This is a genomic window from Aeromonas rivuli, from assembly GCF_000820045.1.
GTDB lineage: Bacteria > Pseudomonadota > Gammaproteobacteria > Enterobacterales > Aeromonadaceae > Aeromonas > Aeromonas rivuli.
Window position 1 is genome coordinate 176,809 of the sequence record NZ_CDBJ01000053.1, and the last position, 56,474, is coordinate 233,282.

Genomic DNA, 56,474 nt, shown 5'->3' on the forward strand with positions numbered 1-56,474 from the left:
GCCCGCGCCAAGGCCAAGAAGGCCGAGCGGGACACCACCACAGACAGTGCTAGTCAGACTGATAGCAAGATGGATACCTGACTCATGTTCAACATCGCGAGTGCCCCCTTCGCCCATAACCGCAAGCAGACCCAGACCCTGATGGTGTTGGTTATCCTGGCCTGCCTGCCCGGGCTCGCCGCCCAGATCTGGTTCTTTGGCTGGGGAAGCGTCATCCAGATTGGATTGGCCGCCATCACGGCGCTGGGTTGCGAAGCCTTGGTGCTGCGCCTGCGTGGCCGTCCCGTCAAGCCCGCTTTGCTCGATGGCAGCGCCCTGCTCACCGCCGTGCTGATAGGGCTGGCGCTGCCTCCCCTGCTGCCCTGGTGGATGACCCTGGTCGCGACAGCCTTTGCCATCATCATCGCCAAACATCTCTATGGGGGCCTGGGGCAGAACCTGTTCAATCCGGCCATGGTGGCCTATGTGCTGCTGCTGGTCTCCTTCCCGGTGCAGATGACCAGCTGGCTGCCCCCCGACAGCATCCGCGCCTACGGACTGGGCTTTGGGGATGCCGTCTCGACTATTTTCACCGGCTTCAGTCTGGACGGCTACAGCATGGCCCAGCTCAAGCAGGGGATAGACGGTCTCACCATGGCGACCCCCCTCGACACCCTCAAGACTGGCCTCGGCCAGGGGCTGACCGCCAGCGAGGTCATGAGCCATGCGGTGTTCGAGGGTTGGGGTGGCATCGGCTGGAGCTGGGTCAATCTGGGTTATCTGCTGGGCGGCCTCTTCCTGCTGCAACAGAAGGTAATTGCCTGGCGCATCCCGGTCGCCGTGCTGGCCAGTCTGTTTGGCGCCGCGACCCTGGGTTATCTCATCAGCCCCGATGCCACCGGCACCCCCATGTTCCACCTGTTCAGCGGCGCCACCATGCTGGGGGCCTTCTTCATTGCCACCGATCCGGTCAGCGCCTCCACCACGGCGCGGGGCCGCCTCGTCTATGGCGCTCTCATCGGCATCCTGATCTACACCATTCGTCGTTTCGGGGGCTATCCCGATGCCATCGCCTTCGCCGTATTGCTGGCCAACCTCTGTGTACCCATGATTGACAGCCTGACTCGTCCCAAGACCTACGGAGAACGCCGTAAATGAGCGCCTCCTCATATCAAGCCTGCACAGTGCGGCTGGCCAACCTCTGCGTGACCACAGAGATTGACAGCCTGACTCGGCCCAAGACCCGTGGAGAACGCCGCAAATGAGCGCCTCCTCATATCAAGCCTGCACAGTGCGGTTGGCCAACCTCTGCGTGGCCACAGAGATTGACAGCCTGACTCGTCCCAAGACCCGTGGAGAACGCCGCAAATGAGCGCCTCCTCATATCAAGCCTGCACAGTGCGGTTGGCCAACCTCTGCGTGGCCACAGAGATTGACAGCCTGACTCGTCCCAAGACCCATGGAGAACGCCGTAAATGAGCGCCTCCTTCCCCGTTATTCAAGGAGCTCCCCAATGCTGAGCAGCATGCGCAAAAATGGGGTCACCCTGGCGTTGTTCGCCCTGGTCTGCACCAGCCTGGTCGTGGCCACCCATCTGCTCACCCAGGACAAGATTGCCCACCAGCAGCAGCGGGAGAAGCTCGCCACCTTGAATGAGCTGCTCCCTCCTAGCAGCTACGACAACGATCTGGTGGCCAGCTGCAAGCGAGTGACCAGCCCCCTGCTCGGCAGCGATCAGGCCATGCCGCTCTACACCGCGACTCAGGCGGGCAAGGTGACCGGTTATGCCCTGGAGACAGTTGCCCCCGATGGCTATAGCGGTGCCATCCGCCTCATCGTCGGCACCGACGCCAGTGGCAAGGTGAGCGGGGTGCGAGTCTTGGCTCACAAAGAGACCCCGGGGCTGGGGGACAAGATTGAGCTGAAGAAATCGAACTGGATCTTGAGCTTCAACGGTCATAGCCTGACCACGGATAACGCCAAGAGCTGGGCAGTCAAGAAGGATGGCGGTGATTTTGATGCCTTCACCGGCGCGACTATCACCCCGCGGGCCGTGGTCAAGGCGGTTGCCAACCTGCTGCGTTTGCAACAGACTCATCCCGAGGTGCTGGCAGATGCCCCCTCTTGTGAACGGGCCGGAGAGAGCCAATGAGCGACGAAAATCAAGGTTCTGAGGTCAAGGAGCTGATGCTCCAGGGGCTGTGGAAGAATAATCCCTCCCTGGTTCAGGTGCTGGGGCTCTGCCCGACCCTGGCGGTCTCCTCCACCTTCACCAACGCCCTGGGGCTGGGACTGGCCACCATGGCGGTGCTGATAGGCTCCAATCTGGCGGTCTCTCTGGTCCGCCACTGGGTGCCCCGCGACGTGCGCATCCCCATCTATGTGATGATCATCGCCTCCCTGGTGACCTGCGTGCAGCTGCTGATGAACGCCTACACCTACGGTCTCTATCAGGCCCTTGGCATCTTCATCGCGCTGATTGTCACCAACTGCGTCATCATAGGGCGGGCCGAGGCCTATGCCTCCAAACAGCCGCCCCTGCTGGCGGCCCTGGATGGCCTGATGATGGGACTCGGTTTCACGCTAGTGCTGCTGCTGCTCGGCGCCATGCGCGAGATCATCGGCATGGGCACCCTGTTTGATGGTGCCGAACTGCTATTGGGCGACTGGGCCAAGTCCCTGCGTATCGAGATCTTCGCACCGGGTTCGGCCTTGCTGCTGGCCATCTTGCCCCCCGGCGGCTTTATCGGCCTGGGGCTGCTCATCGCCGCCAAGAATGGCATCAATGACTGGCTGGGCCGCAAGCAGGTGGCAGAAAAGGCTCACTGCAGCGTACCGGCACCGGGCGCCCGCGCCACCGAGTTATAAGTACCATTTGCAGATGAGTGAGCGATGAATAACGAAAAGCGGCGCCAGATCCTGACACGACTGCGCGAAAACAATCCTGCACCCAAGACCGAGCTCAACTACAGCACCCCCTTCGAACTGCTCATCGCGGTGCTGCTCTCGGCCCAGGCGACAGATGTCGGCGTCAACAAGGCGACCGACAAGCTCTATCCGGTCGCCAATACCCCGGCCAGCATACTGGCGCTCGGGGTCGATGGCCTCAAGCAGTACATCAAGACCATAGGCCTGTTCAATACCAAGGCCGAGAACGTCATCAAGACCTGCGCCATCTTGCTGGAACGCCATGGGGGTGAGGTGCCCGAAAACCGCGAGGCCCTCGAGGCTCTGCCGGGAGTGGGCCGCAAGACCGCCAATGTGGTGCTCAACACCGCCTTTGGCTGGCCGACCATCGCCGTGGACACCCATATTTTCCGGGTGTCGAATCGCACAGGTTTTGCGCCGGGCAAGAATGTGGATCAGGTGGAGGAGAAGCTGCTCAAGGTGGTCCCCGCCGAGTTCAAGCTGGATGTCCATCACTGGCTGATCCTCCATGGGCGCTACACCTGTCTCGCTCGCAAGCCGCGCTGCGGCTCCTGTATCATTGAAGACTTGTGTGAGTACAAAGAAAAAATCTACCCGGAGAACTGATCAATGAGAATCCTGCATACCATGCTGCGCGTTGGCGATCTGCAACGCTCCATCGACTTCTACACCCGTGTACTGGGCATGACCCTGCTGCGCAAGAGCGAGAATAGCCAGTACAAGTACACCCTGGCCTTCGTCGGTTATGGGGATGAGAAGGATGAGGCTGTCATCGAGCTGACCTACAACTGGGGCGTGAGCGAGTATGAGCTGGGCTCGGCCTACGGTCACATCGCCCTGGAAGCGGATGACATCTATGCCACCTGCGAGGCACTGCGCGCCGCCGGGGCCAAGATCACCCGCGAGCCGGGCCCCGTGATGGGCGGCAGCACCGTTATCGCCTTCGTCGAGGATCCTGACGGTTACAAGATTGAGCTGATCGCCAAGAAGGATGCAGGCGCAGGCCTGGGTGAGAGCATCTAACATGCGGCGCTAGCCAGCCCTGTGCTCACCGCCGGGGCCGTTAATGAGAAGGGGGAGCCATTGGCTCCCCCTTCTGCGATGCGCGATCCCTGATGTCACAGCAAGCTGGGTTGACCATCGAGGAACACCAGCCGTTTGCCCGCCTGATTGGGGGCAACGAAGGGCAACTCGTTGCTGTTGACCACATAGATGCCGTTTTTGAACTGGAAGACAGGCACCGTTGGCAAGGCGCGGGGCACCAGCAGCTCACCGAGGTCGCTGCGCACCGTCAGCACGGTATAACGGCCCTGAGGGAGCCCCAGTATCGGGCCAAACTCGCTGCCATCGGCCTCACGGACCGCTTTGACGTAGACACTGAACTCCTCGTAGCCCGGCACCAGGCACTCGTGGGTATAGGCGCCGGTACTGACCGTGGTCACCAGCAGAGGCGCCTGATAGTCATGGCACACGAAGCCCGCGAGGTTGCCGGAGCGCAGCAGGGGTTGCAGGCGGATGGGTTCCTCGCGGATATCGGCAAGGGGTTCGCGGATCTGGTACTGCTCAAGCAGGACGCGGCGCACCACCTCGGTATCATCATAGGCTTCGCCATCATGGAGGGGGGCGGTCACCACACTGGCACGGGTCAGCGGATAAGCCTCGACCAGGGAATCCGGCAGTATGATGCCTTTGCCCTCCTGTTCACTCAGGCTGGCTTGCTCGCGATAGGGGTTGTCACGGATCAGGTTGGGGTAGCCACCATAGGCGGTGACGTTCCAGGCCCAGCTCATGGTGGGCTCCTGAACATAATGGCCGTGTTGGTCGGGGGTATTGGCGCAACCACTCAGCGCCAAGCTGGATAGCAAACCCGCTAGGGCAGTCAATTTTCTCATCTGGGCTTGTCTCTCATCGCATCATGGCGCCAGCATCCCTTATCCGGCACCCGTGAGTCCCAAACTAGCAAAAATCAGATGGCTCCGCTACGTCCCATGCTGATCACCACCCGCCGGTTCCTGGCTCGTCCCTCTTCGGTCTCGTTGGAGGCGACATGCTGTTTCTCCCCATGGCCCTCCACCGAGATCTTGCCCTCCTCTATCCCCAAATCGAGGAACACCTTCTTGATGGCATCGGCCCGCTTCTCGGAGAGCTTCTGGTTGGGCCAGCGCCCGCCATAGCTGTCGCTGTAGGCGTCGATCACCACCACGTCGATGCTGGTGTCCGCCTTGATGAATTCGCTGATCATGGCGAGTCGTCGCTTGGAGGAAGCCGACAGGCTGTCGCGGTTCTTGTCATAGGTGAGCACGCTGAAGGCGATGTCATTGAAGCTGTAAGGCAAGAGACCATTCAGGCAATCCATGAAGGCCTGATACTTGACCCGAAAATTGACGTTGGAGAGCGACACCCGCACCGCCCGGTTCTGGCGATACCAGTCCCGGTACTGGAAGGTGGGCATGCGGCCACTCTCGAGTTCATCGAGCATGGTCCAGGCGGTCTGGCCATCGACCAGGCCGTCAAACTGCTTGAAGAAGCGGATCTGGCTGATATCCCGCCCGGCGAGACCCGGACGCCAGTTGGGGGGCATGCTGCCCAGGCTCACCGTCTGGGTCTGCGCCTGCTGACGCAGCCCCTTGAGTTCGAAATCGAGGTTGATCTTGCGCCCGGCGCGGCTCACGAAGGCCCCAGTGCCCCAGCTCGGGATGGGATGTTCGAGGCGACACTCGACCTGGCTGTCTGCCGTCAGGCGCCAGACGGATTGATCCAGGCCGGCGCCAAATTCGGCCACCCCCGCCTGCAAGTGCATGCTCACCGACATGCTGATCAATCCCAAGGTCCACCCCTTCACTCGCCTCTCCTCTGCCTGGTCCACGCACCTATCACAGGGGCGTTTTTCATCTGTCTCAAGGCTGTATCGGCATGAGCCGGGCAAGCTTTAGGGAGCAGGCGGCAATTCTTTGCCGCTCGAGACCAGAGGGCCGGGCCTGGGGTATAGGCAACCTTGACCGCCTGTTAGCCGGGCGCGACAAATGAAGGCTGATTTGCCATAATGCCGCCTCACTTCAAGCCGACCGAGATCCCATGACCGACGCCGTTAACACTCTCAAAGGCCGTTTCCGTGGCTTTTACCCCGTCGTCATCGATGTTGAAACCGCTGGATTCAATGCCAAGACTGATGCCCTGCTCGAAATCGCCGCCTACACCCTCAAGATGGATGAGGCGGGCTGGCTGGTGCCCGATCAGGTCTTTCACTTCCACGTTGCCCCCTTCGAAGGCGCCAACCTGGAGAAAGCCGCCCTCGACTTTACCGGCATCGATCCCTACAACCCGCTGCGCGGCGCCGTAGACGAGAAGGAAGCGCTCACCGAGATCTTCAAGGGGATCCGCAAGGGCATGAAGGAGCAGGACTGCAACCGCGCCATCGTCGTAGCCCACAATGCCCCCTTCGATCACGGCTTCGTCATGGCCGCCGCCGAACGTGCCGGCCTCAAGCGCAATCCCTTCCACCCCTTTGCCACCTTCGACACCGCCGCGCTGTCTGGCCTGGCCCTGGGGCAGACGGTCTTGGCCAAGGCGTGCCAGAGCGCCCGTATCCCCTTCGATAATAAAGAGGCGCACTCGGCCCTCTATGACACCCAGCGCACCACCGAGCTGTTTTGTCATATCGTCAATCGCTGGAAGGCGCTGGGGGGTTGGCCCCTGCTGGAAACCGACGGGGCTGACGCTGAGGCAACGCCGCAAGACGCGGCCTCCGAACAGTAACCACCTGTTGCCTTGCGAGAAGGGCTGCCACGGCAGCCCTTCTTTGATATCCGTCAGCTGAAATGACTGATTGAGTCATTTTTCTGAATTTTTACTCGACTTTTGGCCCGTTTTTCGCAAACTAACGCCCTTTCACACGCCAGACAACAACACAATATTATAAGGAAGTCGCATGAATCCTGTTGTTATCGCAGTCTCGCTGATGCTGGTGCTCAGCCTGCTGCGGATCAATGTGGTCGTCTCATTGTCGGTCAGCGCCATCGTCGGCGGCCTGGTTGGCGGCCTCTCCCTCACCGATACCCTCAGCGCCTTCAGTGGCGGCCTGGGTGGCGGTGCAGAGATAGCCCTCTCCTACGCCATGCTGGGGGCCTTCGCGGTCGCCATCTCCCGCTCCGGCATCACGGATCTGCTGGCCCGCAAGGTGATAAACCAACTCGGCAAGGACGCGAGTGCGTCACGGATGCTCTGGGTCAAGACCCTGCTGCTCACCTCCGTGCTGGCGGTCGCCATCTCCTCCCAGAACCTGATCCCGGTCCACATCGCCTTCATTCCCATACTGATACCGCCGCTCTTGCACGTGATGGCCCAGATGAAGATGGACAGGCGTCAGGTCGCCTGCGTCATCACCTTCGGCCTGACCGCAACCTATATGCTGCTGCCGGTCGGCTTTGGCGGTATCTTCCTCAACAACATCCTGGCCAAGAACCTCATCGATAATGGGGTGACCCTGGTCAACAGCCAGATCCCCCAGGCCATGGCCCTGCCGGTATTTGGCATGTTCCTTGGGCTGCTGGTTGCCGTCTTTATCAGCTACCGCAAGCCCCGCGAATATGATCTGGCCAAGATCCTGGCCGCCGAGCCCGAATCCGTCGAGCTGAACCTGACCCACATCTGGGTCGCGCTGGTCGCCATCGCCGTGGCGCTGGGCCTGCAGCTTTACACCGACAGCATTGTGCTCGGTGCCCTTGCCGGTTTCATCATCTTCACCTGTGGTGGCGTCATCAAGTTTCGCGAGAGTCAGGATGCCTTCACCCAGGGGGTGCGTATGATGTCCCTCATCGGCTTCATCATGATCTCCGCCGCCGGTTTCGCCGCCGTGATGAAAGAGACCCAGGGGGTCGAGAGTCTGGTGCAATCCGTCTCCAGCCTGATTGGCCATCACAAGGGCATCGCCGCCTTCCTGATGCTGCTGGTCGGCCTGCTCATCACCATGGGCATCGGCTCCTCCTTCTCCACCGTGCCCATCATCGCGACCATCTATGTGCCGCTCTGTCTGCAGCTTGGCTTCTCCCCCATGGCGACCATCGCCCTGATCGGCACAGCCGGCGCCCTGGGTGATGCGGGATCCCCCGCCTCGGACTCCACCCTGGGGCCCACCTCTGGCCTGAACGCCGACGGCCAGCACGACCATATCTGGGACTCCGTAGTGCCGACCTTCATTCACTACAATATCCCGCTGATCCTGTTTGGCTGGGTCGCCGCCATGGTGCTCTAACCCGCCGCAATCTGCCTCATCGCCAGATAACAAAGCCCTCGCCAGTCATGGCGAGGGCTTTTTACTGGGCGCATCGCAGGGATGGGCAATCACCCCCTGAAAGAGCCATGGCTTATATACTGCTAGTGACCAACAAGGAGCTACCCCATGAAACCTGCATATTGGCTGATTGCCCTGCTGTTTAGCACCCCTGCCCTGGCGTTCCACTGCCCGGTCGACATGAAACAGATAGACGATGCCCTCGCGACAGGCCCGGCACTCAGCGCCGAGCAGCTCGCCGAGGTCAAGACCCTCAGAGCCGAAGGCGAAACCCTGCATAAGGCCGGCCGCCATCAAGAGTCCGTCGATACCCTGGCCAAGGCCAAGGCACTGCTCGGCATCGACAAGATCTGATCCTCGGCGGCGCCAGCAATCCGCCCCCTGCTGCGCTTGATTGATAGATAGCAAAAGCCCCCGCCACGGCGAGGGCTTTTTCATGATGGCGTCTGGCAAGCAAGCCGGGGACCTTGGTCGATGCTCAGACCCGGCCGCTATAGACCAGGGTGCGATAGTTAAAGGCTATCTGACCCTCGATGGCATGGCGGGCAAACTCGTGCCGGATCAGCGCCGTCAGCGCCTCATAGGCTGGCGTCCCGATGGCGGGAGCGTAAGAGGAGGAGTTGAGCCGCCCCAGCACACCATCAAGATCGAACATCTGGCAGTTGTCGAAACACTCCAGCCGGTACTCTCCCTCGAAGAAGGCGTCGAAGTCGGCCTCGCCAAGGTTGCGATGATTGACCTCTTCGTAATCCCCGGAATAGGCACGCAGCCCCGCCTCATAGGCCTTGAGAAACGGGGTGTCGGTCAGCCTGTCATTCCAGATGAGGGCGACCCGGCCACCTGGCTTCAACACTCGGCGACACTCGGCCTTGAAGGCTGCTCGGTCAAACCAGTGGAAGGCCTGAGCGACCGTCACCAGATCCAGACTGGCATCGGCCAGACCGGTTGCCTCCGCGCTCCCCGCCTGCCAGCGGATATTGCTGGCCCCGGCCAGCAGCGCCTCGGCGGCGGCGCGCATCTCCGCATTGGGTTCCAGGGCCCAGACCCGGCTCACCCGAGGCGCGAGCTGCGCCGTCAATATGCCGGTACCCGCCCCGATATCGGCCACCACGGCATCTGGCCCCATGGCAAGCTCCTGGATGAGAAAATCCAGCATGGCCGCCGGGTAGCCGGGGCGGTATTTCACATAGGCCTCAACCCGGGCCGAAAATCGTTGGGTACTGTCCATTGCATGCTCCTCTTGGGGGATGGCCTCTGGATAAAGGCGATAACGCGGCATTGGCCGCCGTGACAAGATGATCCCGTGGGTTTGAGCCTATCATGCCCAGTCCCATTCCTGGCATCATGCCCGGCAAGAGAGCCACCCTGCGTAACGCTGTCACTCGGTCAACCAATCGATGGCCGCAGCTTCATCATCGAACGCCTTCACCTCCCCCGAGAGAAACCAGTTGCCGACCCTGGCAGCGAGGGTCTGCCAGCCCTGCTGACCATAGAGGGCTATCTTGCCAAACTCGCTGCCATGCCTGAGCCCGAGGGTGAAATCGTCCCAGGCGGCGCGCAGCTCCCAGCCTTCCAGCTCGCGGGCATCGAGCAGCACCCTCACCCCCCGGCCCTCGACCCGGCTCAGCGCCGCCTCCAGCATGGGAGTGATGGCCAGATAATCCTCATGGCTGAGCTTGCCGACCGCCTTGATTGAAATAAAAGAGACATCATTCACCCGGGCCAGCCCCAGGGTCAGGCCATGTTGTTGCATCGTCATCCCGCGTCTCCTGTGACGGCTGAATGCCAGCTCATTCTGGCGCCCTATCAATTGAGTCTATCCCTGACAGGGAGAGGCAGCACCCCGGCCTGATCCTCAAGCCAAGGGATCTAAAAAGGCGTGGGAAATGTGATTACCTATATCAGCCCTGCCCCTCAACCAGCATGGGCAACAGCAAGGCCATGGCTATCACATCTTGCCTGAATGTCCATGGGCCCAGCCAAGTAGCCAACCCGACACTCCCCATGGTTGGTATTGAAGGGGAGCAAACCGCAAGTAGCCCGTACTCTTCTGCCGTTTCCGTTCGCGCTATGGCATCACCACCAGACAGATCCACAAAAAAGGCCTTGCGCGATGCAAGGCCTTCTCACTTTTCAACTTAGCTACCCGAGCTCATCTGGCTGAGCACTGTGCCCCGCTTGATGGCACCGATCATGTGCCTCACTCCCCGATGTAATCCTCGGTCGGGATGCAGGAGCAGAACAGGTTGCGATCGCCGTAGACGTCATCGATGCGGTTGACCGAGGGCCACAGCTTGGCGGCGCGCACCGCGCTGGACGGGAATACCGCCTCGGCGCGGGTATAAGCCCGCTCCCAGCGCTCGTCCATGACATCATCCTGGGTGTGGGGGGCATTGACCAATGGGTTGTCGGTCAGGCTCCAGTGGCCATCCTTCACCTTCTCCATCTCGGCGCGAATGGCGGTCATGGCTTCGATGAAGCGATCCAGCTCGGCCTTGGACTCGGATTCGGTCGGTTCGACCATCAGGGTTCCCGCCACCGGGAAACTCATGGTCGGCGCGTGGAAACCGTAGTCCATCAGACGCTTGGCCACATCCATCTCGCTGATGCCACAGGCCTCCTTGAGGGGACGAATATCCAGGATGCACTCGTGGGCGACACGGTTGTTGCGACCGGTGTAGAGCACGGGGAAGGCTTCCCCCAGTTTCTTGGCCAGGTAGTTGGCGTTGAGGATGGCCACCTGAGTCGATTTTTTCAGCCCCTCGTCCCCCAGCATGGCGATATACATCCAGCTGATGGGCAGTATGCTGGCCGAGCCAAAGGGCGCGGCAGAGACGGCGCCATTGTCGCGGCTGCTCTTGTCGGTCTTGATGACGGCGTGGCCGGCCACGAAGGGAGCCAGGTGCTGCTTGACGCCGATGGGGCCCATGCCTGGACCGCCACCGCCATGGGGAATGGCAAAGGTCTTGTGCAAGTTGAGGTGGGACACATCGGCACCGATAAAGCCCGGCGCCGTCACGCCGACCTGGGCGTTCATGTTGGCGCCATCCAGGTAGACCTGACCACCGTACTGGTGAACGATGTCGCACACCTCCTTGATGGTCTCCTCGTACACCCCGTGGGTGGAGGGATAGGTGACCATCAGGCAGGAGAGCCTGTCTCCCACTTCCGCGGCCTTGGCGCGCAAGTCGTCAAGATCCACGTTACCGGACTTGTCACAGGCGGTGACGATCACCTTGAGGCTCGCCATCTGGGCGGAGGCCGGGTTGGTGCCATGGGCCGACGCTGGAATGAGGCAGACATCGCGATGCCCTTCGCCGCGGGACTCGTGGTACTTCTTGATGGCCAACAGACCGGCGTATTCGCCCTGAGCGCCGGAGTTGGGCTGCATGCAGACCGCATCATAGCCGGTGATCTTGACCAGCCACTCTTCGAGGTCTGCCAGCAGCAGCTGGTAACCTTTAGCCTGCGCCAGCGGGGCGAAGGGGTGCAGCTTGCCAAACTCGGGCCAGGTCACCGGGATCATCTCGGCGGTGGCGTTGAGCTTCATGGTGCAGGAGCCCAGGGAGATCATGGCGTAGTTCAGGGCCAGATCCTTGGCTTCGAGACGGTGGATGTAGCGCAGCATCTCGGTTTCGGAATGGTACTTGTTGAACACCTCGTGGGTCAGCACGGCATCGCTGCGCAGCAGCTCGGCGGGGATGGCCTGATGAGCCTGCGCCTTGGCATCCAGGGTCTCGATATCCAGCCCGTGACCCTGGCCCAGGAAGAGCTCAAACAGCTCGGCCACGTCTTCGCGGGTGCTGGTCTCGGACAGGGAGACACCGACCGCGCCGTCCAGGTCGGCGCGCAGGTTGATGTTCATGGCATCGCCACGGGCTACCAGGGCGGCCTTGTCGGCGGTCAGGACTGTGATGGTGTCGAACCAGCTGTCGTGCTTGAGGGTCAGCCCCTTGGCGGTAAGTCCCAATGCCAGGATGCTGGTCAGACGGTGCACGCGGTTGGCGATGGTTTTGAGGCCAACCGGGCCGTGATAGACGGCATAGAAGCTCGCCATGTTGGCCAGCAGCACCTGGGCGGTACAGATGTTGGAGTTGGCCTTCTCGCGGCGGATATGTTGCTCGCGGGTCTGCATGGCCATGCGCAGGGCAGACTTGCCGCGGCTGTCTTTGGAGACGCCAATGATGCGGCCCGGCATGGAGCGCTTGTAGGCATCACGGGTGGCGAAAAATGCCGCGTGAGGACCACCGTAGCCCATGGGCACACCGAAGCGCTGGGCGCTACCCAGCACCACGTCGGCACCCAGTTCGCCCGGGGACTTGAGCAGCAGCAGGGAGAGCATGTCGGCACTGACACAAGCCAGACCCTTCTGGGCCTGTACGGCCTTGATCAGCGCCCCCAGATCGGTCACTTCACCCGTGGTCGAGGGGTACTGGAACAGGGCACCAAACACCTCTTCGCTCACGGCGTCGGCGGCCGGGGCCACCACCAGCTCGAAGCCGAAATGGACGGCACGCTCGCGCACCACGTCAATCACCTGGGGGTGAACATCGTCGGCGACGAAGAAGAGGTTGGACTTGGACTTGGCCATGCGCTTGGCCAGGGCCATGGCCTCGGCGGCGGCAGTGGCTTCATCGAGCAGAGAGGCGCTCGCCAGATCCATGCCGGTCAAGTCCAGGGTCAGCTGCTGGAAGTTGAGCAGGGCTTCGAGGCGGCCCTGGGCCAGCTCGGGCTGATAAGGGGTATAGGCGGTGTACCAACCCGGATTTTCCAGCACGTTGCGCAAGATGACGTGGGGCACATGGGTGTCGTGATAACCCATGCCGATGTAGCTCTTGGCGATACGGTTCTGAGCGGCGTAGCCCTTGAGCTTGGCCAGGGCCTCTACTTCCGTCATGGGCGCGCCTATGCCAAGCGGCGCCTCGCGACGAATGGCGGCGGGCACGGTCTGGCTGATGAGGTCATCCAGACTCTCGGCACCGACAGTGGCCAGCAGGGCGCGCAGTTCGCTCTCGCCCGGGCCTATGTGGCGACGCAGAAAATTGGTTTTTTGCTCGAGTTCAAACAGTGACTGGGTCATTTCCCTATTTCCTAGTAGATATGCCTGATAGAAGATCTTGCCAAGGGATGAGATCTCGCTCGGCGGCTCGCGGACACTTGCCCACGGCGGATAAAACAGGCGCCCGCACAGGATAATCCCGCGGGGCGGGCCTGGGATGCGCGCCAGTTGGCAAGGCGCACTCCCATGGCGAAGCCCGCGCTGTGCAGGGGCTCATAGCAAAAGGCCCTGCACGCGTGCAGGGCCTGGGCGACATTACTCTTCGTCGACGACGTTCTGGTAGCCGTCGGCATCCAGCAGATTTGCCAGTTCCTCGGCGTCGTCCAGCTTGATACGGAACAACCAGCCAGCGCCGTAAGGATCGGAGTTGACCAGCTCGGGACTCCCTTCCAGCTCTTCGTTGACGGCGATGATTTCACCGCTCACCGGGCTGTAAATGTCGGAGGCCGCCTTGACGGACTCGGCCACGGCGCAGTCGTCACCGGCACCAACCTGCTTGCCCACTTCCGGCAAGTCAACGAACACCATGTCACCCAGCAGCTCCTGGGCGTGCTCGGAGATACCGACCACGGCCTCACCGTTGGCTTCGACACGGATCCACTCGTGGGAAGTGGCATATTTCAGTTCGCTCGGGATATGGCTCATGTGTGCTTCCTTTATTCACTTGCATCATTGAACAGGGGTGACCCGGGGTGGACCCCGAGCCTGAAACGATAAACGTTATACCAATTTCTGGCCGTTGCGTACAAAGGCGGGCTTGGTCACCTTCACGGTCACCAGCTTCTTGCGAAGCTCGACTTCGGCCACGTCACCGATATCGCGAGGCACCCGGGCCAGGGCAATGGAGAGTCCCAGGGTCGGCGAGAAGGAGCCTGAGGTGATAACCCCGGTGCGTGACTCGCCCTGGGCATTGGTGAAGCTGACCGGCATGCCGGTGCGCAGCACCCCTTTCTCTTCCATCAACAGCCCGACCAGCTTGGGCTGATCCCCGGCGGCCTTCTGGGCTTCCAGGGCCGCGCGGCCGATGAAGTCACGGCTGCTCGGCTCCCAGGCGATGGTCCAGGCCATGTTGGCGGCCAGGGGGCTGATGCTCTCGTCCATGTCCTGGCCGTAGAGGTTCATGCCCGCCTCAAGCCGCAGAGTGTCCCGGGCGCCCAGACCGCAGGGTGCCACGCCCGCGTCGAGCAGGGCTTGCCACAGGTCGCAGGCCTGATGCTCCGGCACCACGATTTCGTAACCCTCTTCGCCGGTATAGCCGGTGGTGGCAATGAACAGATCCCCGGCTTGTACCCCGAAGAAGGGCTTCATGCCTGCGACGGCGGCGTTCTGCTCGGCATTGAATACCTTGGCGGCCAGCGCCTTGGCCTCCGGCCCCTGCACGGCGATCATCGCCAGGGAGGGTTGTTCGGTGACGGTCACCGCGAAGGCGGCGGCGTGCTGGCGGATCCAGGCCAGATCCTTGTCGCGGGTGGCGGAGTTGACCACCATGCGATAGAAGCTGTCGTCCAGATAATAGGTAATGAGGTCATCGATGACCCCACCCTCAGGGGTCAGCATGCCGCTGTAGAGCGCCTTGCCCGGGGTGGTGAGTTTGGCCACGTCATTGGCCAGCAGATGTTGCAGGAAGGCTTTCACCCGCTCGCCGGTCAAGTCGACGATGGTCATGTGAGAGACATCGAACATGCCCGCCTGGGTGCGCACCACATGGTGCTCTTCCAGTTGAGAGCCGTAGTTGATGGGCATCTCCCAGCCGTGAAAATCGACCATCTTGGCGCCGGCTTCCAGGTGCTTGGGGTGCAATACGGTAGTCTGGGTCATCGCTGTTTTTCCTTAAAACCTGGGCCTGCCTCATCCCGGTTCCCGGGTGGAGCAGGAGGCCACAGGGCCTGGGCTCGCTCCCGACATCGCCATGGGCGCTGCGGGACTGGTTCCTTCAATGGCGCGGATTATAAGACAAGCGGGATGGAGCACCGCTTAAAAAAAACTAATCCACAACATGCTGATAGCGGCCAAACACTATGATAAAAACAGAGGAAAAAACAGTATTGACCGGTAGTTTTCAGGGTTAAATTTTGATTTTTACCGTCTCGTCACAATTTATAGGAAAACGTTTCGCCAGCTTTCCATATTAAAGGCTGATGCCATAAACGAGCACATCAGCCTCTCGGATTACTTTTATTGTAAAAAATGGCGCCTGGGATTAGTTTTTTTCACCCGGCATACCCCAAAATGCCTCGCCACGCTGCTCGGTGCGAGCCAGGAGGGGCAGCTCCCCCTCCAGTCCCATGGCGCTGCGGATCAGGCGCTGCTTGACAGGGGTCATGGCATCGACGGCGCTTAAGCCCACGCCTCGCACCAGCTTCTTAAGGGGATGAGCGCCACCAAACAGCCGCTTCAAGCCCTCCATGGCGGCCAACATCCGGCTCGCCTCCGTCTTGCGCCAGCGCTCATAACTGCGCAGCCCGGCCAGGGCACCGATGTCCCGTCCCTTGGCAACATGGGCCAGCAGCGTCTGCGCCAGGGCGGCGGCATCGATCAGCCCCAGATTGACCCCCTGTCCCGCCAGCGGATGTATGGTGTGAGCCGCATCGCCGACCAGCACCAGCCGCTCCCGGGCAAAGTCGCGGGCGTAACGGGCGGTGAGCGGTATGGCACTGCGGGCTCCCTCCACCCGGCACAGGCCGAGACGCACATCGAAGGCGGCGGTGAGCGCGCGGTTGAAGTGCTCTTCATCGCACCCTTGCAGCCGCAGCGCCTCATCGGCGGGTAGCGACCAGACGATGGAGCTGAGAGTGGGCTGCCAGAGCGGCAGGAAGGCGAGCGGTCCGGCGGGACTGAAGATCTGGCGAGCCACGGCCCCATGCTCCTCGGTGGTGCGCACTGTGGCGACCAGGGCATGGTGGCCATAATCCCAGCTGGTCAGGGGAATATCGGCCTGTTTTCGCACCCAGGAGTGAGCGCCATCGGCGGCCACCACCAGCTTGGCCGACAGCACTCGGCCATCTTCCAGCGTCAGCAGGGCATGCTCTTGCCCCTGTTGCAGGCTCGTGGCCCGGGCCGGCGCCAGCAGGTCGATATGAGCAGCCCCCGAGATGGCCTCTTGCAGTGCCAATTGAACAACCCTGTTCTCGACGATGTGACCAAGCCAGGGCAACCCCAGGCTGGCGGCATCGAATTCGATGCGGGCGAAGCTGTCGCGCTCCCACACCTGCATCTGCTGGTAACCTTGCAAACGGCGTGCGGTGATGCCCTGCCAGGCGCCGACCCCGCGCAGGATCTGCTGACTGGCAAGGCTCAGGGCGCTGACCCTGTTATCCGGCGTCGCCGCCAGCGCGGGATCCGGCAGTTGCCCCTCGATGATGGCTATCTTGAGTGAACTCTGTTTGAGCGCCGCGGCGAGCGCCAGACCCACCATGCCGCCCCCCACTATGACCAGATCGTATTGCGCCATGCTCGGTTGCACCCTGTTCCGTTGCACCATGTCATGCTGCTCCATGGCTTACTCCTTAGTGACTGGGCTGATAAAGCCCAGGGTCTGGCGAGCCAGAGAGCCCTTGAGGCAGCTGGCGCGCGCCATCAGAGAGAGCGCCAGATTACGACCGGCCACCAGGGTGCCATGGTCGTTGGAAAAGAGCTGGGCCAGGGCCGAGGTGAGCCAGATGGTGGTCTCTTGATCTCCCTTTCGCCCTTGCCAGTAACGGCTCAGCACCGGGTAACCGCCAATGTCCTCCCCCTGTGCCAGGGCGCTGGCCACGATGGCGCAGAGAGCATCGAGATCGCGCATGCCGAGGTTGAACCCCTGCCCCGCGATAGGGTGCAACAGATGGGCGGCGTTGCCCACCAGCACGGTCCTTTGCCCCAGAGGGTAATCGGCTGCCGTGAGTGCCAGCGGGTAGCAGTGGCGCACCCCGGTGCGCAGGAAGCGGCCAAGCCGCCAGCCAAATGCCTGCTGCAATTGGGCCAGGAAGGCCTCGTCATTCAGGGCCATGATGCTATTAGCCTCCTCCCCCGGCATGCTCCAGACCAGAGAGCTGAGCCCTTGCTGCATCGGCAGCAGCGCCAGGGGGCCGCCGTCGGTGAAGCGTTCGAAGGCGCGCCCGGCCGGATGCTCGGCGGTTTGCACCGTGGCTATCACGGCGCTCTGACCGTAGTCATGGCGGCGTACCGGGATATTGAGGGCCTGGCGCACGAAAGAGTGGCCGCCATCGGCCGCGACCAGCAAGGAGGTGATGATCTGCTCCCCCGTGGCCAGAGCCAGCTCGACGGTGTGTTCCCTTGGGGTGACCCCCGTCAACTGCACCGGGCAGAGCATGCGAATATTGGCCGTCTGCGCGATGGCTTCTTGCAGGACCTGACCGGCGGCGCCGAGCTCAATCACCTGACCCAGGGCGGGCAAATCATATTCAGCGGCCGTCATGCGGGTCTGGCCGAGATAGCCTCGGTCCGAGACATGGATGTGGGTGATGGGGGTGGCATGGGGGGCCAGCCCCGCCCAGAGGCCATGGCGGGCCAGCGCCTCGCAGGTACCGGCGGCCAGCGCAATGGCGCGCGCATCGAAGCCGGGATGCGCGCCCTGTGCGAGGGCCGCCTCCAGCAGCACTATCTGCAAGGGCCTGCCATCCGGGCGGCGCAGTGCGGCGAGGGAGAGGGCCAGCACGGCGCCACTCATGCCGCCGCCAACCAGGGTGATATCGGCCTGCAGGACAGGTGAATGGGCGGGTGCGGTCGGATCAGTGTGAGTCATGGGATGAAGAGAATCCGATAAAACGTGGGGCCATGCTATCACAGTTGCCCCTGCTGGGATGGGAGGTGGCGGGCAAAAATGGTGCCCGCCCCGCAAACCCGCAAACCCGCAAACAGACGAGGCAGCCATGGCTGCCTCGTCGAGTGGGTGCTGTCTACCCCGGATCAATGCAGCGTCGGCGGCGCATCCGGCGTGTCGGGACGCTTGCCGAACTCTTCGAAGGTCATCATGACCCCCAGTTTGACATGCTCATAGAGCACCAGGAAGGCGACCTCGTTCTCCTCGTCCTCCTGATCGAACTCCTCCGAGACCTGGGTGATGTTGGCGATGTCCTGGATCATCTCCTGCAGCTCCTCGGACGCCTTGGAGAGCTCTTGCTGCACCACGCCAAAGCCTGCCAGGAAGGCCTGGGACCAATCCACCAGCCCATCGATACGCTCATCCAGGGGGGCATCATCACTGGGCAGCAACAGCTCTACCCCTTTCTGGGCCATCAGCCCCTCGATGGCGTCCTGGTAGAGCTCCGTCATCACCTGGCGCACCTGGGCCGGCAGACCGAAACCGTCGTTCACCAGATCGTTGAAAGGGGCTAACCAGCTCTTGTCATCAAGAGGAACGCCACCGCAGATCAGGCCACAGATAACGCCGTGGGCCTCCACTGCCGTGGCCATCAGCTCGTGCTGGTCCATGAGGTCGGCCAGGGCCGCATAATTGGGGGGGGTTGTCTTGCTCATCGGGGATCCGCTCAAAGTTCAGTCAAATAGCCGGAATTGATGGTCAAGATCCTAGCATTCTCACCCGCCCAGAGCCAGCAAGGCCTTGAAACTTCTGCATCTGCGCTATATAGTCCCGCCCAGTTGTCCACATGGATAAAGGCGGAAATCACCCCCGCCGTATTGAGGAAGGCATGAGCACAGAGGCCGTAGAAATCGTCGTTTTGGGACGTCCCTACAAGGTATCCTGTCCCCCAGGACAGCAGGATGCCCTGCGCCAGGCCGCCGATCAGTTATCCAGCAAGCTTGTCGAGCTGCGTCAACGCTCCAAGGTCTCCAGCAATGAACAGCTGGCCATCATGGCGGCGCTCAATTTCTGTCATGAGCTCTGCCTTGAAAAAGAGAAGAACCACCAATACTCTGAGACCATGGACAAGCGGATCAAGATGCTGCAACGCACCATAGAAGCAGCCCTGATCGAGCATGGACAGTATGGTGACAATGGCGAAGAGGCCAAAAAGCCTTAACGCGCGACCCGCTTTAAAATTCCCTGGAGTGTTTGTCAGCCGGTTCAAGTCCCCGAGCCGATAATCAAACCAAACAGGGGATCGGCCTTCTGGCTATTGTGCATGCTCGGCTCGACCGAGAAGCCTGCGGTCAGACTCGATCTCCGCCTTGAACCTACGGTTCAAGGGCCCAAACCGGCAACGGCATCTCCGGGGTACCAACAGCAAAAGGCCCGTCATCTTGATGACGGGCCTTTTCTTTTGTCTCTTTTGCGCAGCCTGTCGCTGCGAACACGCCCCTCCAGATCAGCGGGCCCCATTGAGGGGCTTGTCACCTGTCGGCACCCGGAGGGGGCCGTCTCGCCCCCCTGCCTCCATCACCATCCAATCCGAGCTGGCGGTGCGGGCACACCATGCCCAGCGGCTCGCTTTGGCGATAACGCCGCACAGGCATGGCAGGCCTAGGTGAGCCGAAGCAGATTCTCCGCTTGCTGGGAGGGGGTCACCAGCACGGGAATGGATTTGGAAGTGGGCGTAAAGGAGCCCTCCCCCACGCTGTCGATGGGCACCAGCGGGTTGGTTTCCGGGTAGTAAGCGGCAATGTTGCCCTGGGGAATGTCATAGAGCGCCACGCTAAAACCCGTGACGATGCGCTCCCGGCCATCGTTGCAGATGGCGGCCATATCCACCCTGCTGCCCTCCTCCAGACCGAGGCGATGGGCATCCGTCTGGTTCATGAACACCACCTTGCGCTGGCCCTTGATGCCGCGATAGCGATCATCCATGCCGTAGATGGTGGTGTTGTACTGATCGTGGGAGCGCAGGCTCTGCAGCAGCAACACAGGTTGATCCGTCATCTGCTCGGCATGGCGAGTGCATTCGGGCAGCACAGAGCGTGGCAAACGGCTTGCCCGAAACTCGGCGCTGCCGCTGCTGGTTTTCCACAGCAACTGGGCCGCCGAGTTATCCAGATGGAAGCCACAAGGCTGCTGGATGCGGGCATTGAAGTCACTGAAGCCGGCAATGGTCTGCTCGATGAGGCAGCGAATGCGGCCGTAGTCATCCCGCAGCGCCAACCAGTCGACGCGCTCACTCCCCAAAGTGGCATGGGCCATGCGCGCTACGATGTCGGTCTCCGACAGGCAGAGCGCGGACAGGGGTTCCGCGGCCCCGGTCGAGGCGTGCACCATGCTGAAGGTATCCTCCACCGTGATTTTCTGGTTGCCGGTGCGCTGAATGTCGAGCTCGGTGCGGCCGAGGCAGGGCAGGATCAACGCCTCTTTTCCCACCTGCAAGTGACTGCGATTGAGCTTGGTGCTGATCTGCACATTGAGTTCGGTGGCCCCCATGGCGGCATGGGTGAAGGCCGTATCGGGCGCGGCCGCCGCCAGGTTGCCCCCCAGACAGATCAAGACCTTGCTCTTGCCTTCGTGCAGCGCCTTGAGCGCCTCATAGACATTGTGGCCAGGGGCCCTGGGCAGACTCACTTGCAGATGGCATTCGATGCGCTCGATGAAGGCTGCGCTCGGTTTTTCATTGATGCCCATGGTGCGGTTGCCCTGCACGTTGCTGTGGCCACGCACCGGACAGAGCCCCGCCCCCGGCTTGCCCAACTGGCCGCGCAGCAGGTGCAGGTTGACGATTTCACGTATGGTATCGACCGAATGCAGGTGCTGGGTGATCCCCATGGCCCAGCAGCTGATGACGCTGCTGCTGGCGGCAAAGACCCGGGCGGCCTGTACTATCTCGGCCTGGGTCAGCCCGGACTGCTGTACTATCTCGGCCCAGTCGGTGGCGCGCACCTGCTGTTCATACTCGTCGAAATGCCGGGTATGGCGGGCGATAAAGTCGCGATCCACCGCCTCTGGCAGCTCTTCCAGGATGTACTTGGCCATGCCACGCATGGCCGCCATGTCACCGCCCAACCTGGGGGTCAGATACTGGTGGCTGATGGTGGTGGCCGCCGGGGTCAGCAGTTCGAGCGGGCTCTGGGGGCTGGCGAATCGCTCCAGGGCCACCTCTTTGAGATTGTTGAAGCTGACAATCTTGCACCCCTGGCGCGCCGCCTGGCGCAGGGCATTCATCATGCGCGGGTGGTTGGTGCCCGGGTTCTGGCCATAGACGAAGATGGCGCCGGCGCGGTCAAAGTCATCCAGCACCACTGTCCCCTTGCCAATGCCCACCGCCTGAGTCAGCGCCACTCCGCTCGCCTCGTGACACATGTTGGAGCAGTCGGGGAAGTTGTTGGTGCCAAACAGGCGGCCAAACAGCTGATAGAGGTAGGAGGCTTCGTTGCTGGCACGGCCCGAGGTATAGAACTCGACCCGATCCGGGCTCTCCAGGCCTGTCAGTTTCTCGGCAATCAATGCAAACGCATCATCCCAACTGACCGGCTCGTAGTGATCGGTTGCGGGGTTGTAGCGCATCGGCTCGGTCAGACGCCCCTGATACTCCAGCCAGTAGTCGCTCTGATTGGCGAGCTGGCGCACCGAATGGCTGGCAAAAAAGTCCGCGCCCACCGTCTTGCCCGTCGACTCCCAGGCCACCGCCTTGGCGCCGTTCTCGCAGAACTGGAAGGCACCGTGGTCGTTGTCCCCCCAGGCGCAGCCCGGGCAGTCGAAGCCATCGGTCTGATTGACCCGCAGCAGATTCTTGATGTTCTGCTTGGTTTTCTGGCTGCGCAACACCTGCTTCATGGTGGATTGCAGGGACGAAAATCCGCCGGCTTTGGCAGGCTTTTCAATATGGCTCATGAGACTCTCCGATGGGACTCGACGGGTGATGGCTGGAATAGCACACAGGCGCATCGATCTTGGGAATATGGACGACATTGAGGTTGTATTTGAGGGCCAGCCTCACCGCCAACTGGCTGGGGGAGGCGAGGCAGACGAGATGGCGAGCGCCAAACAGCACGGCTTTTTGAATAAGCTCGCTGCCACAGCGGCTGGTCACCACCAGGGTGTCGCAGGCAAGCTGCTGGCGCAGCAACAGGCCGATCAGCTTGTCGAGGGCATTGTGCCGACCGATATCCTCCCGGCAATGGAGGATCTGGCCCTGCTCGTCCAGCGCCAGGGCCGCATGGATGGCCCCATACTGCTGCGCCTTGAGCTGCCACTGGGCAATCTGTGGTCTCAACCCGGCCAATAATCCCGCATCAAGGGGAGGCGTGAGTGGCAGGGGGCGCAGCTCGGGGAATGCCTGCTCGACCGCCTCCACCCCGCAGATGCCACAGCCGGTTGCCCCTGTCAGCCTGCGCCGACGCTGCTGCAGCCGCACCAGGCAACGATTGGCGATGGTCACATCCAGCACGAAGCCCAGCTCAGCAGGGGTCACCCGGATATCATGCACATCGTGGTTGTGCGCGATGATCGACTCGCAGAACAGGAAACCAATGGCAAAATCGTCGAGATCGTCCGGGGTCGCCATCATGACCGCATGGTTGATGCCATTGATGTTGATGGAGACGGCCACCTCCTCCACCAGATGATCCAGCGCAGGCAGGGGGTGCGAATTGACAGTGGCGGCAACGGGACAGTGCGCAGGCATGAATGAGTGGCCTAAAAATACAAACTGCATTCAAGTTTAGAGAGGCAACTGCTGTAAAACCAATGAATTAAATCTATATGTTGATAGGACTATTCTATTGAAGAGTGATTTTCAATTGATTAGTGTTGGCACTCACCTCCCCCAGCCCCTGCAAGAGCATGATGAACATCAAGCAGCTGCACTACTTTCATGAGCTGGCCCATCACCAGCACTTCGCCAAGGCAGCCAAGGCGTGCCACATCACCCAGCCCACCCTGTCGGCCAGCATCACGGCGCTGGAAAAGAGCGTCGGCACCGATCTCGTGGTGCGCACCAGTCAGTTTGTCGCCCTCACCGAGGCCGGGGAGCTGGTGCGCCAGTATGCCGAGCGGATGTTGCTGGAACAGGAGGCGCTCAAGCAGGAGCTAGGGCGCTTTCACGGCGAGCTGTCAGGCACCCTGCGCATCGGCATAGTCCCGCAGTCCAATGTCGACATCATGCCGCTCATCGCCAGTTACCAGTCACGCTATCCCGATATCGCCATCCGCCTGTCGGTGCTGAGCAACGAGGCCCTGCTGTCGCAACTGGAACTGCACCAGTGCGACATTGGCCTGGGCTTTGACGAGTCGCTGAGCGCCCCGAACCGGCGCGCCTTTCACCTATACCCCCAGGGCCACAACCGCATGGCGCTGTTGATGAGCCGCAGTGATGCCATCACCTTGCAGAGTGCGGCCCCCATCCCCCTCGCCAGCCTGCAAGGCAAGCCGCTGGTACTGCCCAGCCGGAACATGCAATTTCGCCACTATCTGGATCTCGCCGCCGAGCACGCAGGCATCAGCCTGAAGATAGTGCTAGAAACCGACTCCCTCTTCCATCTGACCAGCGCCGTCCACCACCAGCTGGGGTGGGCCATCGTCAGCGTCGGTCTCGCCCACTCGGCCAGTCAGCTTTCTGACCTGGATTACCGGCTGCTCGAGCCGCTCGATGTCGGGCGCACCCTCTTCATGACCCGTCAGCACAGCATCACCCCCGCCATGCGCGCCTTTCTCGCCCTGGTCACGGAGACGACGGATCCCGCCCCATAACCGCAGCCCCGGGATGCCGCCTGCTGGCGAGGTGTGCTACCTCCATCCCCCTGCCCCCCGGTAAACAAAAAGCCCGCCAAAGGAGGCGGGCTTGATGATGGGATGCAGGTGACCGACATCAGGTGGCCAGCTGTTCCCGGGGCAAATCATGGTGACGCAGCCAGGCAAAGCTCAGGGCGACCAGCACGACCATCGCCGTCATGATGGCCCCCAGTCCCAGCTGTCCCTCCATGGGAAAGGTTGCTGCCAGCAGGGTGACCAGCCCGGCACCCAGGTTCTGCATGCCCCCCAGAATGGCGCCAGCCGTCCCTGCCTGACCCGGGAAGGGCTCGATGGCGCAGGAGGTCGCCGTCGGATAGAGGATGCCGCTGCCGATGAAGTAGACAGCCGCGCCCCCCACCAGGTACGCCGCGCTGACGATGCCAAACAGACCCGGCAGCAGGATGATCAGGGCCCCCACCCCCAGGAAGACAATGCCCAGACGCATCAGCCTGCCCTGACTCAGCCGAAAGCTCAGGCGAGCCGAGAGCCAGGCGCCGAACAGGTAACCCGGCAGGGGCAGCACGAACAGCACGCTCACCGTCTTGGCATTGAGGCCGAGCACATCACCGAGCAATACCCCCGCCGCCGCCTCGAACACCGCAAGGCCTGCGAAGGTCGCCATCAGGCAGAGCAGATTGCCCTGGAACCTGGGATTGCCCAGCACATGGCGGTAGGCGGCACGCACCCGCAGCGGCTGGCGACGCGCTGGTGGCAGCGTCTCGGCAAACCAGATCAAAATGGCGAGAGTACTGATGGCGCCAAAACCGAACAGGAACCAGTAACCGGCCCGCCAGTTCAACCATTCGGTCAGCCAGCCCCCCAGCACGGGGGCCAGCAGGGGGGAGAAGATCACCCCCATGCTCACCAGGCTGTTGGCGCGGTTGAGCTCGGCGCCGCTGTAGCGATCCCGCATCACTGTCCGGCTCATGGCGCCCGCCGCCCCCGTTCCCAGCCCCTGAATGAAGCTGCCCACCAGCAGGGCGCCGGCACTCGGGATCAGCTGGATCACCAGGGTGCCAAGCAGAAACACCATCATGCCAGTCAGCAACACGGGGCGACGGCCCCACTTGTCCGACAGGGGGCCATAAATAAACTGGGACAAGCCATAGGGGATCAGATAACAGGCCATCACCGCCTGCAACGACGCCGAACTCACCCCCAGATCCGCCGCCATCACCGGGATGGAGGGCACATAGAGGGTCTGGGTCATCTGGCCCACGGCGACCATGAGAATGGTCAGGAAAAACAAGGGATAAAAGCTGTGCCGATTCATAACTGCTCCACGACATCAAAAGCATGGCGCTCCTCACCGCGAGGGAGGAGTCACTGTCAGATCTGGATGAGTAATCACTGCGCGGAGGACCCGCGTTGATCGGGAGCAGATCAGCTCCCTTTAATGGCCGCCATGGTAGTGATTCGGATCACAAAATACGAACGAATCTTTGTAATCGGCTTGGCTTAGTTTTTCTAATAATACGGGGCCCAGAGGCCCCGTCCATCGTTCAGGATAATCTCCCCGGCGCCCTCATCCGGCCCGCGACACCCGCGCAGATTCCAGCGCAGCCTTGGCGGCGCCCTCCTCACAACTCCCCAACAGCAGGCAACGGCTGGCGACCTTGCCTGCCAGCACCTCGTCATGGGTCACCAGCAGCAGGGCGCAGCCTATCTCCCCCAGCGCTCCTAGCAGGCAGGTCATGGCCTGCTGCTGGCTGAGGGGATCGAGCCGGGAAGTCGGCTCGTCGGCAAACAGCAGCACCGGGCGCAGCAGCAGGGCCCGGATCAGCGACAGCCGTTGTAGCTCTCCCCCGGACACCTGGCTCGGCAGCCGGGTCAGCAGGCTCTCGTCGAGGCCGAGCCTCGCCAGATAGTCGCTGAGGGGCTGACGGGGCAGCCGGTGCAGGCGCAGCAGATCGTCAAACTGGGTGGCGAGGCACACCCGGCTGGCGAAGGCCTGCACCGGATCCTGATAGAGCTTCTGCCAGCGGTGGGGGGCTATGCCCGTCTGGCGCAGCACCCGCCCTCCCAGCGGGCGCTGCAAGCCCAGCAGCACATTGCCGAGGGTGCTCTTGCCCGCGCCGCTCGGCGCCATGATGGCGAGCCGCTCCCCCCGGGCCAGTGGCAGATCCAGCCCCTCGAACAGAGTCTGCTCCCCGTAGCCCATGGCGAGCCCCTCCCCCCTGAGCAGCCAGTCGCCGGTCGGGGGATGCACGGCCTCGGGCCAGGCGGACGGCTCTGCCGCCAGCAGGGCGCGGCTGTAGGCATGGGAAGGCGTGTGCAGCACCTGTTCGGCGGGCCCCTGCTCCACTACCTCGCCCCCCTTGATCACCAGCATCCAGCCCCCCAGCGCCCGGGCCAGGGAGAGATCGTGGGTGATGGTCAGCAGGTGGCGCCCCTCGGCCAGATAACCGAGCAGCAGTTCCTGCAGCCTGACACTGGCCCGACTGTCGAGCCCCTTGGTGGGTTCGTCGGCGATGAGCAAACGGGCCTGCCCCAGGGTGGCGGCGGCAAAGGCCGCGCGTTGGGCCATGCCCCCGGAGAGCTGGTGCGGGAAGTGACGCTCCCGCCCGGCGAGCCCGAGCCGCGCCAGGGAGGCCCGCGCCCGCGAGCGCGCCTCCTTGCCTCCCGCCAGCCAGCCCTCCTCCACCTGGGGCAGCAGCCCCATGGTGGGGTCCAGTGCCAGCACCGGCTCCTGGGGCAGCATGGCCAGCTCCCGCCCCCAGAGGGCGCGCAGGGCCTGGGGGTCCGCCAGGCTGTGGCGCCGGCCGCCCATCGCCATCTCACCCAGGCCGCGCAGGGGGGCGGGCAGGGTCCCCATCAGGGCGTGGGCCAGCAGGGATTTGCCCGAGCCGCTCTCCCCTATCAGGGTCAAGGCGCTGCCGGGGAGCAGGGTGAGATCCAGCGCCTGCAGCAGGGTCTGCCGGCCGTCATCCACCTGCAGGCCCTTGATATGAATGGTCGTCATGGGGTGACTCCTTGTGGGGATGGGGTGTGAAGAGTGCCCTGCTGATTGAGCAGCACCAGGGCCAGCAGCATCATTCCCATCACCAGGATTGGAGCCAGCAGCAGGCGGGGCGCCTCCTGATAGTGGGGCAGCGCCTCCGTCATCATCAGGCCGAGCTCAGGGGTGGGCGGCTGAATCCCCACCCCGACGAAGCCCAGGGTCGAGAGGGTCAGGATGGCCCCGGCGAGGCCAAAGGCCATCATGGTCAGCAGCTGGGGGGCCAGCTCGGGCCAGAGGTGGCGCCGCACTATGTGGCCGTTGCCAAAGCCCAGCAGCCGGGACGCCTCCACCTGGGGCGAGGCGAGCAGCGCCCGGCTGCGGGCCCGCACCACCCGGTAGTACTCCACCCACTGGGCCATGGCCAGCCCGAGATAGAGGATGGCAAAGCCCCCCTGGGCCATGGCGGAGAAGAGCAGCACCAGCAGCAGGCTCGGCAGGGCCAGCACGCCGTCGGCCAGACTGCGCAGCAGGCCGTCGACCCAGCCACCGCGCCAGGCTGAGAGCCAGCCCAGCAACGACCCCAGCAGGGCTGCGGTGATGACGCACAGCATCCCCAGCAGCAGGGAGAGCCGGGTCGCCGCCGCAAGCCGCGCCATCAGGCTGCGGCCCATCTGATCGCGCCCGAGCGGCTCCTGCCAGGAGGGGTCGGCCAGGAACTGCACCAGATCCTGGGCGGCGGGATCGGGCCAGAGCATTGGGCCCAGCAGGGCAAACAGCACCACCAGCAGGAGCAGGCTTGCTCCCGCCTTGACAGAGAAAGACATGATCAGGACTCCTTGGGACCGCGGGGATCGATGACGAGGCAGAGCAGATCCGTCAGGGTATTGAGCAGCACGAACAGCGCCGCCAGCACCAGCACTGTGCCCTGTACCATGGGGATGTCGCGCCAGAAGATGGCGTGCACCAGGGCATGGCCGATGCCGGGCCAGGCGAACAGGCTCTCCACCACCACTACCCCTTCGATAAGCAGCACCAGTTGCACGCCGGTATAGGCGATGACGCTGACCCCGCTGTTGCGCAGGCCGTGACGCCTGAAGACCCGGGCAGGCGAGAGTCCCTTGGTGAGGGCGAAGCGGTAATAACCGGACTGCACCACGGTGAGCACGCTCTCGCGCACCACCCGGGAGAGCACCCCCGAGAGCCCCAGCCCCAGGGTGAGGGCGGGCAACAGCAGGTTGCTCCCCTCCCCGTGGCCGGCGGCGCTGACCCAACCCAGCTCCACCGAGAGCAGCACCATGAGCACCAGGCCGAGCAGGAAGGGAGGCAGCGCACGCATCAGCACGCTCCAGCCCAGGGTCAGGCGATCGCACCATGCCCCCGGGCGCAGGGCGCTCAGGCTGCCGAGCGGCAGCGCCACCACCAGGGCCAGGGCCACGGCGGCCACCGCCAGGGACAGGGTGGCCCCCAGGTGGTGAGCCACTTCGCTCGCCACAGGTGTCCCCGTCACCAGGGAGCTGCCGAGATCCCCCTGCAGCAGGGACCCCAGCCAATCAGCGAAGCGGGAGAGGGCCGAACCGGCCAGCCCCAGCTCGCTGCGCACCGCATTGGCGGCCTCGGCGGTGACATAGTCATAGCCATAGCGGCCTGCGGCGATGCGAAAGGCGAGGTCCCCGGGCAGGGATTGCACCATCAGAAAGCAGAGCCCGGCCACCAGCAGGGCCACCATCAGCGCCTGCACCAGCCGCTGACCCAGGATCCCCATGACGGCAGAGAAGGGCGTCGCTGTCATTGGGCGCTCCATGTCAGCTTGTCCAGACGGTAGCTGCGCTCCTGGGGATCCAGCTCAAAGCCCTTCAGCGCACGGCTGACTGCCGCGCTCTGGCGGTACCAGGCGATGGGCAGCAGCGGCAACTCCTGCTGCAGGGTGGTGGCGATGTCACGGCGCGCAGCGGCGGCCTCTGTGGGCGACAAGGTTTGCGTGGCAAGGCGGGCCAGTGTTTGCTCCATGGCTTGGGATTGCCAGTTCATCACTCCCCAGTCGGCACCGGCGGGGGCCAGATCCCCCAACAGGGTGACCAGGGGATCCGGCACCAGGGCATAGTTGCGGGCATAGAGGCCGAGCTGGAGCGAGCCATCCTGATGACCGGCCGGGATCTCGCTCGAGTTGCCCACCGCTACCCTGAGATCCACCCCCACCGCCTTCCACTGCGCCTGCAGTGCCGTGGCCAGCAGGGGCAATTCCGGGCGATCCGGGAAGGTGCGCAGAGTCAGGGCGAAGCGCTCCTCCCCCTTGTGCAGCACACCATCCGCCCCCAACAGCCAGCCTGCCGCCGCCAAGGCCGCCTGAGCTGCCTTGACGTCATAGGCGAGCGGGGTCAGCCCGGGTTGATGCCACTCCCCCAGGGTGGGAGGGAAGAGCTGGGTCGCCGCCATCTCGGGATCCCGCAACAGGGCCGCCGCCATGCCACGGCGATCGATGGCGAGACTGAGGGCGCGGCGCACCGCTGGATCCTTCAGAAGAGGATCGGCCCCATTGAGCTTGAGCTGTATGGTGCGCGGCAGAGTGACGGAGGCGATGGCGACCCGGGGCGCCTGCTGCAAGCGGCGGATGCTGACCGGATCCAGCCCCCAGGCGATGTCGGCCTGACCGCTCTCAGCCATCAGGGTGCGGCTCTCGGCGCGGCCCACCGTCAGGTAACTTACCTGCGAGATGGCAGGCTGGGGGCCCTGCCAGCCATCGAAGCGCTCGGTTTCGATCCGCTGAGGTTGCTGCAACCGGGTGATGCGATAGGGGCCTGAGCCGATGATCTGAGTCACCTCCCCCTTGGCGTCATAGGCCCCCTTCGCCAGGATCTGGGTGCTGGGGTGAGCCAGCAGGGCGACCAGGGGGGCGAAGGGGCCGGTGAGGGTGACCAGCAGAGCCCCCTCGTGGGCCTCAATGGACGCGATGGGGGCGCTGGTCATGAGGCCGGGCTTGCGCCAGGCCTGCTGCAGGGCAAAGGCGACCTGCTCGGCGATCACCTCGCTGCCATCGTGAAAGCGGGCACCGGGGCGCAGGGTGAATCGCCATTGCAGGCCATCCTCGGAGTGAGACCACTGGCTGGCGAGCCCGGGTTGCAGATTGCCCTGGCTGTCGACCTCGACCAGGGTCTCCGCCACCTGCATGCGGGTAAAGAAGACTCCGTTGCTGGCAGGGTCGACACTGTGGATCTCCCAGGGCCCCACCATGGCCAGCGGCTTGCCGTGAGCGGCATTCATCCCCACCAGCAGTGCCAGTGCGCACAATCCCGAATAGCTGTGTATTTTTGTCATCCATTCCATCCAAACGATAATAATTACCAACCAATTTCAGGTGTTATAACATAACAATTAATCAGAATGAATGACTTTCCATATTTGATAAATGGCTTATTTAAAAGAAGAAAGGAGGGAGCAGGTGAGAGGCCCAGCAGGCGCGAAGGGCAGGCAATGGGGCGGCGATCATAAAAAGAGATGGCCCGTCATCGGGCCATCGTCATCATGCTAGCGGGTCACCATCTGCTGCGCCCGCTTGACCTGATCCTCGGGGCTTTCGTTGCGCGGCGGTATGGTAATGCCCTTCTGGCAAGCTGGCTTGGCCTCCATGCGCGCCATCCAGGCCTGCAGATGCGGCAGACCCTCGATGGAGATGCCGCTCCAGTCATAGATCCGCACCCAGGGCCAGGTGGCGATGTCGGCGATGCTGTACTCGTCGGCCAGGTACTCATGGTGAGCAAGATGGCCGTCGAGCACTTCGAACAGACGGCGCCCCTCCTTCTGGTAACGCTCTATGGCCGCCGGGATCTTCTCTGGGAAGTAGCGATAGAAGACGTTGGCCTGGCCCATCATGGGGCCGACGCCGCCCATCTGGAACATCAGCCACTGGATGGCCTGGGAGCGACGCTTAGGCTCTTGCGGCAGCAGCTTGCCGGTTTTTTCCGCCAGATAGAGCAGGATGGCGCCGGATTCGAACACAGCGAAGTCACCATTATCCCGATCGACGATGGCAGGGATGCGGCCATTGGGGTTGATGGCCAGAAACTCAGGCTTCTTCTGCTCCTGGGTCGAAAAATCGAGCGGGATCACGTTATAAGGCAGACCCAACTCTTCGAGGGCGATGGCGACCTTGAAGCCGTTTGGCGTCGCGGCCGTGTAGAAATCAATCATCATCTTCTCCTTGGTTGCCCAACACACAGGGTGCTGGGCGTCTCTGATGGTAGAGTGACTCAGGCCTGGGCACTGGGTCTGCTTGAGACCGCATCATACCAACGCTTGAGGGATGTCTGCTCATCGGCTATGTGCAGTTCCAGCGTCCTGGCGGCAAAATCTATGGCGCATATGGCAAGAATGTCGGCGATAGTGAAACGATCTCCGGCAATATAGGCAGACTCTTGCAGCCTTTCCTCCAACTTGCCGAACCACTGACTCGTCAATAATTTGCACTCCTGGCCCCACTCGGGGAAGCAAGTCTCCCTGTCCTGATAAAAGCCGGTGATGTGGCGAAAGGCCATGCCCGCTGGCAGCCAGAGGTTGAACTCGATGAAGCGGCTCCACATCTCTATCTGAGCCCGCTCCAGCGCCGTGGCGCCAAACAGATTGTTATCGGGGTAGAGCTCCTCGAAGTAACGGCAGATAGCGACCGATTCGCTCAGATAGCTACCGTCATCCAACGCCAGCACCGGAATACGCCCGGCCGGATTCTTGGTCAGAAAGTCCGGACTCAGGTTCTCACCGCCGCTCAGATCGACCTGTTCATAGGCCATGTCGACCCCTTTCTCGGCCAGAAACATCCGGACCCGGCGCGCATTGGGGGCTCGCCGCAATTCATAGACTTTCATCCTGCTCTCCATTTCTAAACGAACAGTTAGAAACTAGTCTTATCTAAACGAACGGTCAAGAATTTGTTATAGTGGCAACAGGAGACACTATGGCCCGAAAAACTGCATTCGATCCAGCCGAAAAGCTGGAACAAGCCATGACACTGTTCTGGCAAAAAGGCTTTGAGGCAACCTCGATCCAGGATCTGGTCGATGCCTTGGGCATCAATCGTTTCAGCCTCTACAACAGCTTCGGCGACAAGCACACCCTGTTTCAACTGGCGCTGGATCACTACATCGACAAGGTCTCACGCCAGCGCCTCACCCCTCTGCTCTGCGAGCGCGGCGGGCTTGCGGCCATCCATGGCTGGCTAGATGCTCTGGCACTGCGCCTGACTCAACCCGGCAACCTGGGTTGTTTCTTGCAAAATGCCCAGATAGGCACAGCCATGGATGAACCCAGGGTGCATGAGTGCATTGCGGCCATGCACCAGGAGTTGCAGCAGGCGCTGACCCATGCGCTCAGGGTCGCGATTCGAGATGGGGAATTGGCAGGCAATACAGACGTGGAAGCACTGGCGCGCTTTTTGTTTGTGCATGTGCAGGGCTGTATCTTGCTCGGGAAGGGAGGAGGCAATGGCGACACCTTGCGCGCCGACATTGCCACCCTCAAACGACAGCTCACCCTGTGGCAGGGCGGCCAACTGACGGCCTAGTTAACAGTCCCCGGCTGGCTGCGCTGACGCAGCAGGCTCAGCCGTGACAACAGTGGAAGGTACGAGGCGAGTTTGTCCAGCAGCAGCTGGCTGCTGGCCGGGCTCTCCCACTCGTGACCATCCATCACAATGCCGTTGGAGACGAAGTAGTAGCGGGGATCCCGTACATCAGGCCCACGGCGCGAGTTCGCCCCTCCCGAATCCTCCGCCGTACACACCCAGAGCGGCAGCACGGGCAGTCCAATCGAGGTCTCGGTCTCCCCCGCCGCAGATTCCGGCCAGTGGGCCTCATCATCGAGTAGCAAGATGGCGGCCTCATCTCGAGTCGGATTCCATTGACTCGGACTGGTCACCACGATGCGGTTAAAATAGGTGCCGACGTCGGCGGACGTCTGTAACGCCTGCAGCAACCCATTGACCGCCATGGACGACGGTTTATGACTGACTAATGACAAGTTCATACGACACATCCCTATGAGTGATGGAGCTTGTTATTACACGTGCCAGGGGTCTGGCGAGACAAGACTAGACCAAAATGTTATGTAAAGTCAGCCATTGATGGATGCTATATATTTAGCGCTTCCCTATGGGGGATAAAGCTTGCGGTTCAAAAGTATGCTGCTATAATTTCGCGTCCTTTTATCCCCGTTCTTTAACATCCAGTGGTGAACCTATGCATCCGATGCTGAATATCGCCGTGCGCGCTGCGCGCAACGCCGGTCAAGTAGTAGTAAAAGCCTTCTCCCAGCCCGAAAACATCGAGGCCACTCAGAAAGGCAGCAATGACTTCGTGACCAACGTTGACCGTGAAGCCGAAGCGGCCATCATTCATACCATCAAAAAATCTTACCCGGAACACAGCATCATCGCTGAAGAGTCTGGTGAGATTGCCGGTACCAATCCGGACTACCAATGGATCATTGACCCACTGGATGGCACGACCAACCTGGTCAAGGGCATTCCGCACTTTGCCGTCTCCATCGCCCTGCGCGTCAAGGGCAAGACCGAACAGGCCGTCGTCTACGATCCCATCCGTGACGAACTCTTTACCGCTACCCGTGGTAATGGCGCCCAGCTGAACGGCTACCGCATCCGTGTCGGCAAAGCCAAAGACCTGTCCGGCACCGTGCTGGCCACCGGCTTCCCGTTCAAGCAAAAACACCACATCGAGCCCTACCTGAAGATGTTCCAGAGCATGTTCATCGAGTGTGCTGACATCCGTCGCGCTGCCGCGCCTTCCCTGGATCTGGCCTATGTCGCCGCTGGCCGCATCGACGGTTACTGGGAAATCGGCCTCAAGCCTTGGGAAAGTGCCGCCGGTGAACTGCTGGCCAAAGAGTCCGGCGCCATCGTCACCGATTTCGTGGGTGGTCATAACTACGAAAACTCCGGCAACATGGTGGTTGCCAACCCGCGCGTCCTCAAAGTGATGCTCGGCAAGATCCGCGAGAATCTGCCGGAATCCCTGGCCAAATAAGCCAGTTCCGACTCTTGCACCTTAAACCCGGCTCAGACCGGGTTTTTTTATATCTGATACTTATCAAGGCAACCAGGGATCCAGGCCGTAGTACCGCTCTCCAACGCAGCCATCCCCAAGCCCTTGATACAGGCCCCCCAGCCCTGACGTCCCGGATGACTCGATGTGCCATGTTGCCGCCTGATCACATTGCCCGCGACCGCCTTCCTGGCAGCCCGCTAAAAACAAACACCCGGCGCCAGGCCGGGTGTTGAAATTAACGCGCAGCGACCGGGCCAGTCTGAGCCAACCCGATACTGATCTCATCAGACCAGGCGGAAGCGGCCTATGGTCTGCTTGAGCCCGGCCGCCAACTGGCTCAGCTCCAGGCAGGCCTGGGCTGTGTGCTCGGCACCGGTTGCAACCTCGCGAGAAGACTCATTTATCCGCTCGACATTGCGCCCCAGCTCGTCGGAGACCGCATCCTGCTCGCTGCAGGCACTGGCGATCTGGATGGCCATGTCGGCTATCTGGGCCATAGCCTCTTCTATCTGCTGAATACCCACCCCAGTCTGTTCGCTCTGGCCGACACACTGGCGGATCATGTCACAGCTCTGCCCCGTCACCTTGCGCGCCTGGTTCGCCCGGGCCTGCAGCGTCTCTATGATGGCAATGATCTCCCCGGTGGAGGCCTGAGTACGGCCAGCCAGGGTACGTACCTCATCGGCCACCACGGCGAAGCCACGACCCTGCTCACCCGCCCGCGCCGCCTCGATGGCAGCATTGAGCGCCAGCAAGTTGGTCTGATCGGCGATGCCACGGATCACATCGACCACCAGATTGATCTGGGCCGACTCCCGCTCCAGCTCGGTTACCAGGATGCCGGCCTGCTCCATCTCGGCGGCCACCTGATTGATGGCGTCCAGGGAGCCCTGCACATCCTGGTTGCCACGACGAGCCAACCGGTTGGCGGCGCTCGCAGAATCAGAGGCCATCTCGGTATTGCCAGCTACATCCGCCACCGTCGCCTTCATCTGCGCCATGGCGGTCGCCACTTGCGTGATCTCCTGCTGTTGATGGGCGATCCCCCGTGAAGATTGCTCGGAGACGGCGCTCACCTCCTCGATGGCCGTACCCAGCTGGGTGACGGCGGCCACCACCTCTTCAATGAGCCGGCGCAGGTTGTCCTGCATCTGCAACGTGGCCTTGGCAAGCATGCCCAGCTCATCCTTGCCGATGTGCTGACGATCCAGTCTGTGGGTCAAGTCTCCGGCGGCGATGGCATTGGCCTGACTCACCACGGCCTGCAGGGGTCGGCAGATCTGGCGCGTCAGGAACCAGGTCATGGCGATCATGAACAGCACCAGGGCCCCGATGCTGACGCTGGAGAGGGTAAGCAGCGTGCTGATACTGCCGAGCAGCCCTCCCCGGTTTTCCTGCACAAAGCCCAGATTGACGCTGATCAGGTTGTTCACCTCCTCCTCCAGGCGGCTATAACCCTCATTGGTCTGGAACAGCTGAACGCGGGCCTGTTCCCGGTTGCCCTGGGTGAGCTGGCGCTCAAAATCGCCCACACTCTGTCGATAGTCGAGCCAGGCCTGCTTGGTACGATTGAATACCTGACGCTCATTATCGCTACCGACCGTGGCTTCATAGCCGCGCATAGCCCCATCCACCTTGCCGATATTGGCCTGGATCCGGCCAAGCCGCGCCTGCAGATCGGCCGCATCATCCACCATCAGCACGGCAAACTGGGCACGGCGCACATAAGAGACGTCATACATGAGGTTTTCAACCGAGATGACACTCGGCAGGGTTGAGTCGGTAAAATTCAATACGCGTTCCCGCACCGTTCTTAATTCACTGGCGAGGAAGAGACCGAATGTCATATTGACGATGGCGATCACGAAAAACACCAGGGCAATTTTCTTGCCGATGGAGAGGTCTTTATAAAACATGTTTACCCATATTCCTCAACTGCCAAATGGCAGAGGCTGTTGGTCATCATGTCCTTATGGCATGCGCCGCCCGGGGGTCCTGCAGGGAGGTGTCGATAGGCCGAGAAGGGAAATTCCCGGCAGCGGCCGACTATATCATACCCCCTTGCCAACCCCGACTATTCGCGCCATGAATATTGGCAAGATTATTAACAGCACTGTATTTAACGGACCATCTATTAGTCTCAATAAATTAGCTAGTGCACTTTTTGATCTATTCAATCCATATATCACCGCTCATCCTGGCGGTTATCGTTTCGCCTGATAAAGATGCCCGGATAATAACAACGTCCCTTTTTTATCTGCGCCATGATGGGATCCCCCTCTCCCGCGATTCGGTATCAGACCAACATTGAGCGACTTATCATCAGTGACGAATTTTTCCTGCAGAAGGCCAACTGCCATGGTGGGGCCAAAGGGCGAGTTAGGCTATGATGAGCGCCGACCCTGCCCCTCTTGCTACCTGCATGTTGTTACAAGGAGCTAACCCATGATCAGACTCGCGGTGATCGGAACCAACTGGATCACAGAAAAATTCATCGAAGCGGCACTGCTGAGCAAGGCTTTTCAGCTGACCGCCGTCTACTCCCGCCAGCGCGCCACCGCAGAAGCCTTTGCCGCCCAGTATGATGATCCGGCCTGCTTCGACGATCTGGCCGAGTTTGCCGCCAGCCCCTGCTTCGACGCCGTCTACGTGGCGAGCCCCAACTCCCTGCACTGCCCCCATACGCTGCAACTGCTGGCGGCGGGCAAACATGTGATCTGCGAGAAGCCACTCGGCTCAAACCTGGCCGAGGTCGAGGCCATGTACCAGTGCGCCCGTGAGCGGGGCGTCGTCTTGTTCGAAGCCTTCAAGACCGCCTACCTGCCAAACTTCCGCCTGCTGGCCGAGCAACTGCCCCGTCTGGGCCAGGCGCGACGCGCCAGCTTCAGCTATTGCCAGTTCTCCTCCCGTTGGCCCAAGTACCTGGCCGGTGAGCAGCCCAATACCTTCAACCCGGCCTTCTCCAATGGCTCCATCATGGACATTGGCTACTACTGCGTGGCCAGCGCCATCGCCCTGTTTGGTGCGCCAGCCCGAGTCACCGCCAGCGGCCAGTTGCTGGAGACCGGGGTCGACATTCAAGGCACAGTGCTGCTGCACTACCCGGATTTCGAGATGGTGATCAGCCACTCCAAGGTGTCTGACTCCTTTATCCCAAGCGAGATCCAGGGCAGCGAAGGCGCCTTCATCATAGAGCACCTCTCCGAGAGCACCGGGCTGACCTGGATAGGCCGCGACGGCCAGCGGGAAGTCCTGACCCTGCCCCAGTCTGACAACAGCATGATCTATGAGGCCACGGCCTTCGCCGCCCAGATAACCGCAGGCCAAATGGATGAAGCTGCGGTGACACGCTCCATCAACACGGCGCGGGTCATCACCCAGGTACGCCATCAGGTTGGTGTGCGCTTCCCGGCCGATCAAGCCTGATTGGCCAGCCACTAGCCGATAGAAAGAGGCCCCGCACTGCGGGGCCTCTTGTTTTACCGCTGTCCTATCACATGACCCCTAGAGCGTTGCGGCCAGCTCCGCCAGCTGATCCGTGCATTGGCCCCAACCGCTGTGAAAACCCATCGCCTCATGCTCCTTGCGATCCGCCTCGCTCCAATGACGTACCCATGCCCGATAACGGGTACCTTCCCCCTCGGGGGTAAAACTCAAGATCAGCGTCATGAAGGGACGGGCCGCCGGTTGCCAGGCTCGCTCATAGGCATCGGTCGAGACGATACGCCGCCCCGGCTCCAGTGCCAGGTAGATGCCGGGACAGGGGATCTGTTCACCATTGGGTCCCCCCATCACCACCAGGCTGGCCCCGCCAACCCGCACATCCAGCTCGGCGCTCAGGGTGCGCCAGGGCCGGGGAGCGAACCAGCGCATCAGCAACTCAGACTCGGTCCAGCAGCGATAAAGCGCCTCCGGCGAGGCCGCTATCCATCGCTCCAGCACCAGATCACGAGCCTCATCCAGCTGTTCTGTCATCATGGCATTGCTTCCTGTGTCAGTGAGATAACATCCGATTGATCAGAGAGGGGGCGAAGGCTCACCGCCGCCTAGCCAAGCGACATGAGTGGGCCCCCCGGCAAGCGAGCCTCACGCATTTCCCTCATAGGCCCGCTGCAAGGTTGCGATGTCGAGTCGTCCCATTCTCATCAGGGCGCCAAACACCCGGGCACTAGCGGCGGGATCCCCTGAGAGCCACTGGGGCAGTTGCCGTGGCACCAGTTGCCAGGAGAGCCCGAACCTGTCTTGCAGCCAGCCGCACTGATCCGCGCGCCCCCCTTCGCTCAAAGCCTGCCAGCGCTTATCCAGCTCCAGTTGATTGTCACAGTACCCCACCAGCGAGCAGGCCGGCGTGTTGGGAAATTGCGGCCCACCATTGAGGGCTAGGTAGTGGCTCCCCTCGAGGCGGAAATGCACCGTCAGCACGCTGGCCGCCGGGCGATGCGTACCGGGCAGAGGCGGATCAGCCTCTTGCCCGGGATAGTGGTTGATGGCCAGGATCCCGGACTCGGGAAACAGGCTGGTGTAGAGTTCGGCGGCGGCCTGGGCCTGGCCGTCGAACCAGAGGCAGGGAATGACGCCCATGGGATGACTCCTGTTGAACCAGCAATGAGTATAAATGCCCTTCCGGGGAGGGCCAGTTCACCCCCGTTGGACGCTGCGCGCTTGCTAACCGGCACCCATCCCCCTGACATCACGGGTTCTTGACCAGCAGCCACTCCCCTTTGCCAATGGGCAGCAACAGTTGCTGAAATCCGGGATCCTGTGCCACCTCCGTCATCCAATCCACGCGTTCATGGTGATGGGAGATGGCGTTGTCGACGACGAGCAGGCCACGGGTGGACAGTCGCGCCCTGATGCTCGGCCACCAGCTGGGGTACTGGCTGCGATCCGCATCGAGGAAAACAAGATCGAATGCCCCCTTGGCCAGGCCAGGCAGTATGGCCTCCGCTTTCCCCGCCAACTGGATGATGACGCTCTCCAGCCCCGCACGGTGAAAATTCGCCTGCGCCATCGTCCGTTTCAGCGGCGTCATTATTGGTCATCTATATCGGGGGGAAAATCCCCCATCAGGTAACGAGCCCCGGCACCATGACGAGCGGCCTGATCTTGCGGGTTGTAGAGGGCGCAGTGGCGCAGGGAGAGACAACCGCAGCCCACACAGGCGCTAAGCTTGCGCTGCATCAGTTGCAGCGCCGTGATGCGGGCCTCGAGCAGCAACTGCCAGTCACGGGCAAGGGCGGACCAATCCTCCGGGGTCGGTGTGCGCCCCTCGGGCAGCCCGGCCAGGGCATGCCCTATCTCTTCCAGGCTAAGACCCACTCCTTGTGCGGCGCGGATGAAGGCGACACGGCGCAGCACATGCTGGGGATAGACTCGTTGCCCCCCCTGGCTGCGAGCACTGCTGATCAGCCCTTTCTGCTCGTAGAAGCGCAAGGCACTGGCCTTGACCCCGGCGCGCTTGGCGAGTTGGCCGATGGCAAGCCAGGCACGGCCAAGCTCGCCATTCAGCATGCTCTGTTCGGGGGCTGAAGGGATTGGCCCCTGCCCGCGTTCAATATCGCCCTTGCTCATTGATACCTCCCTGCTTCACCAATCAATGTCCGCTCTGGGACAAAACGCGCTCCCTGTGGCTGTCGCTTGCCCTCATCCCTCATCCCTAATCCCTCATCTCTCATGCTCCAGCATCCCTCATGTTCCAGCATCCAAGTCAGCGCCCCCTGGACAAGAGGCTGCACCGGGCCCCTTGACTTAAAGTTAACTTTAACTTGCATGATTCGAACTCTCACCGTCAAGGAGTCACCGCATATGATGTCACTGCACAACCTGCTCGATGCCAACCAGCAGTTCGCCCTCAATGGCCGAGGCACCACCAATCACTGTCCCATGGCGCTCCATGCCCTGGCTGAAATGGGGGCAGATGAGGTGCGCCTTAACGACTTCTTCGCATACTGGCAGCGCGACAAGGCCCTGCCCGCGAGCCCTGGGAGCGGGCTCGCGGATGAGGGGCAGGATCCGGAGGCTCGCTTCAGCCAGCTTAGGGCCGACTTTTCAAGCAAGGTTGCCAGAGAGGGCTGGCAGCCCCTGTTTACCCAGATAGTGGCTCAGGGGATATCTCCGGCCAGTGGCGCCTTTCATCCTATGATCCGCCTCGCCTGTGCCATCGAAAACGGCCATCAGGGCGAACAGGCTGCGGCACTGGCAGCCTGGCATTGCAAACCGCTGCACCTGCCTCAAGGGTTGGGAGCCCCATGCCCGGAACTCCCCGCTCTGCTGGCGCGTCTCCATGAGGCATTGGGCGGCTGGCACAGTGATCAGCGCTGGATCACCGCCCGCCTTCGCCAACTCGCCGAGAGCCCCGCCTTTGTGCAGGCCTTGCCCCGCGACCTGACGGGTGTACTGACCGAGGGAAAGTGCGGCCCCGGGGACCCACTGCGCATCCTGGCCGAGCTGGCCCTGGCGCTCTACTGGCAGACCCGGGATTTTACCGTATTGCATCTGGTGACCGGCACCCGGGCGGCCACCATCATCAGTGCGCAGCTCGGTGAGCCGCTGCGCGGTGAGTTTATCCGGCTCCTCTGGCAAGGAGTGGCCGCCGCCTATGTGACGGTCGGCGCCCCTTCGCTCAACGGGCCTCACTGGCCTGCGCCGGGGGATATTCACTGGCAGCAGGTGGTGGCTCTGGCCATCAATAGCAATGACGATCACTGCATCAAGCTGGTTCACGCCTGCTGGCGCGAACGGGCTGTCTCTCGCCACTACCTGGCGGTGGCGGCCCGGGAAGTTGGCTTGCTGGGCAATGGCTGATGCGATGAGAAAATAGGGGGACGGGAGCTGGCCTTTGAGGTGAGCCAACCAAACGGAAGTCGGGGCCAATCTGGCCCCGACTTTATGCAATGAAGAGCGTCATGCCGCGTCAGTCGACGATAAACAGCGTGGCACCAAGGGGGCTGGTAGAGCGATGCGGTTCGGCCCCGTCGGCCACCTGATAGCTGACCCCCGGGGTCAGCACGAAGTTGCGGCCGTCGGCCAGCTCGGTATGCAGTTCACCCTCCAGGCAGAGCAGGATATGACCCTTGCTACACCAGTGATCGGCGACATAGCCGGGGCTGTACTCCACCATGCGCACCCGCAGCGGCCCGAATTGGCGGGTGCGCCAGCGGGCTTCGCCCTGCTCCCCGGGATGAAGGGTCTCTGGCACTTGATACCAATCGGTCAGGCCGAATGGCAGATTGTCTATCTGCACTGATGCACTCCTTGCGGCTTGTTTACTTCACGTCGGGAAGAGGGATGGTCTGTTCACAGCCCCCATCACTGGGTCTGGGCAGCTGGCGGGTTGTCTACTGGCAGGCGCTCGAAGCTGACTGGCGGGCACTCAGGCGTGACTCCCTGCTCATCTCGCACCGGCGCGGGGCGATAACTGAGTCGATAGTGGCCCGGTTGGCTCAAGTCATAGACCTGAGTCAATTCTGCCTCGGCCTTGATGCGCTGTTTGGGGCCCACTATCAGGCGATCGTCAGCCCCGGGGGCACCCCGTTTGGCGAGTGGTCCCTGATAGGGAATGGGCTGCTCGTTCAGAGTCAGGTCGATGGCATCGGCAAACCAGCCTTCGAAGGGGGTAAACCAGCTCAACACCTCCAGGGTATCCTCCCCCTGGTTGCTGAGCGCCATGGCCAGGCTTAAGGGTTCGTCGACCCGGCTCTGGGCCTTGACGTTAAGCTCGCACTGCAAGGCGCTCAGGCCAAGGACGCTGCCGAGCAAGAGTGACATCATGTTGCCTCCATCAAAAAGGGGGCCAAGGCCCCCTGTCGACTCAGTTTTCGCTCGGGGTGTTCTCGGCAAAGTATTCGTGGTTGTCGGCGTTGTTGAGCGCCTTCACCGGATCCGTGCTCGCCAGGTTGCGGGCATTGCCTTGACCGTAACCCAGATCGTCCGTGCCTGCCACCACATTGAAGTGGGTCAGCTCATGGATGATGGTGCCGCCACGGGAATCCGTGCCCGTGTTGGCCGCGGTCCAGAAACTCTTGCACAGATAGATCTTGTAGGGCTGATCCGCATAGACATAAGCAAAATAGCTCTCCTTGCAGCCGCAATCGAAGGTCAGCGGTTTCTCTTCGATGGCTTCCCTCACCTTGCTGAAGTGACCCTCGGCCTGGTTCCAGCGGCTCGCGTCATAGGCGCCGAACCAGCTGCGATAGCGTTGACCACTGGGCTTGTCCACCGCCAGATAGCTGAGGGAATCCCCCGCCATGACTCCGGCGGCATCCAGGGCCGAGACTATCTGGCTCTTCTGGCTGTTGGTGCAGCGACCGGTGAAACTCACCGATCCCCCGGCGGCGGCCGGTTCAACCGCGGCGGCCTTGGCCAATACGCGATCATCACTCGCGACCCCATCTAGCCAGAGGCTGACGGTGTTGGATTCGCTGGCCTGGGGGGGTGCCTTGGCACTGGGCTGGGCGTTCCGCTTGGTGCCTGCTTCATCAGATACCTTGGGCAGGCGGTAGCTGATGCTGTACTCCCCCTGGGCACTCATGTCATAGAGGCCGGACACTTCCGCCTCCAGGGTCAGGCTCTCCCCGGCGCCCAGGCGCTGATAGTCCCGATGACTCGGCAGACCGCGCTTGATCAGGGCCCCCTGATAGGTCACGGACTGGCCATCCCGCTCGACCACGAACAAGGGAGCATCCCCTGTGCCCGGCAGTTGCCACTTGAGCAAATCAATCGGCTTGTTGCCGTTGTTGGTCAGGGTCACTTGCACCCGCACATCCTCACTCGCGCCCTCTTGCAGGGTCAGTCTGGCATCCAGACCCGCGGCGCAGAGGGGGGAACCCAGCAGGCCTGCCAGTAACAGGGCTATCGGTGTTGCTTTCATCGTCTCTCCTTAGAATATGTGGTTTGCATCCATGCCCTCGAAGGGGCTCAGCCACCCTAAAACAGATGAAAAGCAGGCACCTACCGCCATATGGGGGCAGCCCCTCCGTATGGGGGGCGCCAGCGACTCCCCCCAGATGGAGGGCCGAAGGAGGCTTGGTTGATGACCCAGGATGTCCGGCGAAGAGCGCCTTGGGTAGCGGTCAAAGGCCCGCGAGCAGCAGGCTGGCGATCGTCACGAGGGGGGGATGATCCTTGCCACCCCAGTGACAAACGTCACGCCAGGGGGGCTATGGGGAAAGCGGGCATTGCAGCCATGAAAAACCCCGATGCAAGATCGGGGTTCGGTCACAGGACAGGCGGCAGACTCTGCGCCGCGGAACATCCCCCGCTCAGCCGTCTATCTCCAGCGCCAGCAGCGCGAGGGCAGGCAGGGCGTTGCCCGGCATCAGCAGATGGGCCTTGTGGTGCTTCACCCTGACCTGCTTCTTGTTGCCCTGGCCAATGAGCAGGCCATGCCGATAGGCGAAACGGGCCAGCACTTGCTCGTCACCGCGCACATAGAGGGTGAGCGGCTTGACCAGCTCGCCGTCGGCGCAGGCAGCGGCCAGCTCGGCAGAGCAGATAACAATTGAAGACTGCCCCTGGTTGGCGAGTCTCGCCCGGCCATCGATCACGCTCTGGGTGACCCGCAGCCAACCCGCCTCTTCACAGTCGTCCAGCAGCGCCATGAGCCGCGCTTCCAGCCCCTGCGTCGCCGCCTGGCTGTAATGACGCACGATGCGCTCGAGCAATCCCTTGAGATCGGCCCCCGCCCCTTGGGTGCGCGCCTGCTGCACCCACCCCTTGAGATCCTCCATCACCAGACGGGAGAAGCGTTTCTCCTTGAGGGAGTCCACCAGCCAGAGGCTCAGGAAATGGCTCTCCTGGGCGGGAGTACGGGCGGCGCGGCCGGCGCCGGTGCGCACGAGTTCAGCCAGACTGGCACCGGCCATCTCGAGCAGGGCCTGGTTATAGGTTTGCACTTTCAGATCGCTCATCACGACTCCTGGGCAGATTGGGGAAGGCGCTTGCAGCCCCGCCACCATCATCAAAAAGGCGCCGAGGCGCCTTTGAAAACAAGATTGCCGGGCTCACAACAAGCCCGGTTTAGCCGCCGACTTGGCCGCTTATTTGTCTTTGCGGGCCGTCTTGCGCAGGCGAGTGCGCTGGCTCTGCAGCTTGGCTTCGGCCATCACCTGGGCGGCGGCATTGTCATCACGCTGGGGCTTCTTGCCAAAGCGGCGACGCTCCTGCAACTGCTTGATCAGCATGTCACGGTTGCTCACCTCGTAACCCGGCACCATGACGCGACGGATCTTCTGGCCGATCAGCGCCTCGATGTCGAGCAGGGTACGCTCCTCCTCGCGACTGACGAAGGAGATGGCCATGCCGCTCTTGCCGGCGCGGCCGGTACGACCGATACGGTGGACATAGTCCTCGGCCAGGAAGGGCAGGTCATAGTTGACCACGTATTCCAGGTTCGGGATATCCAGACCACGGGCCGCCACTTCGGTGGAGACCAGTACCCGTACCTTGCCTTCGATGAATTCGCGCAAGGCGCGACGACGGCTGCCCTGGGCCTTCTCGCCATGGACCACGGCCGACTTGATCCCATCCAGATTCAGCTCGGCCACCAGCTCATCGCAGCTCTCGCGGGTACTGGCAAACACCAGCACCTGTGGCCAGTTCTGCTTGCCGATAAGCTCGGAGAGCAGCTCGCGTTTGCGCTTCTGCTCGACCGGATAGACAGTATGGGTCACGGTATCGGCGGTGGAGTTCTGCTTGTTGACGCTGACTATCTGCGGCTTGTTGAGCATCACATTGGCCAGCTTCTTGACGCCATCGGAGAAGGTCGCGGAGAAGAGCAGGCTCTGGCGATCCTTGTTGACCGCCAGCAGAATTTTTTGCACCTCGGCACTGAAGCCCATGTCGAGGATGCGATCCGCTTCGTCCAGCACCAGGCACTCAACGTTGGAGAGGCTGAGGTTGCATGCGTTCAGGTGCTCGAGCAGGCGGCCCGGGGTCGCCACTATGATGTGGGCGCCGGCCTTGAGGCGACGCGCCTGTACGTCCTGCTTGCCGCCGCCGCAGATCACCTGCACGCTCAGCTCCAGATACTTGCCAAACTCCTTGATGTTGTCAGCCACCTGAGCCGCCAGTTCGCGGGTCGGGGTCAGGATCAACACACGGGCGTTGGAAGGTGCGAGCGGCGCCGGGTTATCAATGAGGCGCTGCAAGATAGGCAGTGCGAAGGCGGCGGTCTTGCCGGTGCCGGTCTGGGCACTGGCCAGTACATCCTGGCCACGGCGGATCGTCGGGATCGCCTGTTGCTGCACAGGGGTCATCTCCTGATAACCGCACTCCGAGACGGCGCGCAAAATCTCGGGGGCAAAATCGAATGATTCAAATTTCATCATGGGTTTCCTGTGTTCCAGCAAAGCTGTGATTGGCTGCGACCCGACCGGGGTGACAACGGATGCCAGGGATCGGCCTGGCCTGGCAGGGTCTGCAGGCGAGCCGGAAAATGGCGGGCGCGGAGTGTAACAAATTTTCGGCGCCAATGCGTCTCAAATAATCTCTCCGACCTAAAAGTCCCTCATGTCGCGCCATGATAAGGGGCAAGCCAGGGGTCAGAGAGGAGCCATGGCAGGCAGCACCGCCTGCGTCCCCCTGGTGATGCGCCTGCCCGATGCGAGAAGCCTGGCTCAGGGCAATGGACGCCGCGCCATCCTCAGGTAGAATCATCTCTAGTGCTCACATGGGCATGAGGCCACAGGGAGGTGCCATGGAGATAACAGCGATGCACAGCGCGCACAAACCGTTGCTTGGCCAGGGCAAGCCAACACGGTCTCCCGCCCCCGCCGCGAGCGCTGCATCGAGGCAGCAACCCTTGTTGCTGTTGGCCTGCCTTGCGACTGCCTCTCCGGCCATGGCCGCCGACGGCGCCGTCGATGCCCGCGTGCAGGAGCGGGCCAACGCCGTGGTCTCGTTGATGACCTTCAACGTGATACCCGATATTACCTCCAGCAACCTGGATATCTCGGGGGGCAGCGGTCAACAGGCGGCATTGACCATGAGCCAGGTTGGCGGCGGCGCCACCATGAGCAAGGAGGTCCCCATCTATCTGGAGGGCAACCTGGGCTATAGCCGCTACGATCCCAAATTTGTGATAAGCCAGGGCGAGGAGAGCCGAACCATCCCCGCCAAATGGAACAGCCTGACCGCCACCGGCGGCATCGGCTGGGACTTCGCCGTCGCCCCGAATTGGGTACTGCGTCCCATCGCCAACTTTTCCCTTGGCACTGTGGCCAGCGATATCCAGATAGGTAACTGGTATCTCGATCGCAAGACCGGCAAGAGCCTCGATTTCCTCGATAACGGCCAGCTCAATGTGTTCGGACTCGGCGGCTCCCTCATGCTCGATTACGAGCTGTTCTCCGATACCCAGGACATAGACGCCGAATTTCGCTACTCCTACCTCCATCTGCAGAGCACCATTGGCACCAGTCCCAGTGTGAAGGGCGAGGCGAATGCCGAGAACTTCGGCATCTATTTGCGCCGCCGCGCCCCCCTGCTCGATTGGACCCTGCTCGATCGGCCGCTGCGCTACGTGCTGGAAGGGGCCCGAACCGAATACCTGGGGGATCAACGGGGCCTGCTCGGTTTCAACGCCCTCAACTCCGTCGGGGTTGGCCTCGAGCTCGATTCGAGCAAATACCCGGTGTGGGTCACCCGTACCCGCCTCATGTACCGCTTGATGTTCGGCAACAACACCAATGGTTATGCCATTGGCCTGGCGATGAGTTTCTAACGGCGCAAATCCAAACGAGAACGAGGTTGCATGATGACAGTGACGAACCTGCAAATTGATGACTTGCTCGCCACCTTGCAAGCCCGCTTCGAACAGCACAGGCAGCGCCACGAGGGGATAACCTGGTCACAGGTGCGCGCCAGGCTCGATGCCCATCCCCAGTCATTGCGCTCGCTCCACGAGATGGAGAGCAGCGGCGGTGAGCCCGATGTCATCGGCCAGGATAGGCAGACCGGGCAGCTGCTGTTCTGTGACTGCAGCGCCGAGAGCCCAAGTGGACGCAGGAGCCTCTGCTATGACGGCGCGGCTCTGGCGTCGAGAAAGGAGAACAAGCCAGCAGGCAGCGCGACCGAGCTGGCCGCCAAGATGGGCATCACACTGCTGACGGAGGCCGAATATCGGGCGCTGCAGACCCTAGGCTGCTTCGATGCCAAGACATCGAGCTGGATACAGACCCCCGAGGAAATCAGGACGCTCGGCGGCGCCCTGTTCTGCGATCGCCGCTACGACAGCGTGTTCCTGTATCACAACGGTGCCCAGTCCTACTACGCCGCCAGGGGCTTTCGCGGTCTGTTGCGGGTCTAAACCGGCCAGGACTCAGTCCCCAGGTGCAGCAACCTGCTCCCTGTCGAGGCCTACACCTTAAGCAAGACTCCATAGAGGCTCAGTGAAATGGACTTCACCACCGTTATTGCTCCTTTACTATCTCCGCTCGGCTATCTGCTACCCCTGCTGCTGATTGCCATTCTGATCAACACCCCCTGGTTCAAGGGCATAATCGGGGAGTGGTTTATCAACCTCAGCATCCGGCTCTTTCTCAACCAGCGGGAATATCACCTGCTCAAGGATGTGACCCTGCCCATCCCTCAGGGCAGCACCCAGATAGACCATGTGATCGTCTCCCGCTTCGGGATATTCGTGATTGAAACCAAGAACATGAAGGGCTGGATATTCGGCAATCCGGCTCATAAAAGCTGGACCCAGCAGATCTATCGCCGCAAGCACAGCTTCCAGAATCCCCTGCACCAGAACCACCTGCACATGATGACCCTCAAATCCCTGCTGGGGGTGGCGGATCATCAGCTCCACTCCGTCATCTATTTCATTGGCGACTGCACCTTCAAGACCCCCATGCCGGACAATGTGATGAACCGCGGGTTGATCCGCCATATCAAAGGAAAAACCACTCAGGTATTGACCCCTGCCGAGGTCACGCAAGTGGTCGAGACCATCCTGCAGGGACGGCTGGCAGCCAACTGGCAGACCCACAGGCAACATGTGGCCCAGCTGAAGGCGCGTTACGGTGAATCGCCATGCAAGCCGTTATCCGCCAAGGCAGTACCTGACGAAAAGAGGGCCGCGCCTCCCCTGTCACCGCCCAACCGCTCGGTGACCAAAGTCCGACTTGCCCCAGATGTGGCAATACCATGGTCTTGCGTACTGCCAGCCGGGGAGAAAACAGAGGCAATCAGTTCTGGGGATGCCGCGGATACCCGACATGCAGAGGGATGCTGACCCTTGCGAAGACGCGCCATGGGACGGCGACGCAGGACACCAGGGCCTGACCCCAGAACATCCAGTTGGAACTGAAACAAGGGCGGCCACTTGGCCGCCCTTGTTATCTCTGACTGTCAGCGAATGGTCGCCATCTTCCTGACGCAGGCCTGCTCCCTGTCATCCACCCGCTTGGCAAACCAGGCGGTGGTGAGGTTGCGGGTGATCTTGGGGCTTTTCAGCTGGATGCCGGGCAGCACGGCGCGGGGTTGGCGCTTGCCCGCCTGCTTGTCGGCCAGGGTAAAGACCCTGTGATAGAGGTCGGTCTGGGCAAAGTCGGCACTATCCCCCTTGAGCAGACTCTGGTGGATGGCCTGCTTGCTCATGTTGACGCGGCTGGCGATGCTGTGCACCGCAAGCTCCGTCTTGCCGGGCAGGTCGGAGTCGTAGCGGACCAGATCCCCGTCCAGGGCCAGGGGCTTGCCGCTGACCCGGCTCACCGCAGCCTGGAAGGCGGCGTTGCGGCTCGCATACCAGCCCGCATTGAAGTCGGCGAAACGGTAGAGGGTGTCCGGGTAGTCGGCGGGATAACCGAAGATGTGTTTGGTGCCAAACCAGATGCCGCCCCGGCGGGTAAAGACTTCGTGGCGGATGGACTCCTTGACGGGATAGGGGTAGCCGCGGGCGTTGGCCTCGGCAAAGGCCACGCTCACCTGCATGGGGCCCCCGGTGCGCACCGGATTGAGGTTGCCAAAGAGCTGCTTGCCCATGGGCACGGCCCCTATCATGTCCTCGAAGATCTCGCTCATCTCCCGCTCGGTGCGAAGGGCATCTATGCGCGCGGCGTAGGATTTGCCCGTGGGGGACTTGATGGAGAGGGCGGTGCGCACCACGAACTCGGGGATGAGCAGCTTGGCGGCCCGGGCGTTAATCTCCTTCCAGGCTATCTTGCCAAGGCCGGGCACCACGGGATCGGCCTGATAGGTGGCCTCCTGCTCCGCCACCGCCAGCACTGAGCAGACATTGTGATCGTTCACCGTCAGCCCCTGGGTGCTGAGCGCCGTCACCACGTCGTTGGCCCAGCCCGGCTTGTCTTGTACCTGGCGCGGCAGGAAGCGCACTATGCGGCTCTTCATGTCCGCAGGCTTGCGCGGCTGCATCGCCTTGGGCTGTTTGGCGATGGCGGCGGCCTCCTCGACAGTAGGAGTAGGGGGTGTCGGTTCACTGGCGCAGCCCGCCAGCACGGCGGCAGCCAGCAGTGCGCAGAGGCGCCAGGGGGAGAAAGACAAAGGGCGAGAGGGGATCATGAGGGCTTCCGATAAAGTGCGGGCCCCTCATGCCGGATGACGGGCCCCGAATGCAAACAGGTGGCCATTGTAGTGGATGGCGCGGGCAATCTGAAGGCGGCAGAGCAGCCGGGGCCCAGAGCTGCGGCATCCCCTGGCGTCATCACGCCAGCTCGACCCGGTTGCGCCCCAGGTGTTTGGCCCGGTAGAGCGCGAGATCGGTGCGTTTGACCAGCGCCTCGACCGCCTCCCCCGCCTGGCCTATGCCGACGGCGATGCTCACGGTAAACTTTATCTCCTCGCAGGCGACCAGAGCCTCGGTGGCGGCTCTTATCTGCTCCGCCAGTGCCTGGGCCTTGTCGCTCAGCATGCCGGGCAGCCAGATGGCGAACTCCTCGCCCCCCAGGCGCGCCACCACCCCATCCGGCGGGCAGTGCTGACACAGCAAGGCGCTGAATTCCTGCAGCACATTGTCACCTATGCCGTGGCCATAGCGATCGTTGATCTGCTTGAAGTGATCGAGATCCAGCAGCAGCAGCGGCGTCCCCTGATCCACATGGGCCTCCAGCACGGCGCGAAACGCGCGGCGATTGGAGAGACCCGTCAGTTCGTCGGACATGGCGAGCGAGGCCAGCCGGGTCTGGACGCCATACATCTGTTGCACCATCAGCAGCACGCCCCAGGCCGTGGCCAGCATGCCGAGGGTACGCAGGCTGTCCTCGACGGTGGATAGCCACCAGGACTGGAAGTAGGCCTCGTCAACCAGATCTATGGTTCCCGACACCAGCCAGCTCCCCAGTCCGGCACAGAGAAACAGGTAGGTCCGGTTCGAGATCTGGGCACACTGCACCACCCAGAACATGAACAGCAGGGTCAGCACATTGATGGCCTCGGCCAGGGCGCCGATGGTGTAGAGGTTATGTTCGGGCAGGCGCTCGAAGCTCGCGGCATCCAGCCCCCCCGTCAGCAGCAACAGGCAGAGCAGGCTCAGCAGGGCGAGGCGGCGACCAGGGGAGAGCGAGAAGAACCTGGCGGGGTGTACGGATAACCTGAGGGGAGTCTTCATCATCGTTATGGCTCCAAACCTGCATTGCCTCTATCCCTGGCGGCTGCACTCAGCCGCCAGCACCCAATGAACCGCAAGGCCAATCCTGGCCGCACGGCGCTCGTATTGTGAGCTGATTTTTCCATAAAAAACAATCCCCTCAGCACAGTGCTGAAGGGATCCTGGTACCATTTTTCACTATGCGCCGCCCTGCTGCTGCCGGCTACCCCCTGGCACAGGCGGTGTGGAGGACATCCTTCAAGGGGCTGGCCTCATCCTCGACACGCCCGCCCCTCATGCACTCTGGCGCAGGGCGCGGATCTGGGCGGCGCCATTGATCACCGCCTGCAAGGAGGCGTTGACCACATCGCGGCCTATGGCCACCCCGCACATGCGCACTCCGTCGACGCTCAGCAGCACATAGGCGGCGGCGCGGGATTCGGTGCCGGCGCAGAGGGCATGCTCGGAGTAGTCCAGCACGTCAATGTGCATGCCGGTCTGGCGCTCCCAGCCGTTGACCAGGGCGGTGATGGCCCCCTCCCCCTCACCACAGAGCTGCAAGCTGCCGTCCGGGGTCTGCAACTCGAGGCGCAGGGTCTCCTGGCTGTCGTGGCCGAGCTGGAAGCGGCCGATGCGATAACCGTGCAACGGCTCGAGGTAGTGCTGCTCGAACAGGGCGCGGATCTGCTCCGGGCTGATTTCGCTGCTGCTCGCCTCGGCTTGCGCCTGTACCCGGCGGCTGAAGTCGATCTGCAGCCAGCGCGGCAGTTGCAGGCCAAGGTCGCGCTCCAGCAGATAGGTGACGCCCCCCTTGCCGGACTGGCTGTTGATGCGGATCACCGCCTCGTAGCTGCGGCCGAGGTCGGCCGGGTCTATGGGCAGGTAGGCCACATCCCAGTAGGGATCGGGCTTCTCGGCCGCCAGGGACTTGCGAATGGCATCCTGGTGGCTGCCGGAAAACGCCGTGTAGACCAGCTCGCCGGCATAGGGGTGGCGCGGGTGCAGGGCAATCTGGGTACAGGCCCCCACGGTCGCCACTATGGCATCCATGTCAGCGAGATCCAGCTCGGGATCTATCCCCTGGCTGTAGAGGTTCATGGCCATGGTGACTATGTCCATGTTGCCGGTACGCTCGCCGTTGCCGAGCAGGGTGCCCTCGATGCGGTCGGCCCCCGCCAGCACCGCCAGCTCGGCGGCGGCTACGCCGCAGCCCCGATCGTTGTGGGTGTGGATGGAGATGCTCACCTCGGGGCGCGCCTTGAGGTGGCGGCAGAACCACTCCACCTGATCCGCGAACACGTTGGGAGTGCTCACCTCGACCGTGGCGGGGAGGTTCAGGATCATGGGGCGGGAGGCAGCGCGCCACTCGTCGATGACGGCGTCACACACCTCCACCGCGAACTCCACCTCTGTGCTGCTGAAGCTCTCGGGGGAATACTGGAAGCTCCACTCGGTGCCGGGATTCCTGGCCGCGTATTCCCGCACCCAGCGCGCACCCTGCACGGCGATGGCCTTGACCCCCTCGCGATCTGTGTTGAACACATAGTTGCGCTGGGTCGGGTTGACCGAGTTGTAGACATGAACGATGGCGCGTTTGGCCCCCTTGAGGGAGTCGAAGGTGCGGGCGATGAGATCTTCCCGGGCCTGCACCAGCACCTGTATGGTGACATCCTCCGGGATGAGATTGCGCTCTATGAGTTCCCGCACGAAGTCAAAGTCCGGCTGGGAAGCGGCGGGGAAGCCGACCTCGATATGCTTGAAGCCGACATGGACCATCAGCGCCCACATCTGCAGCTTCTGGGCCACCGTCATGGGCTCGACCAGTGCCTGGTTGCCGTCGCGCAAGTCCACGGCGCACCAGAGCGGCGCCTTCGTCATCACCTGGTTGGGCCATTGGCGATCGGCCAGGGCGATGGTGGGGGCCGGGCGGTATTTGCGATGATCGAAGCTCATATTCAGATTCCCTTGGCAGATGTCCTTGAGGCGCGGCGCCGTTGCGGGGATGACGGTACGCAACGACGCGACTGGGCAGGCAAACCGGCGGGGCAAGGAGGGGGAACGGGTTGGCGCGGTAACGCTGGCCCTGACGGTTGCGCGGGTGGTAACCCCACAACCGGTTTCCTGTGGCGCCTCCTGATAAGAGGGGCCGGCCTGCGCTGCCGGGTTGGCAGCGGGCCTTGATCCTCTCGCACCCCGCTGTTGCAGGCGCAGACGACCTTATGTGATGAGGGACCAGTATATAGAGGCAATCGGGGCGAGTGATTGCGAAGATGCGGCCCTTTTGCCAAAAGTGCGCAATCATTGTCTACTTAAAGGCAAGTTAAGGGTGTATTTGATCCACGCTCTACTGAGATGTGTCTTTTTTCTCCTCGTCGATATCGTCTCTGGACTCACCGAGCACTCCGGCCCGCCATCAAAACAAAAACCCCGCCATCACTGGCGGGGTTTGTCATTACTCATTCGCACTGACGCTCAACTGGCCGGGGAGTCACCCCCTCGCCCATTAGCGGTTTTTAACTCTCTCGTGCAGCTCCTGCACCGAGTTCACGTTGGCAGTGGCATCGACGCTGATGGCCATGCAGGTCGCGAAACCGGCGTTCAGGGTAGTGGTGTACGCCACCTTGTGCTGCAGGGCGCCACGGCGCAGCTGCTTGGAGTCCTGGATCGCCACCCGCCCTTCGGCGGTGTTGACGATATAGGTGTACTCACCGTTCTTGATGCGGTCCAGGATGTGCGGGCGACCCTCGTGCACCTTGTTGACCAGGCGCGGGTTGATGCTCGCCTCGCCCAGGGCCACGGCGGTGCCGTGGGTGGCATCGAGCTCATAACCCAGCTCCAGCAGCTTGGCGGCGAGATCGACGACCCGCTCCTTGTCACTGTGACGCACGGACAACAGGGCGCGGCCCTCTTTGGGCACGGCATGGCTGGCACCCAGCTGGGCCTTGGCATAGGCCTCGGCGAAGCTGTTGCCCACCCCCATCACCTCGCCGGTGGAGCGCATCTCAGGCCCCAGCAGCGGATCCACCCCCGGGAACTTGGCGAAGGGCAGCACCACCTCTTTCACCGAGTAGTAGGGCGGGATGATTTCGGTGGTGAAACCTTGCGCCTGCAGAGACTGACCGGCCATGACACGGGCGGCAATCTTGGCCAGGGGCGCGCCGGTCGCCTTGGAGACGAAGGGCACGGTACGGGCGGCACGGGGATTCACCTCGATGAGGTAGATCTCGTCATCTTTCACCGCGAACTGCACGTTCATCAGGCCGACCACGCCGAGCTCCAGCGCCAGCTTGCGTACCTGCTCGCGCATCTCGTCCTGAATTTTCTTGGACAAGGTGTAGGGCGGCAGGGAACAGCCGGAGTCGCCGGAGTGGATACCGGCCTGCTCGATGTGCTCCATGATGCCGCCGATGACCACATCCACGCCGTCACAGATGGCGTCCACGTCCACCTCGGTGGCGTCGTCGAGGAAACGGTCCAGCAGTACCGGTGATTCGTTGGAGACGCTCACCGCTTCGGCGAAGTAGCGGCGCAGGTCGATTTCGTCATAGACGATCTCCATGGCGCGGCCACCCAGCACGTAGGAGGGGCGCACTACCAGGGGGTAACCGATCCGCTCGGCGGTCAGTACCGCCTGCTCCAGGGCAGTGACGGTGCCGTTTTCCGGCTGCTTGAGGCCCAGGCGCTCGACGGCAGTCTGGAAACGCTCGCGGTCTTCGGCGCGGTCGATGGCGTCCGGGCTGGTGCCGATGATGGGCACGCCGTTCGCTTCCAACGCTCGCGCCAGCTTGAGCGGGGTCTGACCGCCGTACTGGACGATGACACCCTTGGGCTGCTCAACCCGCACGATTTCCAGCACGTCTTCCAGGGTCACCGGCTCGAAGTAGAGGCGGTCGGAGGTGTCGTAATCGGTGGAGACGGTCTCGGGGTTGCAGTTGACCATGATGGTCTCGTAACCGTCCTCGCGCAGGGCCAGCGCCGCGTGCACGCAGCAGTAGTCAAACTCGATGCCCTGACCGATACGGTTCGGGCCACCGCCGATGATCATGATCTTGTCACGATTGCTCGGGGCCGCCTCACACTCCTCGTCATAGCTCGAATACATGTAGGCGGTGTCGGTGGCGAACTCGGCGGCGCAGGTATCGACCCGCTTGTAGACCGGGAAGATGTTGTGACGGGCGCGCAGTTTGCGCACCTCGCCCTCGGCCACCCCCAGCAACTTGGCCAGGCGCGCATCGGCGAAGCCCTTGCGCTTCAAGGCGCGCAGGAAGTCGGCGTCCAGGCCAGCCATGCCGCGCTCTTTCACCTCTTCTTCCAACTTGACCAGATCTTCAATCTGCACCAGGAACCAGGGGTCAATCTTGGTCAGCTTGAAGATGCCATCCATGGAGAGCCCTGCGCGGAACGCATCGGCGATGTACCAGATCCGGTCGCAGCCCGCTTCTTGCAGCTCGTGACGGATGCGGGTCAGGGAGTCAGGGGCATTGAGGTCAACCATGGGATCGAAGCCGGTCTTGCCGGTTTCGAGGCTGCGCAGCGCCTTGTGCAGGGACTCCTGGAAGTTGCGGCCAATGGCCATCACTTCACCGACCGATTTCATCTGGGTGGTGAGGCGATCGTTGGCGCCGGCAAATTTTTCGAAGTTGAAGCGCGGTATCTTGGTAACCACGTAGTCGATGGCCGGCTCGAAGGAGGCCGGAGTGCGACCACCGGTGATGTCGTTCATCAGCTCGTCCAGGGTGTAACCGATGGCGAGCTTGGCGGCGATCTTGGCGATGGGGAAACCGGTCGCCTTGGAGGCCAGCGCGGAGGAGCGGGAGACCCGCGGGTTCATCTCGATGATGACCATGCGACCATCTTTCGGGTTGATGCCGAACTGGACGTTAGAGCCACCGGTCTCGACACCGATCTCGCGCAGCACCGCCATGGAGGCGTTGCGCATCAGTTGATACTCCTTGTCGGTCAGCGTCTGGGCTGGCGCGACAGTGATGGAGTCACCGGTGTGGATACCCATGGGGTCGAAGTTTTCGATGGCGCAGACGATGATGCAGTTGTCGTTGCGATCCCGCACCACTTCCATCTCGTACTCTTTCCAGCCAATCAGCGACTCATCGATGAGCAGCTCCTTGGTCGGCGACAAGTCCAGACCGCGCTCGCAGATCTCGACGAACTCTTCGGTGTTGTAGGCGATGCCGCCACCGGAGCCACCCATGGTGAAGGAGGGACGGATGATGCAGGGGAAGCCAACCATCTGCTGCACGCCCCAGGCCTCTTCCATGTTGTGGGCGATGCCCGCACGGGGACATTCGAGACCAATGCTCTTCATGGCGATGTCGAAGCGGCGGCGATCTTCGGCCTTGTCGATGGCATCGGCGGTGGCGCCAATCATCTCGACCCCGAACTCGGCCAGCACCCCGTGCTTCTCCAGATCCAGCGCACAGTTCAGTGCGGTCTGGCCGCCCATGGTGGGCAGGATGGCGTCCGGGCGCTCTTTCTTGATGATCTCGCGCACCACTTCCCAGGTGATGGGTTCGATGTAGGTGGCATCGGCCATCTCGGGGTCGGTCATGATGGTGGCCGGGTTGGAGTTCACCAGGATGACGCGGTATCCCTCCTCGCGCAGGGCTTTGCAAGCCTGGGCGCCGGAGTAGTCAAATTCGCAGGCCTGACCGATGACGATGGGGCCGGCGCCGAGGATCAGGATGCTCTGTAGGTCGTTACGTTTTGGCATGGCTTCTCTTTTCCTCTTAAGCGCGATACTGCTTGATCAATTCAATAAAGTGGTCGAACAGACCGGCACAGTCGTGGGGACCCGGGCTCGCCTCGGGGTGACCCTGGAAGCTGAAGGCCGGACGGTCGGTACGATGGATGCCTTGCAAGGAGCCGTCGAACAGGGAGACGTGGGTGGCACGCAGGCAATCGGGCAGCGAGGTCTCATCCACCGCAAAACCGTGGTTCTGGGCGGTGATCATCACGGTATTGTCATCCAGACTCTTGACCGGGTGGTTGGCACCGTGGTGGCCGAACTTCATCTTCGCCGTCTTGGCACCGGAAGCCAGACCCAGCAACT

General features: G+C 62.2%; 51 protein-coding genes, 1 other RNA gene and 1 pseudogene (1 of these 53 running past the window's edge). 18 read left to right on the forward strand and 35 right to left on the reverse strand.

Going from position 1 to position 56,474, the window contains the following annotated elements; genetic code table 11:
* Positions 1-84 precede the first annotated feature (84 nt).
* From rsxD to gloA, 5 genes are all read left to right on the forward strand, one after another.
* A complete protein-coding gene (gene rsxD, locus BN1130_RS11870) occupies positions 85-1,137 on the forward strand; it encodes an electron transport complex subunit RsxD (RefSeq protein ID WP_042042232.1) in 1,053 nt (350 codons plus the stop codon).
* A gap of 355 nt (positions 1,138-1,492) precedes the next feature.
* Entirely contained in the window at positions 1,493-2,131 is a 639-nt protein-coding gene (rsxG, locus tag BN1130_RS11875; protein ID WP_042042233.1) for an electron transport complex subunit RsxG, read from the forward strand.
* Complete coding sequence (locus tag BN1130_RS11880; RefSeq protein WP_042042234.1) at positions 2,128-2,847, forward strand: electron transport complex subunit E; 720 nt, start codon at positions 2,128-2,130, stop codon at positions 2,845-2,847. The genes rsxG and BN1130_RS11880 overlap by 4 nt, the downstream gene beginning before the upstream one ends.
* Positions 2,848-2,871: 24 nt before the next feature.
* The gene (nth, locus tag BN1130_RS11885) at positions 2,872-3,513 is read left to right on the forward strand and encodes an endonuclease III (protein ID WP_042042235.1); all 642 of its coding nucleotides are present in this window, start codon (positions 2,872-2,874) and stop codon (positions 3,511-3,513) included.
* 3 nt (positions 3,514-3,516) lie between these two features.
* Entirely contained in the window at positions 3,517-3,930 is a 414-nt protein-coding gene (gene gloA / locus BN1130_RS11890; protein WP_042042236.1) for a lactoylglutathione lyase, read from the forward strand.
* Positions 3,931-4,025: 95 nt separating this feature from the next.
* On the opposite strand, the gene BN1130_RS11895 is transcribed toward gloA, so the two are convergent.
* Both BN1130_RS11895 and BN1130_RS11900 read right to left on the reverse strand, forming a co-directional pair.
* Positions 4,026-4,697, reverse strand: coding sequence for a hypothetical protein (locus BN1130_RS11895; protein WP_042042237.1), 672 nt, complete (start codon positions 4,695-4,697; stop codon positions 4,026-4,028).
* 176 nt (positions 4,698-4,873) lie between these two features.
* Positions 4,874-5,749, reverse strand: a complete 876-nt coding sequence (locus tag BN1130_RS11900) for a flagellar protein MotY (RefSeq protein WP_198135268.1) — start codon at positions 5,747-5,749, stop codon at positions 4,874-4,876.
* Positions 5,750-5,982: 233 nt separating this feature from the next.
* Here BN1130_RS11900 and rnt point away from each other — a divergent pair, with 233 nt between their 5' ends.
* The 3 genes from rnt to BN1130_RS11915 all read left to right on the forward strand — a co-directional run bounded on the left by rnt (position 5,983) and on the right by BN1130_RS11915 (position 8,551).
* Positions 5,983-6,663, forward strand: a complete 681-nt coding sequence (gene rnt / locus BN1130_RS11905) for a ribonuclease T (RefSeq protein ID WP_042042238.1) — start codon at positions 5,983-5,985, stop codon at positions 6,661-6,663.
* 172 nt (positions 6,664-6,835) lie between these two features.
* Positions 6,836-8,158, forward strand: coding sequence for a Na+/H+ antiporter family protein (locus tag BN1130_RS11910; protein ID WP_042042239.1), 1,323 nt, complete (start codon positions 6,836-6,838; stop codon positions 8,156-8,158).
* Between the two features lie 147 nt (positions 8,159-8,305).
* On the forward strand, positions 8,306-8,551 hold the full coding sequence (locus BN1130_RS11915) for a PA2433 domain-containing protein (protein ID WP_042042240.1): 246 nt from the start codon (positions 8,306-8,308) through the stop codon (positions 8,549-8,551).
* A gap of 124 nt (positions 8,552-8,675) precedes the next feature.
* On the opposite strand, the gene BN1130_RS11920 is transcribed toward BN1130_RS11915, so the two are convergent.
* The 8 genes from BN1130_RS11920 to BN1130_RS11955 all read right to left on the reverse strand — a co-directional run bounded on the left by BN1130_RS11920 (position 8,676) and on the right by BN1130_RS11955 (position 18,734).
* Positions 8,676-9,425, reverse strand: a complete 750-nt coding sequence (locus tag BN1130_RS11920) for a class I SAM-dependent methyltransferase (RefSeq protein ID WP_042042241.1) — start codon at positions 9,423-9,425, stop codon at positions 8,676-8,678.
* Between the two features lie 150 nt (positions 9,426-9,575).
* A complete protein-coding gene (locus BN1130_RS11925; RefSeq protein WP_042042243.1) occupies positions 9,576-9,956 on the reverse strand; it encodes a SpoIIAA family protein in 381 nt (126 codons plus the stop codon).
* A gap of 441 nt (positions 9,957-10,397) precedes the next feature.
* Positions 10,398-13,277, reverse strand: a complete 2,880-nt coding sequence (gene gcvP, locus BN1130_RS11930) for an aminomethyl-transferring glycine dehydrogenase (RefSeq protein WP_042042244.1) — start codon at positions 13,275-13,277, stop codon at positions 10,398-10,400.
* A gap of 234 nt (positions 13,278-13,511) precedes the next feature.
* On the reverse strand, positions 13,512-13,901 hold the full coding sequence (gene gcvH, locus BN1130_RS11935) for a glycine cleavage system protein GcvH (RefSeq protein ID WP_042042245.1): 390 nt from the start codon (positions 13,899-13,901) through the stop codon (positions 13,512-13,514).
* Between the two features lie 75 nt (positions 13,902-13,976).
* A complete protein-coding gene (gene gcvT / locus BN1130_RS11940) occupies positions 13,977-15,074 on the reverse strand; it encodes a glycine cleavage system aminomethyltransferase GcvT (protein ID WP_042042246.1) in 1,098 nt (365 codons plus the stop codon).
* Positions 15,075-15,456: 382 nt separating this feature from the next.
* Positions 15,457-16,752 (reverse strand): FAD-dependent 2-octaprenylphenol hydroxylase, encoded by a 1,296-nt coding sequence (locus BN1130_RS11945; protein ID WP_370736611.1) that lies wholly within the window; start codon positions 16,750-16,752, stop codon positions 15,457-15,459.
* Between the two features lie 3 nt (positions 16,753-16,755).
* Positions 16,756-18,000, reverse strand: coding sequence for a 2-octaprenyl-6-methoxyphenyl hydroxylase (gene ubiH, locus BN1130_RS11950; RefSeq protein ID WP_042042247.1), 1,245 nt, complete (start codon positions 17,998-18,000; stop codon positions 16,756-16,758).
* 164 nt (positions 18,001-18,164) lie between these two features.
* The gene (locus BN1130_RS11955) at positions 18,165-18,734 is read right to left on the reverse strand and encodes a UPF0149 family protein (protein ID WP_042042248.1); all 570 of its coding nucleotides are present in this window, start codon (positions 18,732-18,734) and stop codon (positions 18,165-18,167) included.
* Between the two features lie 173 nt (positions 18,735-18,907).
* Here BN1130_RS11955 and zapA point away from each other — a divergent pair, with 173 nt between their 5' ends.
* Complete coding sequence (gene zapA / locus BN1130_RS11960; RefSeq protein ID WP_042042249.1) at positions 18,908-19,240, forward strand: cell division protein ZapA; 333 nt, start codon at positions 18,908-18,910, stop codon at positions 19,238-19,240.
* 17 nt (positions 19,241-19,257) lie between these two features.
* Positions 19,258-19,440: non-coding RNA, 6S RNA (gene ssrS / locus BN1130_RS21700), on the forward strand.
* A gap of 240 nt (positions 19,441-19,680) precedes the next feature.
* On the opposite strand, the gene BN1130_RS11965 is transcribed toward ssrS, so the two are convergent.
* Both BN1130_RS11965 and BN1130_RS11970 read right to left on the reverse strand, forming a co-directional pair.
* Entirely contained in the window at positions 19,681-21,972 is a 2,292-nt protein-coding gene (locus BN1130_RS11965) for an FdhF/YdeP family oxidoreductase (protein ID WP_042042250.1), read from the reverse strand.
* Positions 21,959-22,765, reverse strand: a complete 807-nt coding sequence (locus BN1130_RS11970; protein WP_198135269.1) for a formate dehydrogenase accessory sulfurtransferase FdhD — start codon at positions 22,763-22,765, stop codon at positions 21,959-21,961. Before BN1130_RS11970 ends, BN1130_RS11965 begins: the two co-directional genes overlap by 14 nt.
* A 161-nt stretch (positions 22,766-22,926) precedes the next feature.
* Here BN1130_RS11970 and BN1130_RS11975 point away from each other — a divergent pair, with 161 nt between their 5' ends.
* Complete coding sequence (locus BN1130_RS11975) at positions 22,927-23,829, forward strand: LysR family transcriptional regulator (RefSeq protein WP_042042304.1); 903 nt, start codon at positions 22,927-22,929, stop codon at positions 23,827-23,829.
* Between the two features lie 118 nt (positions 23,830-23,947).
* Here BN1130_RS11975 and emrD read toward each other — a convergent pair whose 3' ends face one another.
* The 7 genes from emrD to BN1130_RS12010 form a co-directional block, all read right to left on the reverse strand.
* On the reverse strand, positions 23,948-25,144 hold the full coding sequence (gene emrD, locus BN1130_RS11980; protein WP_042042252.1) for a multidrug efflux MFS transporter EmrD: 1,197 nt from the start codon (positions 25,142-25,144) through the stop codon (positions 23,948-23,950).
* Positions 25,145-25,396: 252 nt separating this feature from the next.
* Positions 25,397-26,833, reverse strand: coding sequence for an ABC transporter ATP-binding protein (locus tag BN1130_RS11985; protein ID WP_042042253.1), 1,437 nt, complete (start codon positions 26,831-26,833; stop codon positions 25,397-25,399).
* A complete protein-coding gene (locus BN1130_RS11990; protein ID WP_042042254.1) occupies positions 26,830-27,636 on the reverse strand; it encodes an ABC transporter permease in 807 nt (268 codons plus the stop codon). The genes BN1130_RS11985 and BN1130_RS11990 overlap by 4 nt, the downstream gene beginning before the upstream one ends.
* Positions 27,637-27,638: 2 nt before the next feature.
* Entirely contained in the window at positions 27,639-28,601 is a 963-nt protein-coding gene (locus tag BN1130_RS11995; RefSeq protein WP_042042255.1) for an ABC transporter permease, read from the reverse strand.
* Entirely contained in the window at positions 28,598-30,124 is a 1,527-nt protein-coding gene (locus tag BN1130_RS12000; RefSeq protein WP_042042256.1) for an ABC transporter substrate-binding protein, read from the reverse strand. Before BN1130_RS12000 ends, BN1130_RS11995 begins: the two co-directional genes overlap by 4 nt.
* Positions 30,125-30,334: 210 nt before the next feature.
* On the reverse strand, positions 30,335-30,997 hold the full coding sequence (locus tag BN1130_RS12005; RefSeq protein ID WP_042042258.1) for a glutathione S-transferase family protein: 663 nt from the start codon (positions 30,995-30,997) through the stop codon (positions 30,335-30,337).
* 59 nt (positions 30,998-31,056) lie between these two features.
* Complete coding sequence (locus BN1130_RS12010) at positions 31,057-31,668, reverse strand: glutathione S-transferase family protein (protein WP_042042260.1); 612 nt, start codon at positions 31,666-31,668, stop codon at positions 31,057-31,059.
* Between the two features lie 89 nt (positions 31,669-31,757).
* On the opposite strand from BN1130_RS12010, the gene BN1130_RS12015 reads away from it, so the two are divergent.
* Positions 31,758-32,363, forward strand: coding sequence for a TetR/AcrR family transcriptional regulator (locus tag BN1130_RS12015; protein WP_042042261.1), 606 nt, complete (start codon positions 31,758-31,760; stop codon positions 32,361-32,363).
* Here the strand turns inward: BN1130_RS12015 and BN1130_RS12020 are convergent.
* Positions 32,360-32,824 (reverse strand): hypothetical protein, encoded by a 465-nt coding sequence (locus BN1130_RS12020; protein ID WP_042042262.1) that lies wholly within the window; start codon positions 32,822-32,824, stop codon positions 32,360-32,362. The two genes, BN1130_RS12015 and BN1130_RS12020, sit on opposite strands and share 4 nt — an antisense overlap.
* 212 nt (positions 32,825-33,036) lie before the next feature.
* Here BN1130_RS12020 and suhB point away from each other — a divergent pair, with 212 nt between their 5' ends.
* The gene (gene suhB / locus BN1130_RS12025; protein ID WP_042042263.1) at positions 33,037-33,840 is read left to right on the forward strand and encodes an inositol-1-monophosphatase; all 804 of its coding nucleotides are present in this window, start codon (positions 33,037-33,039) and stop codon (positions 33,838-33,840) included.
* Between the two features lie 305 nt (positions 33,841-34,145).
* Here suhB and BN1130_RS12030 read toward each other — a convergent pair whose 3' ends face one another.
* Positions 34,146-35,777 (reverse strand): methyl-accepting chemotaxis protein, encoded by a 1,632-nt coding sequence (locus BN1130_RS12030; protein ID WP_042042264.1) that lies wholly within the window; start codon positions 35,775-35,777, stop codon positions 34,146-34,148.
* Positions 35,778-36,306: 529 nt separating this feature from the next.
* On the opposite strand from BN1130_RS12030, the gene BN1130_RS12035 reads away from it, so the two are divergent.
* A complete protein-coding gene (locus tag BN1130_RS12035; protein ID WP_042042265.1) occupies positions 36,307-37,287 on the forward strand; it encodes a Gfo/Idh/MocA family protein in 981 nt (326 codons plus the stop codon).
* Positions 37,288-37,365: 78 nt separating this feature from the next.
* On the opposite strand, the gene BN1130_RS12040 is transcribed toward BN1130_RS12035, so the two are convergent.
* The 4 genes from BN1130_RS12040 to soxR all read right to left on the reverse strand — a co-directional run bounded on the left by BN1130_RS12040 (position 37,366) and on the right by soxR (position 39,372).
* Positions 37,366-37,839 (reverse strand): SRPBCC family protein, encoded by a 474-nt coding sequence (locus tag BN1130_RS12040; protein ID WP_198135270.1) that lies wholly within the window; start codon positions 37,837-37,839, stop codon positions 37,366-37,368.
* A 108-nt stretch (positions 37,840-37,947) separates the two neighbouring features.
* Entirely contained in the window at positions 37,948-38,442 is a 495-nt protein-coding gene (locus BN1130_RS12045; RefSeq protein ID WP_042042266.1) for a VOC family protein, read from the reverse strand.
* 109 nt (positions 38,443-38,551) lie between these two features.
* Positions 38,552-38,893, reverse strand: coding sequence for an O-methyltransferase (locus BN1130_RS12050; protein ID WP_052448224.1), 342 nt, complete (start codon positions 38,891-38,893; stop codon positions 38,552-38,554).
* Positions 38,893-39,372: a redox-sensitive transcriptional activator SoxR gene (soxR, locus tag BN1130_RS12055; protein ID WP_042042307.1), complete on the reverse strand. Its 480-nt coding sequence runs from the start codon at positions 39,370-39,372 to the stop codon at positions 38,893-38,895. The genes BN1130_RS12050 and soxR overlap by 1 nt, the downstream gene beginning before the upstream one ends.
* 294 nt (positions 39,373-39,666) lie before the next feature.
* Between soxR and BN1130_RS12060 the strand changes: the two genes are divergently transcribed.
* Entirely contained in the window at positions 39,667-40,665 is a 999-nt protein-coding gene (locus BN1130_RS12060) for a questin oxidase family protein (RefSeq protein ID WP_042042267.1), read from the forward strand.
* A 109-nt stretch (positions 40,666-40,774) separates the two neighbouring features.
* Here the strand turns inward: BN1130_RS12060 and BN1130_RS12065 are convergent, their stop codons facing one another.
* From BN1130_RS12065 to BN1130_RS12085, 5 genes are all read right to left on the reverse strand, one after another.
* Complete coding sequence (locus BN1130_RS12065) at positions 40,775-41,104, reverse strand: DHCW motif cupin fold protein (RefSeq protein ID WP_042042268.1); 330 nt, start codon at positions 41,102-41,104, stop codon at positions 40,775-40,777.
* Between the two features lie 65 nt (positions 41,105-41,169).
* On the reverse strand, positions 41,170-41,631 hold the full coding sequence (locus tag BN1130_RS12070; protein ID WP_042042269.1) for a hypothetical protein: 462 nt from the start codon (positions 41,629-41,631) through the stop codon (positions 41,170-41,172).
* A gap of 40 nt (positions 41,632-41,671) precedes the next feature.
* Positions 41,672-42,730: a M35 family metalloendopeptidase gene (locus tag BN1130_RS12075; protein WP_042042270.1), complete on the reverse strand. Its 1,059-nt coding sequence runs from the start codon at positions 42,728-42,730 to the stop codon at positions 41,672-41,674.
* A gap of 391 nt (positions 42,731-43,121) precedes the next feature.
* Positions 43,122-43,760 carry a DUF2913 family protein gene (locus BN1130_RS12080; RefSeq protein WP_198135274.1) on the reverse strand — a complete coding sequence of 213 codons (639 nt, stop codon included), beginning with the start codon at positions 43,758-43,760 and terminating at the stop codon, positions 43,122-43,124.
* A gap of 138 nt (positions 43,761-43,898) precedes the next feature.
* The gene (locus BN1130_RS12085) at positions 43,899-45,185 is read right to left on the reverse strand and encodes a DEAD/DEAH box helicase (protein WP_042042272.1); all 1,287 of its coding nucleotides are present in this window, start codon (positions 45,183-45,185) and stop codon (positions 43,899-43,901) included.
* 371 nt (positions 45,186-45,556) lie between these two features.
* Here BN1130_RS12085 and BN1130_RS12090 point away from each other — a divergent pair, with 371 nt between their 5' ends.
* The 3 genes and pseudogenes from BN1130_RS12090 to BN1130_RS23180 all read left to right on the forward strand — a co-directional run bounded on the left by BN1130_RS12090 (position 45,557) and on the right by BN1130_RS23180 (position 48,147).
* On the forward strand, positions 45,557-46,582 hold the full coding sequence (locus BN1130_RS12090; protein WP_232301975.1) for an autotransporter domain-containing protein: 1,026 nt from the start codon (positions 45,557-45,559) through the stop codon (positions 46,580-46,582).
* A 30-nt stretch (positions 46,583-46,612) separates the two neighbouring features.
* Positions 46,613-47,167: a DUF4256 domain-containing protein gene (locus BN1130_RS12095; RefSeq protein ID WP_084218198.1), complete on the forward strand. Its 555-nt coding sequence runs from the start codon at positions 46,613-46,615 to the stop codon at positions 47,165-47,167.
* Positions 47,168-47,254: 87 nt separating this feature from the next.
* Positions 47,255-48,147, forward strand: a pseudogene (locus BN1130_RS23180) (nuclease-related domain-containing protein).
* A 66-nt stretch (positions 48,148-48,213) separates the two neighbouring features.
* Here BN1130_RS23180 and BN1130_RS12105 read toward each other — a convergent pair.
* The 5 genes from BN1130_RS12105 to carA all read right to left on the reverse strand — a co-directional run.
* On the reverse strand, positions 48,214-49,383 hold the full coding sequence (locus BN1130_RS12105) for a DUF1615 domain-containing protein (RefSeq protein WP_042042274.1): 1,170 nt from the start codon (positions 49,381-49,383) through the stop codon (positions 48,214-48,216).
* Between the two features lie 142 nt (positions 49,384-49,525).
* Positions 49,526-50,431, reverse strand: coding sequence for a GGDEF domain-containing protein (locus BN1130_RS12110; protein ID WP_052448225.1), 906 nt, complete (start codon positions 50,429-50,431; stop codon positions 49,526-49,528).
* Between the two features lie 270 nt (positions 50,432-50,701).
* Positions 50,702-52,360 carry a 2-isopropylmalate synthase gene (gene leuA / locus BN1130_RS12115; RefSeq protein ID WP_042042275.1) on the reverse strand — a complete coding sequence of 553 codons (1,659 nt, stop codon included), beginning with the start codon at positions 52,358-52,360 and terminating at the stop codon, positions 50,702-50,704.
* A gap of 550 nt (positions 52,361-52,910) precedes the next feature.
* Positions 52,911-56,135, reverse strand: a complete 3,225-nt coding sequence (carB, locus tag BN1130_RS12120) for a carbamoyl-phosphate synthase large subunit (RefSeq protein ID WP_042042276.1) — start codon at positions 56,133-56,135, stop codon at positions 52,911-52,913.
* 16 nt (positions 56,136-56,151) lie between these two features.
* Positions 56,152-56,474, reverse strand: partial view of a glutamine-hydrolyzing carbamoyl-phosphate synthase small subunit gene (gene carA / locus BN1130_RS12125; RefSeq protein WP_042042277.1) — the 3' end only. Its footprint extends 814 nt past the window's final position; the window shows 323 of its 1,137 coding nt (coding positions 815-1,137); its start codon lies beyond the right edge, outside the window; the stop codon is at positions 56,152-56,154.

Excerpts from the sequence above, each read along its gene's own strand:
- rsxD (WP_042042232.1), top strand. The coding sequence starts at position 85 with ATGTTCAACATCGCGAGTGCCCCCTTCGCCCATAACCGCAAGCAGACC.
- rsxG (WP_042042233.1), top strand. The coding sequence starts at position 1,493 with ATGCTGAGCAGCATGCGCAAAAATGGGGTCACCCTGGCGTTGTTCGCC.
- BN1130_RS11880 (WP_042042234.1), top strand. The coding sequence starts at position 2,128 with ATGAGCGACGAAAATCAAGGTTCTGAGGTCAAGGAGCTGATGCTCCAG.
- nth (WP_042042235.1), top strand. The coding sequence starts at position 2,872 with ATGAATAACGAAAAGCGGCGCCAGATCCTGACACGACTGCGCGAAAAC.
- gloA (WP_042042236.1), top strand. The coding sequence starts at position 3,517 with ATGAGAATCCTGCATACCATGCTGCGCGTTGGCGATCTGCAACGCTCC.
- BN1130_RS11895 (WP_042042237.1), bottom strand. The coding sequence starts at position 4,697 with ATGAGCTGGGCCTGGAACGTCACCGCCTATGGTGGCTACCCCAACCTG.
- rnt (WP_042042238.1), top strand. The coding sequence starts at position 5,983 with ATGACCGACGCCGTTAACACTCTCAAAGGCCGTTTCCGTGGCTTTTAC.
- BN1130_RS11910 (WP_042042239.1), top strand. The coding sequence starts at position 6,836 with ATGAATCCTGTTGTTATCGCAGTCTCGCTGATGCTGGTGCTCAGCCTG.
- BN1130_RS11915 (WP_042042240.1), top strand. The coding sequence starts at position 8,306 with ATGAAACCTGCATATTGGCTGATTGCCCTGCTGTTTAGCACCCCTGCC.
- BN1130_RS11920 (WP_042042241.1), bottom strand. The coding sequence starts at position 9,425 with ATGGACAGTACCCAACGATTTTCGGCCCGGGTTGAGGCCTATGTGAAA.
- BN1130_RS11925 (WP_042042243.1), bottom strand. The coding sequence starts at position 9,956 with ATGACGATGCAACAACATGGCCTGACCCTGGGGCTGGCCCGGGTGAAT.
- gcvP (WP_042042244.1), bottom strand. The coding sequence starts at position 13,277 with ATGACCCAGTCACTGTTTGAACTCGAGCAAAAAACCAATTTTCTGCGT.
- gcvH (WP_042042245.1), bottom strand. The coding sequence starts at position 13,901 with ATGAGCCATATCCCGAGCGAACTGAAATATGCCACTTCCCACGAGTGG.
- gcvT (WP_042042246.1), bottom strand. The coding sequence starts at position 15,074 with ATGACCCAGACTACCGTATTGCACCCCAAGCACCTGGAAGCCGGCGCC.
- BN1130_RS11945 (WP_370736611.1), bottom strand. The coding sequence starts at position 16,752 with ATGGAGCAGCATGACATGGTGCAACGGAACAGGGTGCAACCGAGCATG.
- ubiH (WP_042042247.1), bottom strand. The coding sequence starts at position 18,000 with ATGACTCACACTGATCCGACCGCACCCGCCCATTCACCTGTCCTGCAG.
- BN1130_RS11955 (WP_042042248.1), bottom strand. The coding sequence starts at position 18,734 with ATGAGCAAGACAACCCCCCCCAATTATGCGGCCCTGGCCGACCTCATG.
- zapA (WP_042042249.1), top strand. The coding sequence starts at position 18,908 with ATGAGCACAGAGGCCGTAGAAATCGTCGTTTTGGGACGTCCCTACAAG.
- BN1130_RS11965 (WP_042042250.1), bottom strand. The coding sequence starts at position 21,972 with ATGAGCCATATTGAAAAGCCTGCCAAAGCCGGCGGATTTTCGTCCCTG.
- BN1130_RS11970 (WP_198135269.1), bottom strand. The coding sequence starts at position 22,765 with ATGCCTGCGCACTGTCCCGTTGCCGCCACTGTCAATTCGCACCCCCTG.
- BN1130_RS11975 (WP_042042304.1), top strand. The coding sequence starts at position 22,927 with ATGAACATCAAGCAGCTGCACTACTTTCATGAGCTGGCCCATCACCAG.
- emrD (WP_042042252.1), bottom strand. The coding sequence starts at position 25,144 with ATGAATCGGCACAGCTTTTATCCCTTGTTTTTCCTGACCATTCTCATG.
- BN1130_RS11985 (WP_042042253.1), bottom strand. The coding sequence starts at position 26,833 with ATGACGACCATTCATATCAAGGGCCTGCAGGTGGATGACGGCCGGCAG.
- BN1130_RS11990 (WP_042042254.1), bottom strand. The coding sequence starts at position 27,636 with ATGTCTTTCTCTGTCAAGGCGGGAGCAAGCCTGCTCCTGCTGGTGGTG.
- BN1130_RS11995 (WP_042042255.1), bottom strand. The coding sequence starts at position 28,601 with ATGACAGCGACGCCCTTCTCTGCCGTCATGGGGATCCTGGGTCAGCGG.
- BN1130_RS12000 (WP_042042256.1), bottom strand. The coding sequence starts at position 30,124 with ATGACAAAAATACACAGCTATTCGGGATTGTGCGCACTGGCACTGCTG.
- BN1130_RS12005 (WP_042042258.1), bottom strand. The coding sequence starts at position 30,997 with ATGATTGATTTCTACACGGCCGCGACGCCAAACGGCTTCAAGGTCGCC.
- BN1130_RS12010 (WP_042042260.1), bottom strand. The coding sequence starts at position 31,668 with ATGAAAGTCTATGAATTGCGGCGAGCCCCCAATGCGCGCCGGGTCCGG.
- BN1130_RS12015 (WP_042042261.1), top strand. The coding sequence starts at position 31,758 with ATGGCCCGAAAAACTGCATTCGATCCAGCCGAAAAGCTGGAACAAGCC.
- BN1130_RS12020 (WP_042042262.1), bottom strand. The coding sequence starts at position 32,824 with ATGAACTTGTCATTAGTCAGTCATAAACCGTCGTCCATGGCGGTCAAT.
- suhB (WP_042042263.1), top strand. The coding sequence starts at position 33,037 with ATGCATCCGATGCTGAATATCGCCGTGCGCGCTGCGCGCAACGCCGGT.
- BN1130_RS12030 (WP_042042264.1), bottom strand. The coding sequence starts at position 35,777 with ATGTTTTATAAAGACCTCTCCATCGGCAAGAAAATTGCCCTGGTGTTT.
- BN1130_RS12035 (WP_042042265.1), top strand. The coding sequence starts at position 36,307 with ATGATCAGACTCGCGGTGATCGGAACCAACTGGATCACAGAAAAATTC.
- BN1130_RS12040 (WP_198135270.1), bottom strand. The coding sequence starts at position 37,839 with ATGATGACAGAACAGCTGGATGAGGCTCGTGATCTGGTGCTGGAGCGA.
- BN1130_RS12045 (WP_042042266.1), bottom strand. The coding sequence starts at position 38,442 with ATGGGCGTCATTCCCTGCCTCTGGTTCGACGGCCAGGCCCAGGCCGCC.
- BN1130_RS12050 (WP_052448224.1), bottom strand. The coding sequence starts at position 38,893 with ATGACGCCGCTGAAACGGACGATGGCGCAGGCGAATTTTCACCGTGCG.
- soxR (WP_042042307.1), bottom strand. The coding sequence starts at position 39,372 with ATGCTGAATGGCGAGCTTGGCCGTGCCTGGCTTGCCATCGGCCAACTC.
- BN1130_RS12060 (WP_042042267.1), top strand. The coding sequence starts at position 39,667 with ATGATGTCACTGCACAACCTGCTCGATGCCAACCAGCAGTTCGCCCTC.
- BN1130_RS12070 (WP_042042269.1), bottom strand. The coding sequence starts at position 41,631 with ATGATGTCACTCTTGCTCGGCAGCGTCCTTGGCCTGAGCGCCTTGCAG.
- BN1130_RS12075 (WP_042042270.1), bottom strand. The coding sequence starts at position 42,730 with ATGAAAGCAACACCGATAGCCCTGTTACTGGCAGGCCTGCTGGGTTCC.
- BN1130_RS12085 (WP_042042272.1), bottom strand. The coding sequence starts at position 45,185 with ATGAAATTTGAATCATTCGATTTTGCCCCCGAGATTTTGCGCGCCGTC.
- BN1130_RS12090 (WP_232301975.1), top strand. The coding sequence starts at position 45,557 with ATGGAGATAACAGCGATGCACAGCGCGCACAAACCGTTGCTTGGCCAG.
- BN1130_RS12095 (WP_084218198.1), top strand. The coding sequence starts at position 46,613 with ATGATGACAGTGACGAACCTGCAAATTGATGACTTGCTCGCCACCTTG.
- BN1130_RS12105 (WP_042042274.1), bottom strand. The coding sequence starts at position 49,383 with ATGATCCCCTCTCGCCCTTTGTCTTTCTCCCCCTGGCGCCTCTGCGCA.
- BN1130_RS12110 (WP_052448225.1), bottom strand. The coding sequence starts at position 50,431 with ATGATGAAGACTCCCCTCAGGTTATCCGTACACCCCGCCAGGTTCTTC.
- leuA (WP_042042275.1), bottom strand. The coding sequence starts at position 52,360 with ATGAGCTTCGATCATCGCAAATACCGCCCGGCCCCCACCATCGCCCTG.
- carB (WP_042042276.1), bottom strand. The coding sequence starts at position 56,135 with ATGCCAAAACGTAACGACCTACAGAGCATCCTGATCCTCGGCGCCGGC.